General features: G+C 58.9%; 54 protein-coding genes, 4 tRNA genes and 1 pseudogene (1 of these 59 cut by a window edge). 27 read left to right on the top strand and 32 right to left on the bottom strand.

Translation table 11 applies throughout. The features are described 5' to 3' along the window. The 7 genes and pseudogenes from clpB to AC0ZWN_RS18060 all read left to right on the top strand — a co-directional run. Nucleotides 1-271, top strand: partial view of an ATP-dependent chaperone ClpB gene (gene clpB, locus AC0ZWN_RS18090; protein ID WP_095048690.1) — the final stretch only. The gene continues 2,294 nt to the left of window position 1, outside the view; the window shows 271 of its 2,565 coding nt (coding positions 2,295-2,565); the start codon falls outside the window, past its left edge; the stop codon is at nt 269-271. A 297-nt stretch (nt 272-568) separates the two neighbouring features. Beyond that, nucleotides 569-644 (top strand) — tRNA-Asn (locus AC0ZWN_RS18085). A 9-nt stretch (nt 645-653) separates the two neighbouring features. Further along, nucleotides 654-730: transfer RNA gene (locus AC0ZWN_RS18080), tRNA-Pro, on the top strand. A 5-nt stretch (nt 731-735) separates the two neighbouring features. Then, nucleotides 736-811: transfer RNA gene (locus tag AC0ZWN_RS18075), tRNA-Lys, on the top strand. A 97-nt stretch (nt 812-908) separates the two neighbouring features. Then, nucleotides 909-985, top strand: a tRNA-Pro gene (locus AC0ZWN_RS18070). A gap of 165 nt (nt 986-1,150) precedes the next feature. Then, nucleotides 1,151-1,921 (top strand): annotated as a pseudogene (locus AC0ZWN_RS18065) (MCP four helix bundle domain-containing protein); the annotation flags it as partial. Continuing rightward, a complete protein-coding gene (locus AC0ZWN_RS18060) occupies nt 1,913-2,776 on the top strand; it encodes a methyl-accepting chemotaxis protein (RefSeq protein WP_371044025.1) in 864 nt (287 codons plus the stop codon). The pseudogene AC0ZWN_RS18065 and the gene AC0ZWN_RS18060, both read left to right, overlap by 9 nt. Nucleotides 2,777-2,839: 63 nt before the next feature. On the opposite strand, the gene AC0ZWN_RS18055 is transcribed toward AC0ZWN_RS18060, so the two are convergent. The 5 genes from AC0ZWN_RS18055 to AC0ZWN_RS18035 form a co-directional block, all read right to left on the bottom strand. Beyond that, entirely contained in the window at nt 2,840-3,247 is a 408-nt protein-coding gene (locus AC0ZWN_RS18055; protein WP_476335971.1) for an HvfA family oxazolone/thioamide-modified RiPP metallophore, read from the bottom strand. A 318-nt stretch (nt 3,248-3,565) separates the two neighbouring features. Beyond that, nucleotides 3,566-4,864, bottom strand: a complete 1,299-nt coding sequence (locus AC0ZWN_RS18050) for an NAD(P)/FAD-dependent oxidoreductase (RefSeq protein WP_476335970.1) — start codon at nt 4,862-4,864, stop codon at nt 3,566-3,568. Nucleotides 4,865-4,927: 63 nt separating this feature from the next. Then, entirely contained in the window at nt 4,928-5,101 is a 174-nt protein-coding gene (locus AC0ZWN_RS18045; protein ID WP_007909875.1) for a DUF3094 domain-containing protein, read from the bottom strand. Between the two features lie 51 nt (nt 5,102-5,152). Beyond that, complete coding sequence (locus AC0ZWN_RS18040) at nt 5,153-5,680, bottom strand: MOSC domain-containing protein (protein WP_095048688.1); 528 nt, start codon at nt 5,678-5,680, stop codon at nt 5,153-5,155. Then, nucleotides 5,677-6,303 carry a DUF1780 domain-containing protein gene (locus tag AC0ZWN_RS18035; RefSeq protein WP_007909887.1) on the bottom strand — a complete coding sequence of 209 codons (627 nt, stop codon included), beginning with the start codon at nt 6,301-6,303 and terminating at the stop codon, nt 5,677-5,679. Before AC0ZWN_RS18035 ends, AC0ZWN_RS18040 begins: the two co-directional genes overlap by 4 nt. A 130-nt stretch (nt 6,304-6,433) precedes the next feature. On the opposite strand from AC0ZWN_RS18035, the gene AC0ZWN_RS18030 reads away from it, so the two are divergent. The 3 genes from AC0ZWN_RS18030 (at nt 6,434) to AC0ZWN_RS18020 (ending at nt 7,868) form a co-directional block, all read left to right on the top strand. Continuing rightward, entirely contained in the window at nt 6,434-6,901 is a 468-nt protein-coding gene (locus AC0ZWN_RS18030; protein WP_476335968.1) for an FAD/FMN-containing dehydrogenase, read from the top strand. Next, a complete protein-coding gene (locus AC0ZWN_RS18025; RefSeq protein ID WP_476335966.1) occupies nt 6,898-7,587 on the top strand; it encodes an energy-coupling factor ABC transporter permease in 690 nt (229 codons plus the stop codon). Before AC0ZWN_RS18030 ends, AC0ZWN_RS18025 begins: the two co-directional genes overlap by 4 nt. Before the next feature lie 65 nt (nt 7,588-7,652). After that, nucleotides 7,653-7,868 carry a hypothetical protein gene (locus tag AC0ZWN_RS18020; RefSeq protein ID WP_007959584.1) on the top strand — a complete coding sequence of 72 codons (216 nt, stop codon included), beginning with the start codon at nt 7,653-7,655 and terminating at the stop codon, nt 7,866-7,868. Nucleotides 7,869-7,874: 6 nt separating this feature from the next. Here AC0ZWN_RS18020 and yacG read toward each other — a convergent pair whose 3' ends face one another. From yacG to pilB, 5 genes are read right to left on the bottom strand one after another with little or no spacing between them, the layout of a single operon-like run. Next, nucleotides 7,875-8,075 carry a DNA gyrase inhibitor YacG gene (gene yacG / locus AC0ZWN_RS18015; RefSeq protein WP_095048684.1) on the bottom strand — a complete coding sequence of 67 codons (201 nt, stop codon included), beginning with the start codon at nt 8,073-8,075 and terminating at the stop codon, nt 7,875-7,877. Then, nucleotides 8,072-8,695, bottom strand: coding sequence for a dephospho-CoA kinase (gene coaE / locus AC0ZWN_RS18010; RefSeq protein WP_476335964.1), 624 nt, complete (start codon nt 8,693-8,695; stop codon nt 8,072-8,074). The genes yacG and coaE overlap by 4 nt, the downstream gene beginning before the upstream one ends. Next, nucleotides 8,692-9,564 carry a prepilin peptidase gene (locus AC0ZWN_RS18005; RefSeq protein ID WP_320413510.1) on the bottom strand — a complete coding sequence of 291 codons (873 nt, stop codon included), beginning with the start codon at nt 9,562-9,564 and terminating at the stop codon, nt 8,692-8,694. Before AC0ZWN_RS18005 ends, coaE begins: the two co-directional genes overlap by 4 nt. Before the next feature lies 1 nt (nt 9,565). Next, nucleotides 9,566-10,783, bottom strand: a complete 1,218-nt coding sequence (locus AC0ZWN_RS18000; RefSeq protein WP_093434875.1) for a type II secretion system F family protein — start codon at nt 10,781-10,783, stop codon at nt 9,566-9,568. A gap of 2 nt (nt 10,784-10,785) precedes the next feature. Continuing rightward, complete coding sequence (gene pilB, locus AC0ZWN_RS17995) at nt 10,786-12,486, bottom strand: type IV-A pilus assembly ATPase PilB (RefSeq protein WP_095048681.1); 1,701 nt, start codon at nt 12,484-12,486, stop codon at nt 10,786-10,788. A 226-nt stretch (nt 12,487-12,712) separates the two neighbouring features. On the opposite strand from pilB, the gene AC0ZWN_RS17990 reads away from it, so the two are divergent. Then, entirely contained in the window at nt 12,713-13,144 is a 432-nt protein-coding gene (locus tag AC0ZWN_RS17990) for a pilin (RefSeq protein ID WP_095048680.1), read from the top strand. Nucleotides 13,145-13,438: 294 nt separating this feature from the next. Next, nucleotides 13,439-13,795 carry a BON domain-containing protein gene (locus AC0ZWN_RS17985; RefSeq protein WP_047600285.1) on the top strand — a complete coding sequence of 119 codons (357 nt, stop codon included), beginning with the start codon at nt 13,439-13,441 and terminating at the stop codon, nt 13,793-13,795. A 285-nt stretch (nt 13,796-14,080) separates the two neighbouring features. Here the strand turns inward: AC0ZWN_RS17985 and AC0ZWN_RS17980 are convergent, their stop codons facing one another. From AC0ZWN_RS17980 to dksA, 16 genes are all read right to left on the bottom strand, one after another. Next, nucleotides 14,081-14,377: a DUF2845 domain-containing protein gene (locus AC0ZWN_RS17980; RefSeq protein ID WP_093434887.1), complete on the bottom strand. Its 297-nt coding sequence runs from the start codon at nt 14,375-14,377 to the stop codon at nt 14,081-14,083. After that, the gene (locus AC0ZWN_RS17975) at nt 14,377-17,325 is read right to left on the bottom strand and encodes a DUF748 domain-containing protein (RefSeq protein ID WP_476335962.1); all 2,949 of its coding nucleotides are present in this window, start codon (nt 17,323-17,325) and stop codon (nt 14,377-14,379) included. Before AC0ZWN_RS17975 ends, AC0ZWN_RS17980 begins: the two co-directional genes overlap by 1 nt. A 220-nt stretch (nt 17,326-17,545) precedes the next feature. Further along, nucleotides 17,546-18,562, bottom strand: a complete 1,017-nt coding sequence (locus AC0ZWN_RS17970) for a class I SAM-dependent rRNA methyltransferase (RefSeq protein WP_476335960.1) — start codon at nt 18,560-18,562, stop codon at nt 17,546-17,548. Between the two features lie 151 nt (nt 18,563-18,713). Continuing rightward, nucleotides 18,714-19,583 carry an oxygenase MpaB family protein gene (locus AC0ZWN_RS17965; protein ID WP_476335959.1) on the bottom strand — a complete coding sequence of 290 codons (870 nt, stop codon included), beginning with the start codon at nt 19,581-19,583 and terminating at the stop codon, nt 18,714-18,716. A gap of 51 nt (nt 19,584-19,634) precedes the next feature. Then, nucleotides 19,635-21,572 carry an acetate--CoA ligase gene (gene acs, locus AC0ZWN_RS17960; RefSeq protein WP_476335957.1) on the bottom strand — a complete coding sequence of 646 codons (1,938 nt, stop codon included), beginning with the start codon at nt 21,570-21,572 and terminating at the stop codon, nt 19,635-19,637. Nucleotides 21,573-21,915: 343 nt separating this feature from the next. After that, complete coding sequence (pgi, locus tag AC0ZWN_RS17955; RefSeq protein WP_186625127.1) at nt 21,916-23,580, bottom strand: glucose-6-phosphate isomerase; 1,665 nt, start codon at nt 23,578-23,580, stop codon at nt 21,916-21,918. A gap of 229 nt (nt 23,581-23,809) precedes the next feature. Continuing rightward, nucleotides 23,810-24,190 carry an aspartate 1-decarboxylase gene (gene panD, locus AC0ZWN_RS17950; RefSeq protein ID WP_003205654.1) on the bottom strand — a complete coding sequence of 127 codons (381 nt, stop codon included), beginning with the start codon at nt 24,188-24,190 and terminating at the stop codon, nt 23,810-23,812. A gap of 211 nt (nt 24,191-24,401) precedes the next feature. Then, nucleotides 24,402-25,262, bottom strand: coding sequence for a pantoate--beta-alanine ligase (gene panC / locus AC0ZWN_RS17945; protein WP_476335955.1), 861 nt, complete (start codon nt 25,260-25,262; stop codon nt 24,402-24,404). Beyond that, the gene (panB, locus tag AC0ZWN_RS17940; protein WP_093434905.1) at nt 25,259-26,059 is read right to left on the bottom strand and encodes a 3-methyl-2-oxobutanoate hydroxymethyltransferase; all 801 of its coding nucleotides are present in this window, start codon (nt 26,057-26,059) and stop codon (nt 25,259-25,261) included. The genes panC and panB overlap by 4 nt, the downstream gene beginning before the upstream one ends. A gap of 360 nt (nt 26,060-26,419) precedes the next feature. Continuing rightward, nucleotides 26,420-26,905: a 2-amino-4-hydroxy-6-hydroxymethyldihydropteridine diphosphokinase gene (gene folK, locus AC0ZWN_RS17935; RefSeq protein WP_476335954.1), complete on the bottom strand. Its 486-nt coding sequence runs from the start codon at nt 26,903-26,905 to the stop codon at nt 26,420-26,422. A gap of 4 nt (nt 26,906-26,909) precedes the next feature. After that, nucleotides 26,910-28,310 (bottom strand): polynucleotide adenylyltransferase PcnB, encoded by a 1,401-nt coding sequence (locus AC0ZWN_RS17930; protein WP_064118692.1) that lies wholly within the window; start codon nt 28,308-28,310, stop codon nt 26,910-26,912. Between the two features lie 734 nt (nt 28,311-29,044). Continuing rightward, nucleotides 29,045-30,481 carry a sigma-54-dependent transcriptional regulator gene (locus AC0ZWN_RS17925; protein WP_476335952.1) on the bottom strand — a complete coding sequence of 479 codons (1,437 nt, stop codon included), beginning with the start codon at nt 30,479-30,481 and terminating at the stop codon, nt 29,045-29,047. A gap of 22 nt (nt 30,482-30,503) precedes the next feature. Then, entirely contained in the window at nt 30,504-33,458 is a 2,955-nt protein-coding gene (locus AC0ZWN_RS17920; protein WP_177413113.1) for a sensor histidine kinase, read from the bottom strand. Next, complete coding sequence (locus tag AC0ZWN_RS17915) at nt 33,442-33,618, bottom strand: hypothetical protein (protein WP_003176118.1); 177 nt, start codon at nt 33,616-33,618, stop codon at nt 33,442-33,444. The genes AC0ZWN_RS17920 and AC0ZWN_RS17915 overlap by 17 nt, the downstream gene beginning before the upstream one ends. Nucleotides 33,619-33,695: 77 nt before the next feature. Next, nucleotides 33,696-34,592, bottom strand: coding sequence for a tRNA glutamyl-Q(34) synthetase GluQRS (gene gluQRS / locus AC0ZWN_RS17910; RefSeq protein WP_476335951.1), 897 nt, complete (start codon nt 34,590-34,592; stop codon nt 33,696-33,698). Between the two features lie 192 nt (nt 34,593-34,784). Next, nucleotides 34,785-35,228 carry an RNA polymerase-binding protein DksA gene (gene dksA, locus AC0ZWN_RS17905; RefSeq protein ID WP_064118688.1) on the bottom strand — a complete coding sequence of 148 codons (444 nt, stop codon included), beginning with the start codon at nt 35,226-35,228 and terminating at the stop codon, nt 34,785-34,787. 334 nt (nt 35,229-35,562) lie between these two features. On the opposite strand from dksA, the gene AC0ZWN_RS17900 reads away from it, so the two are divergent. After that, nucleotides 35,563-36,735 (top strand): pyridoxal phosphate-dependent aminotransferase, encoded by a 1,173-nt coding sequence (locus tag AC0ZWN_RS17900; protein WP_476335949.1) that lies wholly within the window; start codon nt 35,563-35,565, stop codon nt 36,733-36,735. Beyond that, complete coding sequence (sfsA, locus tag AC0ZWN_RS17895; protein WP_476335948.1) at nt 36,735-37,448, top strand: DNA/RNA nuclease SfsA; 714 nt, start codon at nt 36,735-36,737, stop codon at nt 37,446-37,448. Before AC0ZWN_RS17900 ends, sfsA begins: the two co-directional genes overlap by 1 nt. Here the strand turns inward: sfsA and AC0ZWN_RS17890 are convergent. Further along, nucleotides 37,445-37,762 carry a Rieske (2Fe-2S) protein gene (locus AC0ZWN_RS17890; protein WP_476335947.1) on the bottom strand — a complete coding sequence of 106 codons (318 nt, stop codon included), beginning with the start codon at nt 37,760-37,762 and terminating at the stop codon, nt 37,445-37,447. The two genes, sfsA and AC0ZWN_RS17890, sit on opposite strands and share 4 nt — an antisense overlap. Before the next feature lie 166 nt (nt 37,763-37,928). On the opposite strand from AC0ZWN_RS17890, the gene AC0ZWN_RS17885 reads away from it, so the two are divergent. The 4 genes from AC0ZWN_RS17885 to AC0ZWN_RS17870 are packed head-to-tail and all read left to right on the top strand — an operon-like array spanning nt 37,929 to nt 41,475. Beyond that, a complete protein-coding gene (locus AC0ZWN_RS17885; protein WP_476335945.1) occupies nt 37,929-38,801 on the top strand; it encodes a heme/hemin ABC transporter substrate-binding protein in 873 nt (290 codons plus the stop codon). Then, nucleotides 38,798-39,835, top strand: a complete 1,038-nt coding sequence (locus AC0ZWN_RS17880) for a FecCD family ABC transporter permease (protein WP_476335944.1) — start codon at nt 38,798-38,800, stop codon at nt 39,833-39,835. Before AC0ZWN_RS17885 ends, AC0ZWN_RS17880 begins: the two co-directional genes overlap by 4 nt. Continuing rightward, nucleotides 39,835-40,602 (top strand): heme ABC transporter ATP-binding protein, encoded by a 768-nt coding sequence (locus AC0ZWN_RS17875; RefSeq protein WP_476335942.1) that lies wholly within the window; start codon nt 39,835-39,837, stop codon nt 40,600-40,602. Before AC0ZWN_RS17880 ends, AC0ZWN_RS17875 begins: the two co-directional genes overlap by 1 nt. Before the next feature lie 21 nt (nt 40,603-40,623). Then, entirely contained in the window at nt 40,624-41,475 is an 852-nt protein-coding gene (locus AC0ZWN_RS17870) for a ChaN family lipoprotein (RefSeq protein ID WP_476335941.1), read from the top strand. 227 nt (nt 41,476-41,702) lie between these two features. Here AC0ZWN_RS17870 and AC0ZWN_RS17865 read toward each other — a convergent pair whose 3' ends face one another. From AC0ZWN_RS17865 to AC0ZWN_RS17850, 4 genes are all read right to left on the bottom strand, one after another. Further along, on the bottom strand, nt 41,703-42,503 hold the full coding sequence (locus AC0ZWN_RS17865; RefSeq protein ID WP_476335998.1) for a Crp/Fnr family transcriptional regulator: 801 nt from the start codon (nt 42,501-42,503) through the stop codon (nt 41,703-41,705). Between the two features lie 16 nt (nt 42,504-42,519). After that, nucleotides 42,520-42,792, bottom strand: a complete 273-nt coding sequence (locus AC0ZWN_RS17860) for a TfoX/Sxy family protein (RefSeq protein WP_003228231.1) — start codon at nt 42,790-42,792, stop codon at nt 42,520-42,522. A gap of 286 nt (nt 42,793-43,078) precedes the next feature. Next, nucleotides 43,079-43,423 carry a pentapeptide repeat-containing protein gene (locus AC0ZWN_RS17855; RefSeq protein WP_007909940.1) on the bottom strand — a complete coding sequence of 115 codons (345 nt, stop codon included), beginning with the start codon at nt 43,421-43,423 and terminating at the stop codon, nt 43,079-43,081. Nucleotides 43,424-43,513: 90 nt separating this feature from the next. After that, on the bottom strand, nt 43,514-45,070 hold the full coding sequence (locus tag AC0ZWN_RS17850; protein ID WP_476335940.1) for a bifunctional aminoglycoside phosphotransferase/ATP-binding protein: 1,557 nt from the start codon (nt 45,068-45,070) through the stop codon (nt 43,514-43,516). 118 nt (nt 45,071-45,188) lie between these two features. Here AC0ZWN_RS17850 and mrcB point away from each other — a divergent pair, with 118 nt between their 5' ends. The 3 genes from mrcB to AC0ZWN_RS17835 are packed head-to-tail and all read left to right on the top strand — an operon-like array spanning nt 45,189 to nt 48,614. Further along, on the top strand, nt 45,189-47,513 hold the full coding sequence (gene mrcB / locus AC0ZWN_RS17845; protein WP_095048655.1) for a penicillin-binding protein 1B: 2,325 nt from the start codon (nt 45,189-45,191) through the stop codon (nt 47,511-47,513). A gap of 16 nt (nt 47,514-47,529) precedes the next feature. Further along, a complete protein-coding gene (locus tag AC0ZWN_RS17840) occupies nt 47,530-48,279 on the top strand; it encodes a tetratricopeptide repeat protein (protein ID WP_476335938.1) in 750 nt (249 codons plus the stop codon). Next, nucleotides 48,279-48,614, top strand: a complete 336-nt coding sequence (locus AC0ZWN_RS17835) for a YqcC family protein (protein ID WP_460130174.1) — start codon at nt 48,279-48,281, stop codon at nt 48,612-48,614. The genes AC0ZWN_RS17840 and AC0ZWN_RS17835 overlap by 1 nt, the downstream gene beginning before the upstream one ends. A 105-nt stretch (nt 48,615-48,719) precedes the next feature. On the opposite strand, the gene AC0ZWN_RS17830 is transcribed toward AC0ZWN_RS17835, so the two are convergent. Continuing rightward, on the bottom strand, nt 48,720-49,136 hold the full coding sequence (locus AC0ZWN_RS17830; protein WP_476335937.1) for a DUF4124 domain-containing protein: 417 nt from the start codon (nt 49,134-49,136) through the stop codon (nt 48,720-48,722). A gap of 399 nt (nt 49,137-49,535) precedes the next feature. On the opposite strand from AC0ZWN_RS17830, the gene AC0ZWN_RS17825 reads away from it, so the two are divergent. The 6 genes from AC0ZWN_RS17825 (at nt 49,536) to msrQ (ending at nt 55,526) form a co-directional block, all read left to right on the top strand. Beyond that, nucleotides 49,536-51,260, top strand: a complete 1,725-nt coding sequence (locus AC0ZWN_RS17825; RefSeq protein ID WP_093434972.1) for an acetolactate synthase 3 large subunit — start codon at nt 49,536-49,538, stop codon at nt 51,258-51,260. Nucleotides 51,261-51,262: 2 nt separating this feature from the next. Next, nucleotides 51,263-51,754: an acetolactate synthase small subunit gene (gene ilvN / locus AC0ZWN_RS17820; protein WP_003176102.1), complete on the top strand. Its 492-nt coding sequence runs from the start codon at nt 51,263-51,265 to the stop codon at nt 51,752-51,754. A 48-nt stretch (nt 51,755-51,802) separates the two neighbouring features. Further along, complete coding sequence (ilvC, locus tag AC0ZWN_RS17815) at nt 51,803-52,819, top strand: ketol-acid reductoisomerase (protein ID WP_007909969.1); 1,017 nt, start codon at nt 51,803-51,805, stop codon at nt 52,817-52,819. A 149-nt stretch (nt 52,820-52,968) separates the two neighbouring features. Next, nucleotides 52,969-53,826 (top strand): CDP-diacylglycerol--serine O-phosphatidyltransferase, encoded by an 858-nt coding sequence (pssA, locus tag AC0ZWN_RS17810; RefSeq protein WP_016983477.1) that lies wholly within the window; start codon nt 52,969-52,971, stop codon nt 53,824-53,826. Between the two features lie 63 nt (nt 53,827-53,889). Continuing rightward, nucleotides 53,890-54,903, top strand: a complete 1,014-nt coding sequence (gene msrP / locus AC0ZWN_RS17805) for a protein-methionine-sulfoxide reductase catalytic subunit MsrP (protein ID WP_186625168.1) — start codon at nt 53,890-53,892, stop codon at nt 54,901-54,903. Further along, nucleotides 54,903-55,526 carry a protein-methionine-sulfoxide reductase heme-binding subunit MsrQ gene (msrQ, locus tag AC0ZWN_RS17800; protein WP_093434948.1) on the top strand — a complete coding sequence of 208 codons (624 nt, stop codon included), beginning with the start codon at nt 54,903-54,905 and terminating at the stop codon, nt 55,524-55,526. Before msrP ends, msrQ begins: the two co-directional genes overlap by 1 nt. The last annotated feature ends 254 nt before the right edge of the window (nt 55,527-55,780 follow it).

Genomic DNA, 55,780 nt, shown 5'->3' with positions numbered 1-55,780 from the left:
GCGGGATCAGATCGCGGGCATTACCGAGATTCAGTTGGGCCGTCTGCGCAGCCGTCTGGCCGAGCGCGAGCTGAAGCTGGAACTCAGTCCAGAGACGATGGATAAGCTGATCGCCGTTGGCTACGACCCGGTGTATGGCGCACGTCCTTTGAAACGGGCAATTCAGCGCTGGATCGAAAACCCGCTGGCGCAGTTGATCCTCTCGGGTCACTTCATGCCGGGCGACACGGCAACCGGCACTGTCGAGAACGACGAAATCGTTTTCAACTAAGCCTGAGCGCCAATGAAAAAAGGAGGGCCCCACATTGTGGGGCCTTTTTTTTCGTTAGGCTGTTGAACTCAAAGGAAAAGGCTTGTAAAGTGCGCCCCGCAGTCAGTCGCCAAGACGGTCTCAGCTCACTGAGTTGAAATCTGAAATAAGTTGCAAATCATTAACTTGAAAGCAATTTAGGGGGTTGACAGAGGTGTTCTAGGTTGTAGAATAGCGCGCCTCAGACACACGAACGCAGCGATGCGAACGAGTGGCTAGATGCAGTAAGTTTCACCGTTGTAAATTGAAATATGTAGTTCCGTGATAGCTCAGTCGGTAGAGCAAATGACTGTTAATCATTGGGTCCCAGGTTCGAGTCCTGGTCACGGAGCCAATTTCAAGCCGGGGTATAGCGCAGTCCGGTAGCGCGCCTGCTTTGGGAGCAGGATGTCAGGAGTTCGAATCCCCTTACCCCGACCATTTTTGGGTCGTTAGCTCAGTTGGTAGAGCAGTTGGCTTTTAACCAATTGGTCGTAGGTTCGAATCCCACACGACCCACCATTTTTGAAACCAGTTTGCGCTGGGATCGAATCTTAAGATCAGAGGCCAAAAGCGCTGATCGAAGAAGGCGATCTTTGAAAGGTCGCCTTTTTTTTACCGGGGTATAGCGCAGTCCGGTAGCGCGCCTGCTTTGGGAGCAGGATGTCAGGAGTTCGAATCCCCTTACCCCGACCATATTAAAAATCCTCGTATCGAAAGATACGGGGATTTTTTTTGTCCGACAAAAACTCATTTCCCCTTCAAGTCATCATACAACCTGCCGATAGCCCGCTAACACGAGGGGACTGCCATGGCTTTCGCCCCTTGAATCTGGCCAATACAAGAATAAGGGCGTTCGTCATGTTGCTTCGTCAGTTGAATATTGCTCCCCGGGCGGCCCTGGGGTTCGCCCTGATCGCGGTGTTGGTGGCCTTGCTCGGCGTGTTTGCGCTCGGGCAGATGTCGAGTATTCGCGACAGTGAAGTCGCGGTGGAAAATCAGTGGCTGCCGAGCATTCGTGGCGGCGACGAGATTCGCGAGATCATGCTGCGCATCCGCACCATCTCGCTGCGCATGGCGCTGGATCAGGATCCGGCCAACATTGCGACTTACCGCAGCCAGATGGACACCCGCGACAAGGAGCTGAGCGAGAAAATCGCCGCCTACGACAAACTGGTCAACACCCCGGAAGGCCAGCAGCTGTATGACCAATTCAAAAAGACCTTCGCCGCGTATCGCAGCGGTATCGCTCAATCCTTCGCCCTCGCCGAGCAAGGCAAGCGTGATGAATTGACCAAATTGTTGCTGGTCGACATGAAAACCGTCGTCGATGGCTCCGGCAAGCAACTCAACGACCTGGCGGATTTGTTCGCCAAACAGGTCGCCGCCGAAAGCCAGAAGTCCGCTGCGCACTACGAAAACTCGCGCACGATTGTCAGTTTGTTTATTGCGTTGGCCGCGCTGGCCACGGTGGCGCTGGCGATGATGCTCACCCGCAGTATCGTTCGTCCGCTCAGCAGCGCCGTGAACGCAGCAGAAAGTGTCGCGCAGGGGGATCTGACCCGGCCAATCGAAACCCATGGCAACGATGAAGTCAGTCGCTTGCTCAAAGCCTTGGCAACCATGCAGCAAAACCTGCGCGAGACGCTGCAAGGCATCAGCGGTTCGGCCACACAACTGGCGACCGCTGCCGATGAACTCAATGCGGTAACTCTCGACAGCACCCAGGGGCTGCAACAACAGAACAACGAAATTGAACAAGCCGCTACGGCCGTCAACCAGATGACGGCCGCAGTGGAAGAGGTCGCACGCAATGCGGTGTCGACGTCTGACGCGACCCGTCAATCCAGCGAGTCGGCGCATCTGGGCCAGGTGCGGGTCAGTGAGACCGCCACGGCCATCAATGCACTGGCCAGCGATGTGCAACAGACCGGTGAGTTGGTGCAATCACTGGCCAATCAATCGCAGGACATCGGCAAGGTGCTGGACGTGATTCGGGCGATTGCCGAGCAGACCAATTTATTGGCGCTCAACGCGGCGATTGAGGCGGCACGCGCCGGGGAGAGCGGGCGAGGCTTTGCCGTAGTCGCCGATGAAGTACGCGCGCTGGCCTATCGCACGCAGCAATCGACGCAGGAGATCGAGCAGATGGTCCAGGGCATGCGCAGCGGTTCGAGCCTGGCGCTGGATTCGATGCAGGCCAGTACCGCGCGGGCGACGACCACACTGGCCTTGGCTGAGCGTGCCGGTGAGGCGCTGCAAACCATTACCGCGTCGGTGCATGAGATCCATGAACGCAATCTGGTGATCGCCAGCGCAGCTGAAGAACAAGCGCAAGTAGCCCGGGAAGTGGATCGCAACCTGGTGAATATTCGTGATTTATCGGTACGTTCTGCCGCAGGCGCTGACCAGACCAGCGCGTCCAGCCATGAGTTATCGCAATTGGCCAATGCCTTGCAGGGCATGGTACGGCGCTTCCAGTTGTAAACGGGCAGACGTGAAAATGCCGCGTTTCTCTCAGGAGAAGCGCGGCTTGTTTTTTATTGTCGATCAGGCGCCGTCTTGGTCTTTCAGGTGTTCGAACAGACCTTTTGGCATCTTCTTGCCATTGGCTTCAAAGTTGGCCTTCACGTTGTTGTAGGCCTCTTGCTCGTCGATGAAACCGTCATGGTTGGTGTCGATCTTGTCGAAGTCGGACTTCGGCGCGACTTTCAGAAATTCGGCGCGCGAGACCTTGCCGTCACCATCGCTGTCAGTCTTGGCCATCGAAGCATCGCCACATTTGCCTTCACCGCATTTGCCTTCCGGCGCTTTCACCGAGGTTTCCGCCGACGCAACCATGTAGCCCTGCGCCAGTGGTTGAGCGGCAAACACCGAACCGGACAACATCAGGCCGCCCGCCAGCGCGGCGCTGATCAGGCCAATGGATTTTTTACCGAGGGTCGAAGTACGGGACATTTACATTCTCCTGGGCTGCACTGCGCAACCACACGTTAAGGACGATTGCCTGAGCAGGTGTTGCTCGGGTGTGGCCATTAAGCGGTAGCGGTGTATCGCGACTGTGTCGCGGAGCGGGGGAGTTTGTAAGCGAAGGAGGGAAAAGCGGGGCGGGGATACAGTAAGAAACAGATCTTTCGATCAACACAAAACATTGTGGGAGCGAGCCTGCTCCGGGCGGCGATCCGACGAAGAGGTTGTATCAGTCGACATTTTTGTCGTTTGACACACCGCATTCGTCGGATCGCCGCCCGGAGCCGGCTCGCTCCCACAGGTTTTTTAGTGCAGTTTCAGACGCGGTTCAGTACCACGACCAATCTTGCTGCCCAGCATCAGCATCGCTGTGCGGAATGGCCCGTACAGCGCCATCTGGTGCATGCGATACAGCGACACGTAAAACATCCGCGCCAGCCAGCCTTCGAGCATCACGCTGCCGGTCAGGTTGCCCATCAAGTTACCCACCGCCGAAAAGCGCGACAGCGAGATCAGCGAGCCGTAGTCGGTGTACTTGTACTCCGGCAAGGTCTTGCCTTCGATGCGCAGTTTCAGCGATTTGGCCAACAGCGACGCCTGTTGGTGTGCGGCTTGGGCACGCGGCGGCACATTGCGATCGGTACCCGATTGCGGGCACGCGGCGCAGTCACCGAAAGCAAAGATGTTCTCGTCGCGGGTGGTTTGCAGCGTCGGCAGCACTTGCAGTTGATTGATGCGGTTGGTTTCCAGGCCGTCGATGTCCTTGAGGAAACCCGGCGCGCGAATGCCCGCTGCCCAGACTTTCAGGCTGGCCTTGATCTCGTTGCCATCGGCGGTGACCAGGCTGTCGGCGGTTACTTCGCTGACCGAAGCGTTGGTCATCACGTTGACCCCGAGCTTTTCCAGGGTTTTGTGCACTGGCCCGCTGATACGCTCTGGCAGGGCAGGCAGTACCCGTGGACCGGCTTCGATCAGGGTGATGTGCATGTTTTCCGGTTTGATCCGGTCCAGGCCATAAGCCGCCAGTTCATGGGCGGCGTTGTGCAGTTCTGCCGCCAGTTCAACGCCTGTGGCGCCGGCACCGACAATCGCCACGCTGATCTGCTCGACCACATCGGTTTGCCCGGCGTGTGCACGCAGATAGTGATTAAGCAGTTGCTGATGGAAGCGCTCGGCCTGTTTGCGGGTGTCGAGGAACAGGCAGTGCTGCGCCGCGCCCTGAGTGCCGAAGTCGTTGGTGGTGCTGCCGACGCTGATCACCAGTGAGTCGTATTGCACTTCACGTGCAGGAACCAGTTCTACGCCGTTTTCGTCGTAGGTGGCGGCCAACTGGATTTTCTTCTGTGCGCGATCGAGCCCGCTCATGCGCCCTAGCTGGAACTCGAAGTGGTTCCATTTTGCCTGGGCAACATAGTTGAGTTCGTCTTCGGAGGAGTTCAGCGATCCGGCGGCCACTTCGTGCAACAGCGGTTTCCAGATGTGCGTCAGGTTGGCGTCGACCAGCATCACACTGGCCGTGCCGCGCTTGCCCAGAGTCTTACCCAGACGGGTAGCCAACTCCAGACCGCCGGCGCCGCCGCCGACAATAACAATACGATGGGACATGGGGATAACTCGCAAGGTTTTTAAAGGAAATCGGTGCGGTTACCCAAGCGAGCGCCAAGCTGCTCATAGCGTCAGGTAACTGATAAATCGGCTCAACAGGCCAAGACCAATGGTCACTGCCAGCACCAGCACGAGGAGCATCCATGGCCGAAATGGCCGGCGCTCGACTCGGTGTTGGGACAGTTGCAGGTACTCTTCGACATGTTTCTGGTCTTCGGGGTTCAGGCGGCTGGTCATATTTGCCTCGTCAGGTAGACGTTGCTGAATGGGCAGAAGCTACAGCGGTTTTTATCCGGGGTTGAACGCAGCATAGCCGCTGTCCGGAACCGGTTCGACGCTCACCCGGTCTTCGAGGCGAATGATCCCGCTTTGTAACACCCGCGCGGTAATTCCGCCATGGCCGCGCACCGCTTGAAAGGTGCCCGGGCCGAGGTTGTTCTGCAGGCGTGCGCAGGGCTGACACCAGCCCGTGGTTTCGAATATTGCCTGACCGATGCGAAAGCGCCGACCCTTGAGACTAAACAAATTGATACCGCTGATAACCAGATTGCGCCGCAGATCTTCAGGCCTGACGGGTTGATCGTCGGGGCGCCCCATCAAGGCGCTGATTACCGCCAGATGTTCCCACTGGATCAGGGTCACCTGCCGCGCGTTACGCACACCGGGACGGGCATGATCGCCGGTCAGTCCTGCTTCCAGCCGCGCCTCCACGGCATCGAGTTCGATCATCGGCCCGCGCGACTCGGGGCGCACGCCAATCCAGCGCACACATCCGGTCTGCGGCACATCGGCGATCAATTGCTGAAGGGGGGTCACAGGCTGATTCCCACATCAAACACGATGCTGCGACCGAGGTTGCTGCGCAGAAAATCCGGCGCGTCCGGGTGGGCGAACAGCACGCGGGCGAAGGTCGGGCCGACGAGCGACAGCGAGCGCCAGCCTTGACGCAGGTATTCGGTGGGCGGGGGGAAATGGCTATTCAAATCCAGTACTTCTCGTTTGAGGCTGGCGAAGGCGATGATGTCCAGTTCGCCGAGATCCATGCCGCGTTCTTTGTAGTTGTGTGCTTTTTTGCGCAGGGTCGGCGCCAGTCGCAGCAGGAATTCATTGGCCGGAATCCGTTTCGGCTTGGCTTCGCGGCGCACCAGTTGGCTGAGGGAAAAGGCGCTGCGTCGTCGCTGCAATTCATCGCGCCATTCGTCGTTAAGCCGACGGCCCTCGTCGAGCACGAAGAACACCTCGAAATTGGCATCGCGGAACAGCACGTCCGGCGGTTCGCCGGCCGGCGCGAATTCGTCGGCGCGGTAGGGAATGTTCAGGCCTTGCAGCAGGCGCTGGCAAACCCAACGCTCACGCTCCCATTTGCGGGCATTGGACAGAAAGGCGTTGGCCTGCTCGGCCGCGATGGTCAGCAGGCGTAAATAATCTGAGTCATCCATAAGCCCAAGCTTAGCGTTCAAATGCGACAAGCTGAAAGCGTTCCGCGGCAAAGTGCATCAGTGGGCAGTGGAGAAGGGCGGTGTAGACTCATGGAAATCGATTATTTGCGCCAAACCGTGAGGACTCATCGTGAAATTTCGCTGGCTGCTGCTGTTTGCTGTTTTTCCGCTGTGTGCCCATGCACTCGAAACCGGTGAGCGTCTGGCTCCCTGGACGTTGCTCGATCAGTACGAGCAACCCTTCACCCTCGACAACAGCACCACCACGCTGCTGGTGGCACGGGATATGGACGGCGCCAAGCTGATCAAGGAAGCGTTGAAGGACCAACCCAAGGGCTATCTGGAGGCCCGTCACGCGGTGTTCGTTGCCGACATCCAGCGCATGCCGGCGCTGATTGCCAAAATGTTTGCCGTACCGGCCATGCGCGACTACCACTATCGGGTCATGCTGGATCGAGAAGGACGGGTTGCGTCGCGCTATCCCGGCGCGGAAGGCCAGGTGTTGTGGTTGCAACTCAAGGACGGTCGATTGCTCTCGCAACGTGAGTACGCCAACACGGGTGACCTGCGCGAGGCACTGGAGAAGGCGCGCCCATGATCGGCGTCGAGGTGCTGGCAAGTGAAAGTCTGTTGCTGGGCTGGCTGATTTATCTGCCGGTGCTGCTCTGGGCGATCGTGCGTGCGCCGTGGGTCGAGTTGTTCAGCGACAGCCGGCGTCAGCATCTGCTGTTCGGCACCGTGTTTGCGTTGTTTCTCTTGTGGTTAATGCGCAGGGATTTCGACACGGGCGTGTCGTATCACTTCCTCGGTATGACGGCGGTAACCCTGTTGCTGGACTGGCCGCTGGCGATCGTTGGCGGACTGGTAGCGCAAATCGGCCTGGTGCTGCTCGGGCGTCAGGATCTTGCGGCGATGGGGGTCAATGGCGCCTTGTTCATTTTGCTGCCGGTGCTGGTCACCGAGTGCGTGGCAATCCTTGTCGAGCGTGCTCAACCGCGCAACCCGTTCGTGTACATCTTCTGTTCCGGCTTCTTTGCCGCCGCGTTGTCGGCCTTGTTGTGCCTGATCCTCAGCCTGACGCTGCTGTGGTACGACGGCCTTTTCGCCATGCCGGAGTGGCTGGAAGACTTCATCGGTTACGTGTGGCTGATCATTTTCCCCGAAGCGTTCATCAACGGCATGATCGTCAGTGCTCTGGTGGTATTCAGCCCGGAATGGCTGGAGACCTTCAACCGCACACGCTACCTTTCGGCGCCGTGGAAGGACGACGATCCGAAGTCTTGATCCACATCAAACCCGCTGCGCGCGGGAAATTTCATGCTCGCGCAAATCCCTTCAGGAGCAGCGGCATGAGTGTTTACGAGTGGGCCAGGCAGGAAACCCGGCAGAGTCTGGAGATGGCGCAGGAAGTGGGTTTCGACCCGGGGTTGAGTTTGCGCGCCTTGCTCAGTGCGGTGGTGCAGCAGAGCAAGGCCGTGCGCAACGCCGAAGACCTGGCCGACGAGTTGCGCTTTCTGGCGGAAAACCTCGACGACGATCAGGACTACGGCTTTATGCGGCCCTGATCGAGATCAGTGACGCGGATCGAAGTCGCCGGAAAACAGTTCGTCCTCGGCATCCGGTGCGACCGGAATCTTGTGTTCTTCCGACGCCCAGGCGCCGAGGTCGATCAGCTTGCAGCGATCAGAGCAGAACGGCCGAAACTTGTTTTCGGGGATGAATTCCACGGGGGCGCCGCAGGTCGGGCATTCAACGGTGGGGATCTGGCTCATGCTTGGCCTCCGGATAAAGTCAGGTAAAAGTGATGCAGGCGCTCGACCTCGCTGTGCAGCCAGGCGAGGTCGCGGTCGTTGACCACTACGTCGTCGGCGCGGCTCACACGCTCTTCGCGGCTCGACTGAGCCTTGAGGATCGCCTGAACCTGCGCTTCGCTGGTCTGGTCACGCTGCAAGGTGCGTTCGATCTGCAATTGTTGCGGAGCGTCGATCACCAGAATGCGCTGGGTCATCGCGTATTGCCCGGATTCGATCAGCAGCGGCGACGCAAGAATCGCGTAAGGCGATTTTGCCTGCGCCAGGTGATGAGCGATTTCCTCGGCGATCAACGGATGCAGCAGGGCTTCGAGCCAACGGCGTTGCTCCGGCACTTCAAAGATCAGTTTACGCAGGGCGGCGCGGTCCAGTGTGCCATCGGCCTGCAGCACACCGGGACCGAAGTGTTCGGCAATCTGCGCCAGCGCCGGACGCCCCGGCTCAACCACCCAGCGTGCCGCGTGATCGGCATCCACCACGTGGACACCCAGATCAATGAAGTGCTGAGCCGCTGCGCTTTTGCCGCTGCCGATGCCGCCGGTGAGGCCGAGAATCCAGGGTTTTTCCACAGGGGTATTCATTTCAAACCGACAAACTGCCAATAGAAGGCGGTTATTTGACCACCCCAGAGCAAGGCAATCCAGCCGGCAATTGCCAGATAAGGGCCGAAGGGGATTGGCGTCGAGGTTTTCTGCTCGCGCAGGCGCAACAAAATCACCCCGATAATGGCGCCGACCAGTGATGACAACAGAATCGTCAGCGGCAGAATCTGCCAGCCGCCCCATGCCCCCAGCAGCGCCAACAGCTTGAAATCACCATGACCGATGCCGTCCTTGCCAGTCAGCAGTTTGAACAGCCAGAACACTGACCACAGCGCCAGATAACCGGCCACCGCGCCCCACAACGCATCGTGCAAGGTCACGAACAGGCCGAAACTGTTGACGATCAACCCCAGCCACAGCAACGGCAACACCAGCACATCAGGCAATAGTTGATGCTCGGTGTCGATCAGACTCATCGCCAGCAGACCCCAGGTGAGGACGATCAGCAGGCACGCCGGCCAACCGAAACCCAAGTGCCAGGCGATGAAGGCCGAAAGCAGCCCACAGGCCAGCTCGGTCAACGGATAACGTTTGCTGATCGGAGCTGAGCAAGCTGAACAGCGCCCGCGCAGCCATAGGTAACTGAGCAGGGGAACGTTCTCCCACGGGCGAATCCGGTGGGCGCAATGCGGGCATTCGGAGTGCGGCAGCATCAGGTTGTAGACGGGTTGCGAGGCTTCGCCGGGCAAACCGAGCACATCGTGTGCCTGCTGGCGCCAGTCGCGTTCGAGCATTTTCGGCAGGCGCCAGATCAGCACATTGAGGAAGCTGCCGACCACCAGGCCCAGCAGCAGGGCGGTGCCGACAAACGCTAGCGGATACACGGCAAACAGTTCGTCGATAGGCATGTCAGATCGCTGAGCCGAGTTGGAATATCGGCAGGTACATGGCCACCACCAGCCCGCCGACGATTACCCCCAGCACGACCATGATGAACGGCTCCATGAGGCTGGTGAGGTTGTCGACCATGTTATCCACTTCTTCCTCGTAAAAGCCCGCAACCTTGTCGAGCATGTCATCCAGGGCGCCGGACTCTTCGCCAATCGCGGTCATTTGCACGGCCATGCTGGGAAAGACCCCGGTGCTGCGCATCGAGAAATTCAGCTGCATACCGGTGGACACGTCCTGGCGAATGCGCAGCACGGCTCGCTTGAAGACCACGTTGCCGGTGGCGCCGGCCACCGAGTCAAGCGCTTCGACCAACGGCACACCGGCGGCAAACGTGGTGGACAAGGTTCGAGCGAATCGCGCCACGGCGGACTTGTACATCAGCGTGCCCACCAGTGGCAGTTTCAGCAGCCAGGTGTCTTTGCGATCGCGCAGTGCCTGGGAGGTTTTCAGCGCGTGGCGGGTGCCGAAAATGGCCGCGACCAGCGCAGCGAGAATGGCCCACCACCATTGCTGCATGAATTCCGACAGGCTGATCACCATCAGGGTGAACGCCGGCAGTTCGGCGCCGAAACCGGAAAACACTGACTGAAATTGTGGCACTACTTTGACCAGCAGAATCCCGGTGACAACAGCCGCGACCAGCACCACGGCGGTGGGATAGGTCATGGCTTTCTTGATCTTGGCTTTGAGGCTTTCGCTTTTTTCCTTATAGGTCGCGACGCGTTCGAGCAAGGTGTCGAGGGCGCCGGACTGTTCGCCGGCATCGACCAGGTTGCAATACAACTCGTCGAAATACTGCGGTTTCTTGCGCAGGGCTGCGGCGAAGCTGTTACCGGCCGCGACCTCCTGTTTCACGTCGTCCACCAGTTTGCGCATGGCCGGGTTATCAAAGCCTTCGCCAATAATGTCGAACGACTGCAACAGCGGTACGCCGGCTTTCATCATGGTCGCCATCTGCCGGGTGAACAGGGCAATGTCCCGGGCCTTGATGCGTTTGCCAAAGCTCAACAATGACGCGGATTTCTTGCGCACCTTGCCGGGATTGATCCCCTGTTTACGCAATTGTGCCTTGATCAGCGCCGGGTTCTGTCCGCTCAATTCACCGGTGACTTTGCTGCCTTTTCTGTCCGTGCCTTCCCAGGCATAAATACTGATTTTTGCTGCCTTGACCGCCATGTTCAGTCCTTGGTGACCCGGTTGATTTCTTCAAGACTGGTGATGCCTTGCATGGCCTTGTGCAGCCCGGAGGTGCGCAGGTCGTCGAAGCCGTCGCGGCGCATCTGCAGGTCGATTTCCAGCGAATTGCCTTCGGCCATGATCAAGCGTTGCAGCTCCGGTGTGTTTTTCACCACTTCATAAATCCCCACGCGTCCTTTGTAACCGCCGTTGCAGTGATCGCAACCGACCGGCTCGTAGATCGTGAAATGGCCGATGCGTTCCTCGGGGAAGCCTTCCTTGAGTAAGGTTTCGCGCGGGATCTCGATGGCTTTTTTGCAGTGGCTGCACAGTTTGCGCGCCAGGCGCTGGGCGATGATCAGGCTGACCGAGGTAGCGATGTTGAAACCGGGAATACCCATGTTGTGCAGGCGCGTCAGGGTTTCCGCAGCGCTGTTGGTGTGCAGGGTCGAGAGCACCAGGTGACCGGTCTGCGCGGCTTTGATGGCGATCTCGGCGGTTTCCAGGTCGCGGATCTCACCGACCATGATCACGTCCGGGTCCTGACGCAGAAACGAGCGCAGTGCCTGGGCAAAGTCGAGCCCTTGCTTGGGATTGACGTTGACCTGGTTGATGCCTTCCATGTTGATCTCCACCGGGTCTTCGGCGGTGGAGATATTGATGTCGACGGTGTTGAGGATGTTCAGGCCGGTGTACAGCGATACGGTTTTCCCCGAACCGGTCGGCCCGGTGACCAGAATCATGCCCTGTGGCTGCTTGAGTGCAGCCATGTACAGATCCTTTTGCTCGGGCTCATAGCCGAGCGCGTCGATACCGATCTGCGCACTGGACGGATCGAGAATCCGGATCACCACTTTTTCGCCCCACAGGGTCGGCAGGGTGTTGACCCGGAAGTCGATTGATTTGCTTTTTGACAGGCGCATCTTGATCCGCCCGTCCTGAGGTTTGCGCCGTTCCGAAATATCCAGGCTGGCCATGACTTTCAGGCGTGCGGCGATGCGCCCGGCCAGTTGAATCGGCGGTTTGGCAACCTCGCGCAGGATGCCGTCGGTGCGCACCCGCACCCGGTAGTTTTTTTCGTAAGGCTCGAAGTGCAAGTCGGAAGAACCGCTTTTGATCGCGTCGAGCAGCATCTTGTGCACGAAGCGCACCACCGGCGCATCGTCGGCGTCGAGGCCGCCGATGGCGTCCTGCTTGCTGTCGTCGACGGACTCGACATCGACCCCGTCGAGATCGACATCGGCCATGTCCTCGAGACCGCTGGTGTGGGTGTCGAAGAATTTTTCGATGGCATCGGTAAGTTTGTCGTCCTCGACCAGAATGGCTTCGGTGCTCAGCCCGGTACTGAACTGGATGTCGTTGATTGCTTGATGATTGCTCGGGTCGGAAATGCCCACGAACAGCTTGTTGCCGCGACGCCACAAGGGCATGGCGTGATGCTGACGCACGAGTTTTTCGCTGACCAGGCCTTTGGGCTGGGTTTCCTTGTCCAGGCAATTGAGATCAAGCAAGGCCATGCCGAAATGCTCGGAGGCGATCTCGGCGACCTGTGAGCTCTTGACCAGTTTGTTCTGCACCAGATAGCTGACCAGCGACAGACGATTGCGTTGGGCCTGTTGCCAAGCTTGCTGGGCGCTTTTTTCCGTGAGCAGTTCGGCCTGGACCAATTGCTTGGCCAGACCGCTCAGAGCGATGTCATTCATGGGGATTCCGCACGCTTGCCGTTCATGACTTATAGCCTAGTCAAGTGACAGCGCCAAACACGGCGGGTGCAGGTGACAAAAAGTGTCAGATAGTGCGGTTGCAGGTTGTAGGAATTGGCGTTGCAAGCGCTTCGCGCCCCAATGGGCGGGTCTTGAAGGCATTGGCATGGCCTATGCTGCGTCACTTTCAGATCATGAGATTTCGACTCATGCATGGAGCGTGTCTATGAAAAAACAACAAGGGTTTACGCTGATCGAACTGCTGATCGTGGTGGCAATCATCGGGATTCTGGCGACCATCGCCTTGCCGCAGTATTCCAAGTATCAGGCGCGGTCGAAGGTGACGGCGGGGCTGGCGGAAATCAGTGCGATGAAAGTGCCGTTTGAGGATGTGATCAATCAGGGCACCGATCCTACCAATACAAACGTGGCTGGCAGTGCAACTGTTTTAACCTCCAACTGCTCAGTGTCTGCAACAGGTACCGCATCTTCGGGTGCAGGTTCGATCGTCTGCACGATTAAAAATGCGCCAGGTCCGGTGCTGGATAAAACCATCACGCTTACTCGTTCCTCCGGAACCGGTGCGGGCGTATGGACTTGCGGTACGACCGTTGCACCGGACTATTCGCCAAAAGGATGTACTGCCAGCGGTACCTGAGTTGTTGATGGACTGCCAAATGCCCCGCAATGCGGGGCATTTTTCTTGGTTCACACTTCTAAAAAGCTTCAATAATTTCAGCGTCTTAGGAACTTTCCCAAAAACCGCAACTTGCATGCGAACATTGGCCAGTTCATGCAAATTGCATGATTTCGGAAATTGGTGATATCTGTAAGTTGTTGATTATTAAGAATATTGTTCGTTCTAAAAAGTTGGCACAGCGTTCGCAACTACCTTGGTAACCCTGCTGACAAGACAACCAGCAGACTTTCCAGAAAAACAGGAGTTACTCGTATGAAGAAGTTCGCTATCACTGCCGCTGCTGCTACCGCGCTGACCCTGACCATGGCTTCCGGTGCATTCGCACAATCCACTCAGGCTACCCAGGCTCCAATGACTCTGGCTGCCGGTGAAGTCACCCAGGCTAAAGAAGCTACTTCCGACACTTGGATCACTACCAAAGTCAAAGCTGACCTGGTCACCGAAAAAGGCATTCCAGGTACTGACATCAAAGTAGAAACCAACAAAGGCGTTGTATCGCTTTCGTCGACTACTGCTGTAACTGAATCGCAGAAAGACGTTGCTGTTGCGATCGCCAAGAAAATCAAAGGCGTTAAAGCGGTCTCCGCTGACGGCCTGAAAGCCGAGTAAGGCATGACTTCTCGCCTGGACCGGGAGAAGGCGCGACAGACGGGCCGAGCAATACGTCTGCCGCAACTTTAGAGTTCATGCGAACGGTCACACGGATGTGACCATTACGGGCCCCGGCACTTGTGTCGGGGCCTGTTCTATTTCAGGGACGAAAGAATCGAAGGGCACCGCAAAACAACTGTGGGAGCGAGCTTGCTCGCGAAAGCGGTATGCCAGTCACAATGGATTTGACTGACCAGACGCCTTCGCGAGCAAGCTCGCTCCCACATGGGTAAGTGATTTGGATCAGTTACCGCGTTTGCTGTTGATCTGCCGCAGGCGGTTGCCTTCGAAGCGCAGGTATTGGTACATGCCGTTGCTCGGGCCGTAGGTCCATTCCTCGACCTGAAACTCCTCGCGGCGGTTGGCGCTGCGCTTGTAACCCAAGACATCACGGCTGACCGGCTCACCACACTTTTGCAGGACTTCGCTGGAACGGTCGCCCAGGCTGATCAGTTGACTGCCGCAGCGCAGGGTATCGGACGCCGAGGCGTGGCTGGCCGCGAAGGTCATTGCGATCAAGGCCAGCCACTGCAGTTTCATCATTCGGCATCCAGGTGCATTTGCGTCACCACGCGGCCATCGCTCTCGGCTTCACCGAGACTGGCGTCGATGAAGTACACGCGGTCGTCTGCCAGCTGGCCTTTATCGACCAGATAATCCTTGATGCTGCTGGCACGGTCCTGACCCAACTGACGCAACAACACCTCGCTGCCACTCCAGAACTTGATCACGCCTTCGCGCATCTTCGCCGTGCGTTCTTCCTTGCCCAGATCCTTCCATTGCGCCGGTGGCTGGGTTTTCAGGCGGGTGCGGTAAATGCCTTCGAGCAGTGGACCTTTCTCGTTGTCCGGCACTTGCAGCAATGACGCCTGCGCCGGGACTTTATCGCCGCGACGCTGGAGCATCTTGTAGTAGTTGTACTGGTATTCACGCTCCAGACGCTGCTCGGCGAGCAATGGACCATCGCTGCTCTGCGCGGCAGTGCCTTCGATTTCCAGACGCAGGGCCGGGCGCTCCTTGAGCGCCTGAGACAGTTTGATCAGCGCCGCTTCGGCATCCTTGCTCAACTCGCTGGAACCCGGAGCAAACGACACGGTGCCAAGGTCTTGCGAACTGCCACCACTGATCAGCCCGCCAATCATTTTGAAGGGTGCGGCAGCGGCTTTGACGATGAGATTGCGCAGGGTCTGCCAGACAATCGGCATCACGCTGAATTGCGGGTTGTTCAAGTCGCCGGTCACCGGCAACTCGATGGAGATCTTGCCGTCGACGTCCTTGAGCAAGGCAATCGCCAGTTTCAGTGGCAGGCTCACAGCATCCGGGCTGTCGACTTTCTCACCGAGCTGCAATTGCTCGACCACCACTTTGTTTTCGGCTTTTAGCTGGCCCTTGGTAATCAGGTAATGCAGGTCGAGGTTGAGCCGGCCCTTGCGGATGCGGTAACCGGCGAATTTGCCGGAGTAGGGCGTCAACGTGGTCAGCTCGACGCGTTTGAAACTGGTGGCGATGTCGAGGCTGGCCATCGGGTCGAAGGGATTGACCGCGCCCTTGATGGTCACTGGAGCATAGCGATCGACCTTGCCTTTGATGTCGACGCTGGCCGGTTTCGCCTGACGGCTGTCGATGGTGCCGATCTGGCCGTTGAGTTGTTGCACGGCGGTAGCGAAATTCGGCGTCAGGCTGAAGTCGGCGAAGTTGGCAGAGCCGTCGTTGATCGCGATGCCACCGATGTGAATGCCCAACGGTTTCTCGTTGCTGGCCTGTTTCGCTGCGGTGCTTTTCGCGCCACTGTCGGCCGGTTGCGGGATCAGCAGGTCGTCGATGTTGGTGGTGCGATCGTCGTTGATCATGAACCGCACATAAGGCTGGAACAGGTTGACCTTGTCAATCGACAGGCTGTCGCCGTGCTGATAGTTCAAGCCTTCGACCACCACCTGCTGCCACTTGAGGAAATCGCGGGTTTTCAGGGTGTCGAGGGTGTGCAGTTGATCGATCTGCGCGCGCCCGGTGACGCTTAGGGCCAGCGGCTCGGTGCTCTTGAGATTGACCTTGAGATCACTGCCGAGCATGCCGCTGCGCAGTTCCAGGCGAATGAATGGGTTGATGTAGGACTGCGCGACGCGCAGGTCGATGTCCTGGGTTTTTACATTGAGCTGGGCGTTGACCGGGGCGAGATTGACCGTGCCGTCAGCCGTGATCTTGCCTTGTTTGCCCACGCCGCTATCGAGCTTGAGCTTGAAGGGCGAGCCGTTGAGGCTGTCGAAATCCTGCAGATCGACATTCAGCGGTGTGATGTCCAGTGCTACTGCCGGTTTGGCCGAGCGGTCGGCCAGATGCACGGTGTAATTGCGCAATTGCACGTCTTTGAGCAGCACTTGCCACGGTTTGCTCGGCGCCGGTGGGGTTTTCGGCGAGTCGGCAGCTGCCGGTGTGTTCGCCGGTTCGGCAGCCGCTTTGGCAGCCGGTTTCGATGGCTGGCTGGCAAACAGTTTCTGCCAGTCGAGTTGGCCGTCGGCTTCGAGCGCCGCCCAGGTTTCCAGTTTGTTGCTGCGGATCTTGCCGACCACCACTTGTTGTTTGGCCAGATCCACCGAGGTTTCGCTGACGTCGAGGCGTTCGAGTTTCGCCAGTGGCCGCCCGTCCGGAGCCTTGATGGCGAATGGCGCGATGCTCACTGCGACATTGTTCAACTGCAGTTCGGTTTCTTTCGACAGATTGAGTTTGTATTCGCTGCTGAGGCTGATCACGCCGTCTTCGAGTACCAAAGGCACCGAGTCACGCACGTAGGGCCAGAAGGCTTTCATCTTGCCGTCGGTGACTTTCAGGGTGCCTTCGGAAGTGAACGGGATCAGGCTGAAATTGCCACTCCAGTCGATCCGGCCACCGGCCGGGCCGATGGCGACCAGGGTCATGTCGGCGCTGTCTTCGGGCAGGGTGCTGAGGTTTTTCAGCTCGAAGCTGAGGTCATCGTAGAGAAACTCGATGGGTTCGCTGGGGCGCACGTCCTCAAAGTGCACGACGCCGCCGGCCAGTTTGATGTTGTCGATGCGCAGCGGGAAGGGCTTGGCGTCCGGGTCGGCCGGGGTCGGCTCGCTGGCCGGCACATTGAACAGGCCGAGCAGGTTGAGCTTGCCGTCTTTGGCGAAGAGGATTTCGCTCTTCGGCTTGTCCAGTTCGATGTTGGCCAGATGCAGGGCTTTGGTCCACAGGCTGTCGATTTGCAGGTCGGCGTACAGGCGATCGAAACCGATCTGTTCCTTGCCCGGCTCGCCGATCACCAGCCCCCACAAGGTAACTTCAAGGCTGAACGGGTTGAGCTCGATACGCTGGATATGCGCAGGCACTGTTGCGTAGTTGGCCAGTTGTTGATTGGCCACACGCAGGGCGATGCCCGGCAAAATCAGAAACCCCAGCAGGCTGTAGAGGGCCAGAGCAGTCAACAAGGCGCCAATCGCGCGAATCAATCCTTTGGGCATGTGCGGCTTCATCTGTCTGAATCGGAGTGCCTTGGAGTATGGCACGCGATTCTGGTTCCGAAGTACATCGCATGGAGCAGGATTGTTCAGATTCTTCTGTAGGAACGCTTTCCATGTGGGAGCGAGCCTGCTCGCGAAGGCGTCGTATCAGTCGCTTTATCTGTTGACTGACACACCGCTTTCGCGAGCAGGCTCGCTCCCACATTGGATAGTTGTCGGCTGTGCGGGAGTGTCACAGCTGCAGAATCAGGGTTTTCAGCGGCGGTTGCTGATCCATCGACGGGAAGTCGGCGCCTGGGGACATCACGCTCCACTCACGCACCGGTCGCCCGGCCTTCTCGGCACAGCGCAGCACCTGCTCGCGCCAGTCGTCCATGCTGACTTTCGCCAGATTGTTGCAGCAGATCAGCACGCCATTGTCGGCGGTGGTCAGCAGGGCCGGTTTGAGCAGGCTCTGATAGTCACGCAGCAAATCGACAGTGCCGAATGCGCTCTTGGCCCACGCTGGCGGATCAAGCAGGACCAGATCGTATTGGCGCTGATCGAGGCGCTGGTAGCTCGGCAGTTTTTGTCCACGGCGCTGACTGATCGGCAGCCCGGCGAGTTGGCGGATGGCCGGGAAGTAGTCCGACTGGATGAATTCCATCTCGGGCAACTGCGGGTTGAGCAGGCCGTTTTCGCGACCGACCGCCAGATTGCCTTCGGCGAAATCCAGATTGCACACTTCACGCGCGCCACCGGCGGCCGCGCTGAGGCCGACGCCGCAGGTGTAGGCGAACAGGTTGAGCACGGATTTGCCTTGGGCGTGATCCTTGACCCAGCCACGGGTGTTGCGCAGATCGAGGAACAGCAAGGGATCCTGCCCGGCATGGCGTCCGCGCACCCGGTAGTTGAGGCCCCATTCGTGGCCGACCAGATCGGCCAGTGCCGCGTCTTCAGCTTTGTAGACGCTGTCTTCGCGGTCAATGCGCGAGTTGCCACGGGATCGGTCGTTGTAAACCAGCAAGGTTTCCATCCCCAGGCTCTGATTAACCATGCCGTGCAGTTGCAGCAGGTCGTTCCGCTCCAGCGTCTGGTGGAAGCTTTGCACCAGCAGTTGCGGGCCGTAGCGGTCGATGGTCAGGCCGCCAGCGCCTTCCTGGCTGCCATGGAACAGCCGATAGCAATCGGTGCCCTGGCGGTGCAACTCGGCCAGCAGATCCTGGCGTTGATCGAGGGCGGCGCGCAGCGCCTGATTCAAGGAAGACATGCGGGCGCCTTGCTGGAGAGAATGGGGGCGCGGGAGTTTAGCAGCTTGGCGGGCAATCGAGTTGCGCCCTTCGCGAGCAGGCTCGCTCCCACATGGGAATGCATTTCAAATGTGGGAGCGAGCCTGCTCGCGAAGGCGTCCGACGAAGTTTTCAGCTCAAGCCCATCCGGCGTTTGGCGCGTTGTACCGAGCCATTGCGCATTGCCCAGCGCAGCATCGGTGCGCTGCGTCTGACGCTGGCGCGAATCAGTTGCCGTTGCAGCGAACTCTGGCGGACGTCGAGCATGTCGCTGGCCCAGTCCGGCAACAGGTCGATCCCGGCCTTCATCATCAGATCGCCAAACGGTCGCGCCAGAACACTCGGCGCCGGGGCGTCGAGCAGCAGGCGCAAGACTTCGCGGCTGCGCTCGTCGCACAGCAACTGCGGGCGCATGCGTTGCAGATACTCGGCCACGGCTTGCCGCGATTTCGGCACATCCCGCGCGCCCAAACGTTCAGCCACCACGGCGATTTCCGCGTAATAGCGATCCTGATCCATGCCTGACAACTGCGGGTTGCGATAGCGCAAATGCGCGGCAAGAAAGTTGCTGACTTCCGCCACATGCACCCAGGTCAGCAAATCCGGATCGCTGGCCGCGTAAGGTCGTCCGTCCGGCGCGGTGCCGACCACTTGCAGGTGAATGGTGCGCACTTTCTCGATCAACCAGTCGGCGTCCCGGCGCGAGCCAAACGTGGTACCGGATACAAACTGGCTGGTGCGCCGCAAGCGCCCGAGCATGTCCTCACGAAAGTTCGAATGATCCCAGACCCCGGCCAATGCCAGCGGATGCAAAGCTTGCAGCAACAGCGCGCTGATGCCGCCGATCAACATGCTGCTGAAATCCCCGTGCACCTGCCAACTGATCGAATCCGGGCCGAACAGGCCGGGATCGCCCTTGGGGTTTTCCAGGTCGAGCTGACCGAGCGACAGCCCGGTCAGGCTCATGAGTTGCTGTTCGATACGGCTGCGGATGAATTCCATGAACACTCAGTGAAGAAGGGAGGGCGCGGCCGATGGACCGCGCCCGGGGTGTTACTGATTGAGGCGCTTGTCGATCAGGCCTTGCACCACACTCGGATCGGCCAGGGTCGAGGTATCACCCAGGCTGTCGAGTTCGTTGCAGGCGATCTTGCGCAAGATGCGCCGCATGATCTTGCCTGAACGGGTTTTCGGCAAGGCCGGCGCCCACTGGATCAGATCCGGTTTGGCGAAGCTGCCGATTTCCTTGCTGACGTGGGCCAGCAATTCTTTCTTCAACTCGTCATTGGGTTCGGTGCCGTTCATGGGAGTGACGAAGGCGTAGATGCCCTGACCTTTGACGTCGTGGGGGTAACCAACCACGGCGGCCTCGGCGATGCTGTCGTGCAATACCAGTGCGCTTTCCACTTCGGCGGTACCGATGCGGTGGCCGGAGACGTTGATCACGTCATCGATGCGCCCGGTGATCCAGTAATCGCCGTCCTCATCGCGGCGTGCGCCGTCGCCGGTGAAGTAGTAGCCGGGGTAGGGTTTGAAATAGGTGTCGACCATGCGCTGCGGGTCGCCATAGACGCTGCGGATCTGCGCTGGCCAACTCGACTTGATCGCCAGCACGCCACTGCCGGCGCCTTTGATTTCCTTGCCGTGCTCATCGAGCAGCACCGGTTGCACGCCGAACATCGGTTGCGTGGCGCAGCCAGGCTTGATTCGCTGGGCGCTGACCAGGGGACTGAGCATGATGCCGCCGGTTTCGGTCTGCCACCAAGTGTCGACGATGGGGCAGCGCTGTTCTCCGACGACATTGAAATACCATTCCCACGCTTCCGGGTTGATCGGCTCACCGACGCTGCCGAGTAATCTGAGGCTGGCGCGCGAGGTTTCCTTCAACGGTTCGGCACCTTCACGCATCAACGCGCGCAGGGCGGTCGGCGCGGTGTAGAAGATATTGACTTTGTGTTTGTCGATCACCTGCCAGAAACGCGAACTGCTCGGATAGCTCGGCACGCCTTCGAACATCAGCGTGGTCGCACCATTGGCCAGCGGGCCGTAGACAATGTAGCTGTGACCGGTGACCCAGCCGACGTCAGCAGTGCACCAGAACACTTCGCCGTCGCGGTAATCGAGCACGTACTTGAAGGTCATCGCCGCTTGCAGCAGGTAGCCGCCGGTGGTGTGCAGCACGCCTTTGGGTTTGCCGGTGCTGCCGGAGGTGTAGAGGATGAACAGCGGGTCTTCGGCGTCCATCGGCTCCGGTGGGCAATCGTCGCTGACCTCGCGCACAGCCTGGTGATACCAGAGGTCGCGACCCTCGACCCAATCGACTTTGCCCTGGGTGCGTTCGACCACCACGACAGTACTTACGTCGGGGCAACTTTGCAGGGCTTTATCGACGTTCTGCTTCAGCGGGACGAACTTGCCACCGCGCACACCTTCATCGGCGGTGATCACCGTGCGGCAATCGGCATCGAGGATGCGGTCACGCAGGGAGTCAGGGGAGAAACCGCCAAACACCACCGAATGGATTGCGCCGATCCGCGAACAGGCGAGCATGGCGTATGCGGCCTCGGGGATCATTGGCATGTAGATGCACACCCGGTCGCCTTTCTTCACACCACGGCTTTTCAGCACGTTGGCCAGGCGGCAGACGTGGTGATGGAGTTTTTTATAAGTGATTTGCGCTGATTCTGCCGGGTCGTCGCCCTCCCAGAGCAGGGCGGTCTGATCGCCGCGCTTGTCCAGATGGCGGTCGATGCAGTTGTAACTGACGTTCAGCTTCGCACCGGCAAACCAGGCGGCTTCACCGGTTTTCAGGTCGTAGCGCTGAACGGTCTGCCACGGCGTGCTCCAGTCGAGGAACCGCGTGGCCTGTTCGGCCCAGAAGGTGCTGGGGTGTTCAATGGATTCGCGGTACAGGCGCCGATAGTCTTCCTGACTCAATTGCGCAGCCCGGCGGACGGCATCGGCCTTGGGGAACGTGCTGATATCGAACATGACGGTTCCTTATTCTTGTGGTGCGACAGGAATAAAGATGCGCCGATGGGGGCAAGGGTTCAAGGCCGGCAGAAGGCACTCCATCGCGAAGAGCCCCTCACCCTAACCCTCTCCCAAAGGGAGAGGGGACTGACCGAGGTGTTTGGGCTTGATACATCGACCTGAAATTCCTGAGTCGAACTCAAGTAATGAAAAACGCGAAAATCGGCTCCCTTTCCCCCTCGCCCCTGGGGGAGAGGGCTGGGGTGAGGGGGAAACGATTTGGCTGGCACTGCGAAATCCACGCCAAACGCCAGACGAAAAAAAGCCCCTGAACTTCAGGGGCTCTCTATCAAGCGACTGATTACCCGCGGTGACGACCGCGGAAGTAGTTGATCAGGCCCTGAGTGGACGGATCATCAGCGTTGGTTTCATCGCTGCCGACCAGACGGTTGTAAACGCCTTTGCCCAGTTCCTTGCCCAGTTCCACGCCCCATTGGTCGAAGGCGTTAATGCCCCAGACCACGCTTTGCACGAACACTTTGTGCTCATACATCGCCACCAGTGCGCCGAGACGACGCGGGCTGATGCGCTCGACCACGAGGGTGTTGCTCGGACGGTTGCCCGGGATCACCTTGTGCGGCGCGAGCTTGTGCACTTCTTCTTCGCTCATGCCCTTGTCGCGCAGTTCCTGCTCGGCTTCCGGCAAGGTCTTGCCGAGCATCAGCGCCTGGCTCTGCGACAGGCAGTTGGCGTACAGCCACTGGTGGTGGTCGGAGACCGGGTTGAAGCTGACGATCGGCACGATGAAATCGGCCGGAATCAACTGCGAACCTTGATGCAGCAACTGGTGGTAGGCGTGCTGACCGTTGCAGCCGACGCCGCCCCAGATCACCGGACCGGTATCGGTCGACACCGGCGTGCCGTCCTGACGCACGCTCTTGCCGTTGGATTCCATGTCCAGCTGTTGCAAGTGCTTGGTGATGTTACGCAGATAGTGGTCGTACGGCAGGATCGCGTGGCTTTGCGCGCCCCAGAAGTTGCCGTACCAGACGCCAAGCAGGGCCAGCAGCACCGGCATGTTCTGTTCGAACGGTGCGGTCTGGAAATGCTGGTCCATGGTGTAGGCACCGGACAGCAGTTCCTTGAAGTTGGACATGCCGATGGCCAGGGCGATCGGCAAACCGATGGCCGACCACAGCGAATAACGACCGCCGACCCAGTCCCACATCGGGAAGATGTTTTCTTCGCGGATACCGAACGCAACGGCCGCTGCGTTGTTGCTCGATACGGCGATGAAGTGACGATACAGCTCGGCTTCCGAACCGCCCTGCGCCAGGTACCAGGCACGAGCAGCCTGAGCGTTCTTCAGGGTTTCGAGGGTGTTGAACGATTTCGATGAAACGATGAACAGTGTGGTCTCGGCGCGCAGTTTCTGCGTCAGCTCGTGGAATTCGCTGCCGTCGATGTTCGCCAGATAATGGCAACGCACGCCTTTCTGCGCGTACGACAGCAGTGCTTCGGAGACCAGCTCAGGGCCGAGGAACGAGCCACCGATGCCGATGTTGACCACGTCGGTGATCGGCTTCTCGGTGTAACCACGCCACAGACCGTCGTGGATGCGGCCGACCAGATCGGTGATCTGGTTCAAGACCTTGTGGACTTCCGGCATCACGTTGACGCCATTGACCGACAGTTTGTCGCCTACCGGGCGGCGCAGGGCGGTGTGCAGCGCCGGGCGGCCTTCGGAAGTGTTGACGATTTCGCCTTCAAACAGCGCTTTGATGGCGCCTTTGAGATCGACTTCATTGGCCAGGCCGACCAGCAGGTTGCGGGTCTGGGCGTTGATCAAATTCTTCGAATAATCGAGAAACAGTCCGCAGCTGCTGAGGGTGAACTGGTTGAAGCGCTGCGGATCGGCGTTGAAGGCTTCGCGCATGCTGAAATCCTGCATGGCTTGGCGGTGATCTTTCAACGCTTGCCAGGCGGGCAGAGCGGTAACGTCTTGAGGAGTGAGGTAATACGCCATCGCTGCGGTTTTCCTTTTTACTTGAACGGCCTTTTGAACACTGAACAGACCCGGCACGCCATGTTTGGGCATGGGATCAACTGCGTCGACACGATTTCCGGACACAGGGCGAATACAGTAAACCTCGCGCTGCGTTCTGTCTTGACTTTGTCTGACCAGATCCCTGTACTTTTTTAACATCGAGACCGGGAACTGGCCGACAAACGGAGGGGGCGGGGCAAAATCGGGATCAGGCGAGCTGAACCGGGATGGCGTTACTGGTGTGGCTCAGCTCGTTGCCGGGCGCCATGTAGAGCATGCGCGGCTTGAAATTGACCAGTTCCGCTTCGCTGTAATGGGCGTAGGCACAAATGATCACACGGTCGCCAACCTTGGCCTTGTGCGCTGCGGCGCCGTTGACAGAGATCATCCGCGAGCCTTCTTCGCCGCGAATCGCGTAGGTGGTGAAACGCTCGCCGTTGTCGACGTTATAAATCTGGATCTGCTCGTATTCACGAATGCCGGACAAGTCCAGCCACTCGCCATCAATGGCGCACGAACCTTCGTAATCGAGCACCGCATGAGTGACTTCGGCGCGGTGCAGTTTTGCCTTGAGCATGATCGCGTGCATGAGGGATTTTCCCGGGTTGGAATCGAACGGCGGGCAGTGTGCCCGAAGGCTTTAGGGGCGGCAATAAGGCTTGAAACGCAATTTTCATAACACCGAAAACCACTGTAGGAGTGAGCCTGCTCGCGATAGCGGTGTGTCATTCAACACTAATGCTGACTGACACACCGCTATCGCGAGCAGGCTCACTCCTACAGGGGGTATTGCGGTGTTTTTAAGCGGGGGTGTCGAGATTCAGGTGCAGGTTGTCGATCAACCGAGTAGTGCCAAGAAACGCCGCCACCAGAATCACCAGATCGCGATCCTCCGGCGTCGCCGGACGCAGGGTCAGTGCATGGCGTATTTCCAGGTAATCCGGACGCAGGCCCGCCGCTTCCATCTGCTGTACCTGGGCACTGATCATTGCCGGGAAGTCGCGTTGGCCTTGCTTGATCAACTCGGCAATGTTGCTCAGCGAGCGATAGACCACCGGAGCCACCGCGCGCTGTTCCTCGTTGAGGAAGCCATTGCGCGATGACAGCGCCAGGCCATCGGCTGCACGCACGGTCGGTTCGCCGATGATCTGGATCGGCATGTTCAGGTCATGCACCAGCGCGCGGATCACCGCCAGTTGCTGGTAATCCTTCTGACCGAAAATCGCCAGATCCGGCTGGACCATGTTGAACAGTTTGCTGACGACGGTCGCTACACCCTCGAAATGCCCCGGACGGCTGGCGCCGCACAGGCCTTCGGACAACTGCGGCACGCTGACCCGAGTCTGACCGGCCATGCCGTCGGGGTACATTTCTTCGACAGTCGGCGCGAAGAGCAGGGAGCAACCGGCTTCGAGCAGCTTCTCCTGATCCGCTGCCAACGTGCGCGGGTATTTATCGAGGTCTTCGCCGGCGCCGAACTGCAGCGGGTTGACGAAAATACTCGCGACCACGAAGTCCACCCGTTGGGTGGCTTTGGTGATCAGTGCAACGTGACCGCTGTGCAGGTTGCCCATGGTCGGCACAAAGCCGATGCGCTTGCCTTCGCTGCGGGCGCGGGCTACGGCGGCGCGCAGTTCGCGTACGGTTTTAACGGTGTTCATGCAGAGAATCCGTGTTCGATGCCAGGGAACGTGGTGGCTTTGACTTCGTTGACGTAAGCCTTCAGCGCGGACTGGATGCTGTCCTGGCCGTGCATGAAGTTTTTGACAAATTTCGGCACGCGGCCGGTAATCGACAGACCGAGCATGTCGTGCAGTACCAGGACCTGGCCGTCGGTGGCGTTACCGGCGCCGATGCCGATGACTGGAATCTTCACCGCCTGGCTGATTTCGGCAGCCAGTTCGCTCGGTACGCATTCGAGCAGCAGCATGGCGGCGCCGGCCTGTTCCAGCGAGATCGCATCGGCACGCATCTGCCGCGCCTGGTTCTCGTTGCGGCCCTGCACTTTATAGCCACCAAGAATGTTCACCGCTTGCGGGGTCAGGCCCATGTGCGCGCAAACCGGCACACCGCGCTCGGCGAGCAGACGGATCGACTCGGCCAGCCACAGCTGACCTTCGACCTTGACCATGTGCGCACCGGCCTGCATCAGCATGGCGCTGTTAGTCATGGTTTGTTCAAGGGTGGCGTTGGCCATGAACGGCAAGTCAGCCAGGATCAGGGCATCGGTATTGCCACGTTTGACGCAAGCGGTGTGGTAGGCCATTTCTGCGGTGGTCACCGGCAAAGTGCTGTCGTGACCTTGCAGGACCATGCCGAGGGAGTCGCCCACCAGCAGCACTTCGACACCAGCCTCGTTGCAGGCGTGGGCGAAGGTCGCGTCATAGCAGGTCAGCATGGTGATCTTTTCACCTTTCTGCTTGAGGCTCTGGAGCGTGGTCAGGGTGATGGCTGGCATGTAAAAAATCCTCGTTCAGGCGCTCTGGAAACTACTGCGAGTAACGCGCGTGATTCTTCATCTACTCAGGCGCACGCTCTTTTGTCGTGCTTATAAGGCCTGGATTGCGCCCGTATGTGCCGGGTTGGCGGCAGCGGGACGCCTATAGTCGTGATGAGCCAACAGGAAGTCAATTGCGTGTGTTACCGCATTGTTACGAGGGGAGTGTTACCGGCGTTACTGATGCGATTCAGCGCTGCGGCGGGCCTGATTCGCGGGGTTTTTGTCGGACAATAAATCTGGATGTGGCGCAATCCCTGTAGGAGTGAGCCTGCTCGCGATAGCGCTTGATGCCTCACTCCTACAAAGGGCGGATTTGTGTCAGGCGTGGGGGAGGCGTTCCAGGCCGACGAACGGGCAGGCTGCCAGCAGCTCGGACAAGGTGCGGCCATCGGCCAGACGCATATCTTGCGGCGCCAGTTCGGCGAGGGGATAGAGCACGAACGCACGTTCCTGAATCTGATAATGCGGGACTTTCAGGCGCGGTTCGTCGATCTGGCGATCACCGAACAGCAGAATATCCAGGTCCAACGTGCGCGGGCCCCAGCGCTCCAGACGCTCGCGGCCCTGATCATTTTCGATGGCTTGCAGCGCGTCGAGCAGTTCAATCGGCGCAAGATCGCTGTCGAGCGCAGCGACCGCGTTGGTGTACCGCGGTTGGCCTGGCAGCAACGAGTCGCTTTGATAGAAGGCGGAAACGCCCGCGAGTGTGGTCTGCGGCAGTTGCCCCAGCGCCTCGACGGCGCTGCGCAACTGTTCGGCCGGGTCAGCGAGGTTACTGCCCATGCCGATGTAGATGCGTTCCATGCCTTTATTCGCCTGTAGCGCTCGGGGCGCCGGCGCGTTTGCGCTTGGAACCGCTGCTGCGGCGACGTTTGCGCGGAGCACCGCTGGCGTCATCGCCCTTGCCGCTGAGGTCGCGGATCATATCGCGACGTTCGCTGTCGTTGGCGTCCTGATAATCCGTCCACCATTCACCGAGGCCATCAGTCTCCTCGCCGGCGCTTTCACGCAGCAACAGGAAGTCGTAACCGGCGCGGAAACGCGGATTGTCCAGCAACAGGTCGGCACGTTTGCCGCTGCGGCGTGGCAGGCGCTCCTGCATGTCCCAGATCTCGCGGATCGGCATAGTGAAGCGTTTCGGAATCGCAATGCGCTGGCATTGTTCGGCGATCAGCTCGTGCGCGCCTTCCTGCATCGCTGGAATCGGCGGCATGCCACGTTCCTGCAAGCGCAACACACGAGCCGGCAAAGCAGGCCACAACAGTGCGGCAAACAGGAACGCCGGGGTCACCGGTTTGTTCTGCTTGATGCGCAAGTCGGTGTTGGTCAGCGCTTCGCTGATCAGCGTGTGGGTGTATTCCGGGTTGTGTTCCAGCGCATCGGCACTGGCCGGGAACAGCGGGGCGAACAGTTGCAGATCGACCAGCATTTCGAAGGTGATCGCGCCGTGCCCAGAGAGGAACAGCTTGAGCACTTCTTCGAACAGACGTGCCGACGGAATCTCGCGCAGCATCGGCGCCAGTTCGCGGATCGGCTGCACCGTGTGCTTCTCGATGCCGAAATTGAGCTTGGCGGCAAAACGCACGGCGCGCAGCATGCGCACCGGGTCTTCCTGGTAGCGCTGCTTCGGATCACCGATCAGACGGATCAGGTGATTGCGGATGTCGTGTACGCCGTTGGCGTAGTCGAGGATGCGCTCGCTGACCGGATCGTAATACAGGGCGTTGATGGTGAAGTCGCGGCGTTGCGCGTCTTCTTCCAGGGTGCCGTAAACGTTGTCGCGCAGAATGCGCCCGCTCTCGTTACGCGAAGACTGGTTGCTGTCTTCGTCGTCTTCGTTGACCGGGTGATTGGCGCGGAAGGTCGCGACTTCGATGATTTCGCGACCGAAATGGATGTGCACCAGTTTGAAGCGACGGCCAATGATCCGCGCATTGCGGAATTCGGCACGGACTTGCTCGGGGGTGGCGCTGGTGGCGACGTCGAAATCCTTGGGCGTGATGCCCAGCAGCATGTCACGCACGCAACCGCCGACCAGATAAGCCTGGTAACCGGCACCTTGCAGGCGTTCGACGATATTCACCGCGTAGCGGCTGAATTGCGTTTTCTGCAGCGAATGTTGGCCGCTGTTGAGCACTTCAGGGGTGCTGCGGATGTGTTGCGTACGACGCACGGGAGTTCGGAATGACTGGAACAGCTTCTTCAGCATGGGATGCACTGTTTGAAGGAATGTTCGGCCATACCAAAGAATGACCGCATGATGGGCGCAGATTCTAGCATTTAGTCGGGGGATGGTGTAGGACACGGCAGATTTGAGCTGTAAGCCGCAAGCTGCAAGGGTCGAGCAAGGGAAATTCGAAGGATTTTGCCGGGAGGGAGAAACTACAAGGGGAGCCGAAGCTCCCCAAGAAGTAGTTGCGTGCTCTTTTTATTATTGATTCGGGCTTCTTGTTTTTGTTGAGTGCCCTCGCCACGAAGTGTTTCCTTCGTGACCCTCCCAATCGGGAGCCAAGAGCAAACGGATTGCTTTGGTCGCTGAATTGCAGTGATCTCTCGATCCAACCAGTACAGGCTCTGTCTTAGGACAGTTTTTGTTGTTCTCGGCCTGGTCGTGGGGCAAGCCCCAAATACAACGCCTCTCCAAAAGAATCAGTTAGCTGCGCCTCTCGCCGTCTTGTTTTTATTGTGCGTGAGTCGATTCGTCTTATTTTTATTGTCTTGTGCATTGCTTGTTATTGTTCTTGTACCAAACATATAGCAGGGGCCGTGCCAACTTTTGCGAAACCCAATAAAACAAGGGGTTAGGTCGATATAACCGTTTTGTCGGGGCGAAAAAAAGCCGGGGTTTCGTTACCGATAACCCCGGCTTCTGTTACGTGAATCGACTGAGGTAACAGTTTTTTCACATCTTCAAGCGTTACCCGCACACTCGACAGGTAACGTTCAGCTCTCGCTGGCGACCCCGGTCTTGCGCCGTGGGATGCCTAGACGCTGACGGCGCTCCCACAGACATTTACGGCTGACGCCCAGTTTGCGCGCCAGTTCGGTCTCGGTCATGTGGTCCTGATGCTCGAGAACGAAGTGCTGAAAGTAGTCTTCCAGCGACAGGTCTTCGGTCGGCTCGTGGCTGCTGTTGCTGGCGTTACCCGGCGTTTGCGGTGGCAGACCGATGAACTCGTCGTCTTCCAGATCGCTCAGCTCGATGTCGATGCCCAGCAGGTCGGCGGAGATTTCCGGGCTTTCGCTCAGAATCACCGCGCGCTCGACTGCGTTTTCCAGTTCACGCACGTTACCCGGCCAGGAATAATGACGAATCGCCTGTTCGGCATCCGCGGCAAATTTCAGGTCGGTACGGTTGATGCGCGCACTTTGGCGAGCGAGGAAAGCCGTGGCGATCTCGTTGACGTCGGCGCCGCGCTCGCGCAGGGCCGGCAGTTTTAACGCGATCACGTGCAGACGGTAATAAAGGTCTTCACGGAACTGGCCGATTTTCGCCAGGCTCTTCAGGTCCCGGTGAGTGGCCGCGATCAGGCGTACATCGACCTTCTGCGACTGCACCGAGCCAACACGGCGAATTTCGCCTTCCTGCAACACACGCAGCAGGCGAGCCTGAGCTTCCAGCGGCAGTTCGCCGATTTCGTCGAGGAACAAGGTGCCGCCGTCCGCCGCTTCGACCAGACCGGCACGCCCGGCGCTGGCGCCGGTGAATGCGCCTTTCTCGTGGCCGAACAGTTCGGACTCGATCAGGCTTTCCGGAATGGCTGCGCAGTTCACCGAGATCATCGGCGCCTTGGCGCGTTTCGACAGGTTGTGCAGGGCGCGGGCCACCAGTTCTTTACCGGTGCCGGACTCGCCCTGGATCAACACATTGGAATCGGTTGGCGCGACTTTGCGGATCTTGCTGTACAGATCCTGCATCGGTGGGCAGGAACCGATGATGCCAATCTCGCCATTGCTGTTGTCGACGGCAGATTTGCCGCTGCCATTGGCCGGTTTACTGGCAACTGCTTCGCCAGCAGCCGGTGCCGATTGGCGATCACGCAGGATCCGCGCGACAGCCTGAAGCATTTCATCGTGGTCGAAAGGCTTGGCGATGTAGTCCACCGCGCCCATCTTCATCGAGTCGACCGCCGAGCGCAGACTGGCATAACTGGTCATGATCAGCACCGGTGTGCCCTGGCCGAGCTTGATCAGCTCAGTACCCGGCGCGCCCGGCAAACGCAGATCGCTGACGATCAGATCGAACGTAGGAATGGTGAAGCGTTCTTGTGCTTCCTGCACTGAACCGGCTTCGCTGACCTGGTACTGGTTGCGTTCCAGCAGGCGGCGCAAGGCGGAGCGGATAATTGTTTCGTCTTCGACGATCAAAATGTGCGGCATTGATTCGATACTCTCGACGGTCTCAGTTCACAGCGGACGTCGCTTCGACATGACGCGGTAAGGTCACCCGGATACGGGTGCCGCGTTGGCTTTGTACATCAGCCGGGCTGTCGATGGTGATTTGTCCATAATGCTCTTCAACGATGGAATAGACCAGTGCAAGGCCCAGACCGGTGCCTTCGCCAGGATCCTTGGTGGTGAAGAAGGGTTCGAACAATCTATCCATGATGTTCTTCGGAATACCGCTGCCTTCGTCTTCGACGATCAGATCGACCGTGTGTTCGCCGGCTTCGCTCTTGACCCGTACCGCACTGTGCGGCGGTGAGGCGTCGCGGGCGTTGGAGAGCAAGTTGATCAATACCTGGGCGAGTCGCTGCGGATCGCCCTCGACCCAATGATCAGGATCGCAGAGGTTGTAGAACTGCACCTCGAAATTGCGTCGGTTCAGGGCCAGCAGGCCGATTGCATCTTGAGCGACCTCTGCCAGACAAACGGGCTCGTCACTGTGCTGATGGCTGCCAGCGTGGGCGAAACTCATCAACGACTGGACGATGCGCGACACGCGTTTGGTCTGTTCGAGAATCTGCCCGCTGATTTCCGTCAGTTCGCCGTCATCTTCACGCTCTTCGCGCAGGTTTTGCGCAAGACAAGCAATGCCGGTGATCGGGTTGCCGATTTCGTGAGCCACACCCGCCGCGAGACGACCAATGCTGGCCAGACGCTCGGAGTGCACCAGTTTGTCTTCGAGCATCTGCGTTTCGGTCAAATCTTCGACCAGTAGCACCAGGCCGCTGTTACCCGGTGCCAACGGTTCGTCGATTGCCGCTTTGTGCAGGTTCAACCAGCGGGTTTGGCCATCGAGGGCCAAATGCTGTTTGTGCAAATGCTCGTCCGGCAGATCGATGAAACCTTGCAGCAGGCCTTTCCATGGCTCGCCGATGGTACTCAGGCGCGAACCGACCACGCGCTGTGCGGCGATTCCGGTGAGTTCTTCCATGGCCTTGTTCCACATCAGGATCTCTTGATCCTTGGCCAGCGAGCAGACGCCCATCGGCAGTTCTTGCAAGGTTTGGCGGTGGTAACGACGCAGGGCATCGAGTTCGGCGGCCAGGCCTGTGAGGCGCGAGTGGTAATCCTCGAGGCGGCTTTCGATGAAGTGGATGTCTTCGGTCACATAGTTTTCGCCACCCGCCTTGTAGGGCAGGAAGGTTTCCACCATGTCCTGCGCCACGCTCGGGCCCATCAGACCGGAAAGGTTGGCCTCGATACGGTCACGCAAACGGCGCAGTGCATAAGGACGGCGTTCGTCAAATGGTAGATAGAGGTCACGCAACGCTTGCTCGACTTCTTTCTGCGCAGCCTTGGCGCCCAGCGGTTTCGCCAGTTGTGTGGCGAATTCCTGTGGCGAGGCCGCATGCAGTTCACGGCGCTGCGGACGACGGACGTTGTCTACCGCACAGGCTTCGGCGGCGCTGGCTTCTTCCGGGCTGGCGTTGGTGAACAGCGAGATCAGCGTGAACATCAAGACGTTTGCAGCCAGCGAGGCGATTGCAGCCATGTGCCAACTGGTGTCGTCGAGCACGTAAATCATGTTCAGCAGCGGGATGTAGAAACCCTGCAGATTGCCGACCAGCGGCAGCAGCATGGTCACTACCCAGACCAGAATCCCCGCCAGCAGACCGGCGATAAAGCCGCGACGGTTGGCGGTCGGCCAGTACAACACCGACAACACCCCAGGCAGGAATTGCAGGGTTGCGACAAACGCGACGATGCCGAGGTTGGCCAGATCCTGCTCGGCGCCAAGCATCAGGTAGAAACCGAAACCGGCCATGATGATCGCGACGATCAGCGCGCGGCGGGTCCACTTCAGCCAGCGGTAGATGTTGCCTTCGGCCGGCGGCTGGTAGAGCGGCAAAACCAAGTGGTTCAGCGCCATGCCCGACAGCGCCAGCGTGGTGACGATGATCAGCCCGCTGGCCGCCGATAAACCGCCGACATAGGCGAGCAACGCCAGCGGTTTGCTGTTGGCGGCGATGCCGATGCCGAGGGTGAAGTATTCCGGGTTGGTTGTGGCACCGAGTTTGAGGCCGGCCCAGAGAATCAGCGGCACCGCCAGGCTCATCAGCAGCAGGAACAGCGGCAGGCCCCAGCTCGCACTGACCAGCGAGCGCGGGTTGAGGTTTTCGGTAAAAGTCATGTGATACATGTGCGGCATCACGATCGCCGAGGCAAAGAACACCAGCAACAACGTGCGCCACGGGCCTTCCTGCAACGGCGTGTGCAGCGCGGCGAGGGCAGTCTGGTTTTGCAGCAGCCAAATCTCAAGCTGTTGCGGGCCGTCGAACACGCCGTACAGCGCATACAGGCCGACGCCGCCGAGAGCGATCAGTTTGATCACCGACTCGAAGGCAATCGCAAACACCAGTCCTTCGTGCTTCTCACGGGTGGCGATATGCCGGGAGCCGAAGAAAATCGTGAACAGGATGATCAGCGCACAGAATGCCAGCGCGACGCGACTCTGGATCGGCTCGCCGGTCAGAATGCCGATGGAGTCGGCCACCGCCTGAATCTGCAACGCCAGCAGCGGCAGCACACCGATCAACATGAAAATCGTGGTCAGCGCGCCGGCCCAGGTGCTGCGAAAGCGAAACGCGAACAGATCCGCCAGCGACGACAGTTGATAGGTGCGGGTGATTTTCAGGATCGGATAGAGCAACACCGGCGCCAGCAGAAATGCGCCGGACACGCCGAGGTAACTGGACAGAAAGCCGTAGCCGTACTGATAGGCGAGGCCGACCGTGCCGTAGAACGCCCACGCACTGGCGTAAACCCCCAGCGACAAGGTGTACGTCAGCGGGTGGCGAATGATCGCCCGCGGGATCATGCCCCGTTCGCTGATCCAGGCGACGCCGAACAGCACCGCCAGGTACGCGGCGCTGATCAGGATCATCTGGGTCAGGCTAAAGCTCATCGGCATCTTTTTGGCTCTGCAGGATGAAGGTCACGACAATCAGGATCAGCCAGAGCAGATAGGGGCGATACCAGGCGCCCGTAGCGTCGATCCACCAATCCATGATGGCGGGGGAAAACAGGTAGATCCCCACGACTAAAAGCAGGACCAAGCGATAGATGTACATCCCGGCCTCTCTTTTTTATGCGCGTGCCCGAAAACGTGCGGCGATGGTAACGGATGGGCGCACGACTGCAAGTGTCGTCATAGCAGTTGCGCTTCGGGCAGGGTCAGTGTGCGCGGGATCTTCTTGGCATCCCAGTGTGCGCTGCCCCACTTGAGTAATTCTTGCGGTGAGGCGTGGGCCAGTTCAGCGCCAGGGTTTTGCCCCAGAGCACGCAGGGCGCGCAGCAACAATGGTGTGGCTTGATCGGCTTGCAGCGGCGGCGAGCGATAGGACTTGCCGAGTTTGTTGCCGTCCGGTTGGGTAATCAGCGGCAGGTGCAGATAGCGCGGCTGGCGCAACCCCAGCAACTCTTGCAGATAGAGTTGGCGCGGCGTCGAGTCGAGCAGGTCGGCACCACGCACGATGTCGGTGATACCTTGCCAGGCATCATCCAGCACCACCGCCAGTTGATAGGCGTAGAGACCGTCACGGCGGCGGATCACGAAATCGCCGACGTCGCGACCCAGATGCTGGCGGTATTCGCCTTGCACGCGGTCGATAAAGTGGTATTCCAGTTCGGGTACGCGCAGGCGGATAGCGGCGTCTTGCTGATCGTGGCCAGCATTGCGGCACAGGCCCGGATAAATCCCGTTATACGCTTCGAGCTGTTTGCGCGAGCACGTGCAGGCGTAGGCCAAGCCGTGATTGAACAGGCTGTTGAGCACGTCCGCGTAGGCGTCGTGGCGATCGCTCTGGCGCACCATGTCGCCGTCCCACTCGAAGCCGTAACTTTCCAGCGCCTTGAGAATTGCGGCTTGTGCGCCGGGTTCTTCGCGGGGTGGGTCGAGATCTTCCATGCGCACCAGCCAGCGACCGCCGACCGAGCGAGCGTCGAGGTAAGAGGCTAGGGCGGCAACCAGCGAACCGAAGTGCAAGTGGCCACTGGGGGTTGGGGCGAAGCGGCCGATGTAGGCGGGGGATATTTTGGCAGTCATGGAGACGAAGCTACTTTTCAGGCTATACGCAGGTCAACCTGTGGGAGTGAGCCTGCTCGCGATAGCGGTGTGACATTCAACACCGATATTGACCGACCCACCGCTATCGCGAGCAGGCTCACTCCTACAAAAGGCAAAAGGCAGAAACAAAAACGGAGCGTTCGCACGCTCCGTTTTTCGTTCAGGTCGAGATTACTTGCCGACCTGCTTTTCCTTGATTTCCGCCAAGGTCTTGCAGTCGATGCACAGATCCGCGGTTGGACGGGCTTCGAGGCGCTTGACGCCGATCTCGATGCCGCAGGACTCGCACCAGCCGTACTCTTCGTCCTGAATCAGCTCCAGGGTCTTGTCGATCTTCTTGATCAACTTGCGCTCGCGGTCGCGGGCGCGCAGCTCGAGGGCGAATTCTTCTTCCTGACTGGCACGGTCGGCCGGGTCAGGGAAGTTGGCCGCTTCGTCTTTCATGTGATCAACAGTACGGTCGACTTCCTGCATCAAGTCCTGTTTCCACTTGTTCAGGATCTTGGTGAAGTGCGCTCGCATCGGGGCGCCCATGTACTCTTCACCGGCCTTCGGAACATAAGGTTCGAAACCGCTGATCGTCGTTTGCTGCTGTTGCTTTGCTTGGGTGGGCATGAAATGGACCGCCTCTACTCTTGTAATCCATTGCGCAGGATTGCTCCATCACCGACACCTGCCGGCCCTGCGGCTGCAAGCGGGCGAACTTACCAGATCAATTCGGCCTGCGCTACTCCCGGATGTCGAGGCCCCGGCGGGTGGCGCTTGCAAATGTTTGGCAAGCCGTGTCTGGTGGTGCTGAAGACCTGTTCAATCACTGATTTTAGTCAATCCTGGAGCGTACGCTCATATCGTTACAGTCCAGCGTTCTTGAGGCTGTGACCGCTGCGGGTTCTCGCTCGTTCCGGCAGATGGGTAGAATCGTCTCTTTTTCCCTGCCGAAGGAAAACCAATGGCTCAGCCCTACAGTGCGCGCAGTCGTGCGATCGAACCGTTCCATGTGATGGCGCTGCTGGCGCGGGCCAATGAATTACAGGCTGAAGGCCACGACGTGATCCACCTGGAAATCGGCGAGCCGGACTTTACTACTGCCGAGCCGATCATCCGTGCCGGGCAGGCCGCTTTAACGGCGGGCAAGACCCGTTACACCGCTGCGCGCGGCATTCCTGAATTGCGCGAGGCGATTTCCGGTTTTTACCAATCGCGCTATGGCCTGAACATCGATCCGCGGCGGATTCTGATCACGCCGGGCGGTTCCGGTGCGCTGTTGCTGGCCAGCGCTTTGCTGGTCGATCCAGGTAAACACTGGCTGCTGGCGGATCCGGGTTATCCGTGTAACCGGCATTTTCTGCGCCTGGTGGAAGGTGCCGCGCAGCTTGTTCCTGTAGGGCCGGACGTGCGCTATCAGTTGACTCCGGATCTGGTCGAGCGTCATTGGGATCACGACAGCGTCGGTGCATTGGTCGCTTCGCCGGCCAACCCGACCGGGACGATCCTGACCCGCGATGAGCTGGGCGGGTTATCCACAGCCATCAAGGCGAAACACGGGCATCTGCTGGTGGACGAGATCTATCACGGTCTGACTTACGGCACCGATGCTGCGAGCGTGCTGGAAGTCGATGACAGCGCTTTTGTGTTGAACAGTTTCTCCAAATATTTCGGCATGACCGGCTGGCGTCTCGGCTGGCTGGTGGCGCCGGATGCTGCCGTCAGCGAGCTGGAAAAACTGGCGCAGAACCTCTACATCAGCGCGCCGAGCATGGCCCAATATGCGGCGTTGGCCTGTTTCGAACCGGACACCATCGCCATTCTGGAAGAGCGCCGGACCGAATTTGGTCGCCGCCGTGATTTCCTCCTGCCAGCGTTGCGCGAGTTGGGTTTCAACATCGCCGTGGAGCCGGAAGGCGCGTTCTATCTTTACGCCGATATCAGCCAGTTCGGCGGCGATGCCTTCGCGTTCTGCCGACATTTTCTCGAAACCGAACATGTAGCGTTCACCCCGGGTCTGGATTTCGGTCGCTATCAGGCCAGCCACCATGTGCGTTTCGCCTACACGCAAAACCTCCCTCGCCTACAGGAAGCGGTGGAGCGTATTGCCCGTGGCTTGAAGAGCTGGCAAGGCTGATGCGTTTTTATCCTCCTCTGGAAGAGGCGCGACTGATCCGTCGTTACAAGCGTTTTCTCGCCGATATCGAAACCGTTGACGGCGAGTTGCTGACCATTCACTGCCCGAACACTGGTTCGATGCTCAACTGTCAGGTCGAAGGCGGGCAGGTCTGGTTCAGCCGCTCAAATGACCCGAAACGTAAATTACCGGGCACTTGGGAAATTGGTGAAACCCCGCAGGGCCGCTTGTTCTGCGTGAACACTGCGCGGGCCAACGGTTTGGTCGAAGAGGCGTTGCAGGCGGGTGTGATCACCGAGTTGAACGGTTTCACCGCGTTGAAGCGCGAAGTCGCGTACGGCCAGGAAAAAAGCCGCATCGATTTTCGCCTCGAATACCCGAGCGGCCCGGCCTATGTGGAAGTGAAAAGCGTCACGCTGGGTTTCGACGGCACAGCGGTGGCGGCGTTTCCCGATGCGGTGACCCAGCGCGGCGCCAAACATCTGCGTGAGCTGGCGCATCTGGCGCGGGATGGGATTCGAGCGGTGCAGTTGTATTGCGTCAATCTGACCGGGATTGACGCGGTGCGGCCGGCGAAGGAAATCGATTCGGCCTACGCCGATGCGCTTCTCGAAGCGGTGGCTTGTGGCGTTGAGGTGCTGGCGTATGGCGTGCGGCTGGACCATGAAGAGATGGTCATCGACCGGCGTCTCGACGTGCTGCTTAACGGTTAAACATCGATCCACAGCCCTTGCGCATCTTCCCGGCAAGAAATGGCGGTGAGTGTTTGCCCGGCGCAGGGGCCGGCGACGCATTCACCGTCCTCGATCAGAAACAGGGCGCCGTGGGTGGCGCACTGGATCAGGCTGTTGCTCGGGTCGAGAAACCGGTCGGGTTGCCATTCCAGGCCCACGCCCCGGTGCGGGCAGCGATTGAGGTAGACATAGACCTGACCATTGCGACGTACGGCAAACAGCTTTTTTCCGTCGATCTCGAATCCACGACTTTTCGCTTCGGCCAGATCGGCGCCTGCGCAGAGAAGCTTCATGGCTATCCTCTAGTGTCCGCTCGTTTCTGGATATGTCCGAGCTTGACGTTTAAATGCAAACAATTATCAAATGGCGGCCTTCACCCGCAGGTGTCTGGCAGATGTCGAGGATACTTGGCCTGCCATCCGGATGCCCGGGAAAAAACCTTATTCAAGGAAGCTGTGTATGCGCCTGAGTACCCGCGTTGCCGTGCTGTGTGTCGGACTTTTTGTCAGCCACCAGGCTGCAGCGGCCGATTTGCCGCAACGTTGGGTCAGCGCCGGCGGTGCGCTGTCGGAGTGGGTAACAGCATTGGGCGGCGAGTCGAAACTGGTTGGCGTCGATACCACCAGCCAGCATCCGGAGTCGTTGAAGGCGCTGCCAAGCATTGGTTATCAGCGCAGCCTTTCCGCTGAAGGCATTCTCAGCCTGCGTCCGGACATTCTCATCGGCACTGAAGAAATGGGCCCGCCACCGGTACTGTCGCAGGTAAAAGCGGCCAAGGTTCAGGTGGCGTTGTTTTCGGCTCAGCCAGATCTGCCAACGCTGGAGAAAAACGTTACTCATTTGGGCCAATTGCTCGGCGCACAGGCTCAGGCCGCGCAACTGCTGCACAGTTATCAACAGCAACTCGATGCGCAGAAGGCTCGGGTTACTGAAGTGCAGACTAAACAAAAAGCGCCGGGTGTGCTGCTGTTGCTTGGACATGCCGGTGGCAAGCCATTGATTGCTGGCAAGGACACCGCCGCCGACTGGTTGCTGCAACAGGCGGGCGGACATAACCTGGCGACGCATACGGGTTACAAGCCGTTTTCCGTGGAATCCCTCGCCAGTCTCGATCCTGAAGTGCTGGTGTTCGCCGACCGTGCGTTGACCGGTGAGACGGCGAAAGCGGCGTTGTTCAAGGAAAACCCGATTCTCAATTCAAGTCGCGCCGCGAAGACCGGGCGTGTGCTGGAGCTGGATCCGACCCTGCTGGTCGGTGGGCTCGGGCCGCGTTTGCCAGCGGCGCTGAAAACCCTGACTGACGGTTTCTACCCGGCCAAGAGCGGCCAATGACCACACTGGTAAAACCCCGTGGCTTGTTCATTGGCCTGACGCTCCTGTGTTTATTGGCGATCTGGCTATCGTTGGCACTCGGGCCCGTCAGTCTGCCGCTGTTCGACACGTTGCGTGCCGCGTTACGCATGATTGGTGTGCCGTTGGCACCGGACGGACTGGAGCAGGCTGAACTGATCCTTGGGCAGATTCGTCTGCCGCGAACGCTGCTGGGGCTTGCAGTGGGCGGTGTGCTGGCGTTGTCTGGCGTGGCGATGCAGGGCTTGTTTCGTAACCCGCTGGCCGATCCGGGACTGGTCGGTGTTTCCAGCGGAGCGGCATTGGGCGCAGCGATCGCGATTGTCGGCGGTGCTTTTTTTGGCGGCCTGCCGGAATGGATCGGGCCGTATCTGCTGTCGGTCTGCGCGTTTCTCGGCGGCCTCGGCGTGACGGCGCTGGTGTATCGACTGGGTCGCCGTAATGGCCAGACCAACGTCGCTACCATGTTGCTGGCGGGCATCGCACTGACGGCGCTGGCCGGTTCGGCGGTGGGGCTGTTCACTTATCTGGCGGATGACGCGACCTTGCGTACGCTGACGTTCTGGAACCTCGGCAGTCTCAACGGCGCCAGTTACGCGCGGTTGTGGCCATTGCTGATCATCAGCGCCGGCGTGGCGTTGTGGTTGCCGCGTCGCGCCAAAGCGCTGAATGCCTTGCTGCTCGGGGAATCCGAGGCTGGTCATTTGGGCATTGATGTCGAGCGGCTCAAGCGTGAATTGGTGTTTTGCACGGCGCTGGGGGTTGGCGCAGCAGTGGCGGCCGCCGGGATGATCGGTTTTGTCGGGCTGGTGGTGCCGCATCTGGTGCGCTTGCTGGCGGGGCCAGATCACAAAGTGTTGCTGCCGGCCTCCGTGCTGGCGGGAGCGAGCCTGTTGCTGTTGGCTGATCTGGTCGCGCGGCTGGCGCTGGCACCGGCAGAGTTGCCGATCGGCATCGTCACCGCGTTTATCGGTGCGCCGTTCTTCCTCTATTTGCTGCTGCGAGGGCGTGCCTGATGTTGCGTGCGCAGAATCTGCACATCCAGCGTGGTCGCAAGGCTGTGCTCAGCGATGTCTCGTTGCAGCTCGAGTCGGGTGAAGTGCTCGGTGTGCTTGGGCCGAACGGTGCTGGCAAAAGTACGTTACTCGGTGCCTTGTGCGGTGAGCTGGCAGCGAGCGCGGGCGGGGTTTCACTCGACGGGCAAGCGTTGAGTCACTGGACTGGCCCGCAGCGCGCGCAACGACTGGCGGTGTTGCCTCAGGCATCGACCCTGGATTTTGCTTTTCGCGTTGAGGAAGTGGTCGGCATGGGCCGCTTGCCTTGGCAAAGCGGGCGGGTGCGGGATGCCGAAATCATCGCACAGGCATTGACGGCAGCGGATGCCGGGCACTTGAGCGGTCGCAGTTATCTGGCGTTGTCCGGGGGCGAGCGTCAGCGTGTGCATCTGGCGCGGGTGCTCGCGCAGCTTTGGCCGGGGCAGGCCGGGCAGACACTGTTGCTGGATGAGCCGACTTCGATGCTTGATCCGCTGCATCAACATACGACACTGCAGGCCGTACGCGAGTTTGCCGATCGTGGCGCGGCGGTGTTGGTGATCCTGCATGATCTGAATCTGGCGGCGCGTTATTGTGATCGCATTCTGCTGCTGGAAGGTGGGTGTCCGGTGGCGCTGGATACACCGCAGCAGGTTTTGCGTCCGGACACGCTTCAGGCCGTATTCGGTCTCGAAGTGTTGGTGCAGCCGCATCCGGAGCGCGGGCATCCGCTGATCATCGCCCGCTGACAGGATCCTTGAGGTGATGGCATGCGTGGGTTGTGGTTGTTGGCGGTGATGTTACTTGCGGGGTGTCAGCATGTTGCGGCGCCACCGCCGATCAGTGGCGAGATTCGCGACCTGCGCAACGGTCAGGTGCTGACGGCACAGCAGTTGCTGACGCGTCTTGTCGAGTCTGAACGGCTGATTATCGGTGAGCAGCATGACAACGCCGATCATCACGCCGCGCAATTGTGGCTGTTGCGCTCGCTCGGTGAGCAGCGGCCGCAGGGCAGTCTGTTACTGGAAATGCTCACGCCGGATCAGCAGCCTCGCATTGATCAAGTGCGCCAGGCTGCAACGCCGCCCGCGGACTTCCCTGGCGCATTGGCCTGGAAGGACGGCTGGGACTGGAATCTCTATGGACCCATTGTCCGCTTCGCGCTGACTCAGCCGTATCCACTGCTGGCGGCGAATCTGGATAGCGCTGAAATCCGCGCCTTCTATCGTGATCCGCCGGTGTTAAAGGGGACGCGCAGCAATACGGAATCCGTGAAAGCCGTTTTGCTGGAACAGATCAGCGATTCCCATTGTGGCCTGCTGCCCGAATCACAGATGCCGGCGATGCTCGCCGTTCAGCAACAACGTGATCGGCGTATGGCCGAGCGTCTGCTGGCGGCTCCTTCACCTTCAGTCCTGCTGGCCGGTGCGTGGCATGCGCGCAAGGACGTCGGCGTGCCGTTGCATGTTGTTGATCTGGGCGCCGCCCAGGCACCCACCGTGTTGCTGTTGGCGGAGCATGGCTCCGAGGTAACGGCTGCGATGGCCGATTACGTTTGGTACACGCCGGCCACGCCAAAACAGGATTACTGCGAGCAGATGCGTAAACAGTTCGGCAAATGACTTTTCCACAGGCAAAAAAAGACCCGGTAAAAACCGGGTCAAATAACCGTGATTAGCCTGATGAGGAGATAATCTGAGAGTCCGAACCAAGGGCTTTTCAGAATATCGACTGATCTCGCGACCAGTTGTGATAATCATAGCGATTCTCATTACCGAGTCAACAACTGTTTTTCCGTTTCTTTGAAATCGTCTTGAAAATGGTCGGTACGCCCCGCAAACAAAGACTTTTAGCATTGACCTTCAGTCGGTGTCATTTGCGTGATCAGCCGATTCAACTGGCCGATCCGCCGTGCCATGCTCTCGATCAGGCTGTGGGCGATCTTTGGATTGGTGCGGGTCATGCTCAAAAAATGATCACCGGGAATCAGCATTACCGTGCTCGGTTCTCGTGCGATCACCGTGGCATTGCGTGGTTCGCCGGTAAACACGGCCATGGCACCGAAAATCTCGTCTTTGGCCACATCTCCCACCTTATGCCCGTCGACAAACGCTTCGGCATGCCCGTCGATGATCACGAACACGTGATCAGCCGCGTCCCCTTGGTTAATCAGGATTTCACCCGCCTCGACCCGTTTGAAGCCATTGGTGCTGCGAAACTCGCGCGGTTTCAGTTCCGCGACGGCATGGGCGAGGATCGCCATCTGCCCCAGCAGATACTCTAGAAACTGGTCTGTCCGATGAGCGTCGGCATACACATGCTGGAAAACCTCACGGCGCCAATAGGGCGTCAAGCGCAACGCCCCGTCACTGCACAAACGGCAATCAGCCCAGTCCTCACCTTGCTGAAGGCCGATCAAATCGCCGTCCTGCCAATAAAACAGCGGACGGGCGCCGATACAGCCGTTGATCATCCCTTCATTCAGCATGAATAGCTGATCGGCGGGTAACTGCGTCAGCAAATCATCCGCCGCCTCCAGTTCCAGCATCGGCCCGCAAGGCGCCAAATCGCGCAGCCACAGTGCGGGCAAGCTCTGCAAACGGTTGATCAAGGCATCGGCGCAGGCCGATTGTTCCCCCAGTAAATACATGACGGTCAATGCCCGCTCAGTTCTTGTGGCGCGAGGAAATGGCTTCGAGTTGCTTGTTGAGGGCGTCCTTGCGTTCGGCGGGGATGTCGTTCCAGTGCACATCCATCAGCGCGCCTTCGATCGCATACAACAACACCTTCGATGCACGAAACCCGCGGGTACGCACAGCCCGATAGGCGTCCACCGCGCCCAGGCGACGCAAGTCCGAGGCGCTGTGGATGCCCACGGCATGCAGCCATTGCGCCGACGTCTTGCCAAGATTCTTCAGGTGTTGCAGTTCATCATTCATCAAGCCTCCTTGCGACGGCCGAATGGTGCGTGGGCGAGCTTCTCAGGAGTGTAGCCATCAGTAGGAAAAGCGTGATTGTTTGGTCGGATTCAACGCAAACGCTTCTAAGAAAGGGCGCTTGAAAGGCCTGCGAACGCAGAAAGAAGGGGAAAAAACACATATCAATGTAGGAGTGAGCCTGCTCGCGATAGCGGACTGGCAGGCACACATGTGTTGAATGTTAGACCGCTATCGCGAGCAGGCTCACGCCTACAGGGTGGGCGTCGTGTCAGAGGGGAGGCGACTGTCAGCGGGTGCGATAGCGCAGGCGCGTGCCGAAATTCATCGACATCAGAATCTCGTCAGCGCTCAGTTCCGGCGGGAAGTAAGCCCCGGAAATCTGCGCGTGAGCCAGGCTCGCGCCTTCCAGCGACGCATTGCGGAAATCGATGCCTCGCAGATCGGCAGAACGGAAATACGCGTCCCTGAAATCCACGCCATCGGCATTCAGTTCACGCAAATCAAGACCACGGAAATCGCCGCCGACCATGTCGATCGGGCCATCTTGTGGGCGCTCTTTGTTGAAACCTGTGATGTCGTCTTTGTGCAGCAAGGCATATAGCGGGGTGTCGAGAAGTTTCGGCTGGCTCATGTCATATCACCGTTGGTTTTATGACGCCAGTATAGTGCCACTATTTGACGGCCGTGAAGCAAGCGAGGGCTTCACGGCCGAAATAGTTTCTTACAGGCCAGGCAGGCGTTGACGAATCTGCGCGACCACGGTGTCCAGCATGCCGGATTCATTGGTCTGTACGCGTTTGCTGCGCAGGATTTCTTCCGGCGTCAGCGCTTCGCGATTGGCCTGCTGCGCTTCGATCACCGCCAGGGTGGCGTCGGACGGATCCTTTTGGTCGGCCTGACGGATCGCCAGCCAGCTCTCGATCACCGCTTGTGGCGCGTTGCAATCGAGGATCAGGAATGGCGTGCCGGTGGCTTCGGCAATTTTTGCCGCGTTGTCGCGTTGTTCGCGTTTGAGGTAAGTCGCGTCAATGACCACCGGGAAACCAGCGTGCAGGATCACTTCAGCGATTTCATGCAGACGCGCGTAAGTGGCGGCGCTGGCGTCGGCACTGTAAATGCCGGCCTGCACATCATTAGCAACAGTTTGCTCACCGAACAGACGCTTGCGTTCTACGTCCGAACGCAGGCGGATGGCACCCAGCGCTTCGACCAGACGCATGGCCACGTGGCTCTTGCCGACAGCGGAAACGCCGTGGGTAATCGCCATGAAGCGCGATGGAATGGTGCTGTAGCTTTCCGCCAGGTTGGCGTAGTTGCGGTACTGGCGCAGGGTGGTGGCGCGCTGCACCGGGGTCGCGTCAGCCGGCATGCTGAACAGGGCAACCTTGGCACGCACCAGTGCACGGTAGGCTTTATAGAAGTTCAGCACTTCCAGGCCCTGATAGTCGCCAGTCAGCTCCAGATATTGGCTGATGAAGCGGCGCGCCAGGGATTTCAGACCACGGTCTTCCAGGTCCATCGCGAGGAAACCGGTGTCGGCCCAGACGTCAGTGAAGCGGAACGGTTCGTTGAACTCGATGCAGTCGAAGATCACCACTTTGCCGTCGATAACCGTGGCGTTGCCCAGGTGGATGTCACCGTGGCATTCACGGGTGAAACCCTCGGTCTTGCGCTGAGCGAACAGTGGCTTGAGACGTTCGAAGCTGCTTTCGGCCCAGGCTTTCAGTGCATCGAGTTGCAGCAGATCGTTTTTGTCGCTGAGAAACGGCAGGATCTGTTCGAAGTTTTGCGAGACCGGCGCCATCACACTGTCCGGGGTGCCGGCGTCGTGTTCGGCCGGGACCTTTGGCGCGGTGAGGTGGAAGCGTGCGATCTGCTCTGCCATCTCGTCGATGTGCCGAGTCGTCAGCTCACCGTTGGCTTGCAAGGTGCTGAGCAAACCGCTCTGCGGGAATTGACGCATTTTCAGTACGTATTCGATGGCCGGACCGTCGCCGCCCAGTTGCGGTGCTTCAAGGCTGCCGGTGACTGGCAACACTTCCAGATACAAATCATCGGTCAGGCGCTGGTTCAAACGCAGCTCTTCCGCACAGAAATGCGCGCGCGATTCGAGGCCAGTGAAGTCGAGGAAGCCGAAATTAACCGGCTTCTTCATTTTATAAGCGAAGGGACCGGTGAGGATCACCCACGAGATATGGGTTTCGATGACCTGAAACCCTTCGACAGGGTGCGGGTAGAGGGCCGGGTTTTGCAGGGCAGCGATCAGAGACTGGCTCACGGGCGATCCTTCAGAGACTGGGGGAAATTCGAGGCCGCCATTATGGCCGCTCGCCAGCCCGACGCAAACCTCGGAGCGCTCCTGTTGAGGATGAATAAAGTGCGTATAATCCGCCGCCATGACTCGAACTCGATCCCCCCGTACCAAGAAAAAACCACCCTCCAAGGGCCTTAGCCCATGGTTGAGCTGGGCCATTAAACTCAGTCTGGTCGGCCTTGTCGTGCTGGCTGGCTTCGCCGTTTACCTCGATGCCGTGGTGCAGGAGAAGTTCTCCGGCAAGCGCTGGACCATCCCGGCCAAGGTTTACGCGCGGCCGCTCGAGCTGTTCGTCGGACAAAAGCTCAGCAAGGACGACTTCCTTACCGAACTCGATGCCCTCGGTTATCGCCGCGAAGCCGTGAGCAATGGTCCCGGCGCGGCAGCCGTCAGCGGCAATACCGTCGATCTGAATACCCGTGGCTTCCAGTTCTATGAAGGCCTGGAAAAACCGCAGCCGGTGCGCGTGCGTTTCTCTGGCGATTATGTGGCTGAGCTGTCGGCGACCAACGGATCGAAATTGTCTGTGGTGCGCCTCGAACCGCTGATGATCGGCGGTATTTATCCGAAGAATCTTGAAGACCGCATTCTGATCAAGCTCGATCAAGTGCCGCCGTATCTGCTCGAAACTCTGATCGCTGTCGAAGATCGCGACTTCTATAGCCACTGGGGCGTGTCGCCGAAGTCGATTGCCCGGGCTATCTGGGTCAACACCTCGGGCGGCAAGATGACGCAGGGCGGCAGTACGCTGACCCAGCAGTTGGTGAAAAACTTCTACCTGACCAATGAACGCAGCCTGACCCGCAAGCTCACCGAAGCGATGATGGCGATGCTGCTGGAGCTGCATTACGACAAAAAGGAAATCCTTGAGGCCTACCTCAACGAAGTCTTCGTCGGGCAGGATGGTCAGCGCGCGGTGCACGGTTTCGGTCTGGCCAGCCAGTTCTTCTTTGGGCAGCCATTGTCCGAGCTGAAGCTGCATCAGGTGGCGATGCTGGTCGGCATGGTCAAAGGTCCGTCCTACTACAACCCGCGTCGCAATCCTGAGCGCGCGCTGGAGCGGCGTAACCTGGTGCTCGACGTGCTTGAGCAGCAAGGCGTGGCGACGGCCGAACAGGTTGAAGCGGCGAAGAAAATGCCGCTGGGCGTGACTACTCGCGGCAAGCTCGCCGACAGCTCGTTCCCGGGCTTTATCGATCTGGTCAAACGCCAGTTGCGTGAAGACTATCGCGACGAAGACTTGACCGAAGAAGGTCTGCGCATCTTCACCAGCTTCGACCCGATCCTGCAGATGAAAGCCGAGGCCTCGGTAAACGACACCTTTAAACGTCTGTCCGGGCGCAAGGGCTCCGACGATGTCGAAGCGGCGATGGTCGTGACCAATCCGGAAACCGGCGAGGTCCAGGCAATGATCGGCAGTCGTCAGGCCAGTTATGCCGGTTTCAACCGCGCACTGGATGCCGTGCGACCGATCGGCTCGTTGATCAAGCCTGCGGTTTATCTGACTGCGCTGGAAAAGCCGAGCCAGTACACCCTGACCAGTTGGCTGTCTGATGATCCGTTGTCGGTCAAAGGCGCGAACGGTCAGGTGTGGAAACCGCAGAACTATGATCGCCGCTCCCACGGCACCGTGTTCCTTTATCAGGGGCTGGCGCATTCCTACAACCTGTCGACCTCGCGTCTGGGTCTGGAAGTTGGCGTACCTAACGTACTCAAGACCTTGGGTCGTCTGGGCGTGACGCGTGAGTTCCCGGCATTCCCGTCGATGTTGCTTGGCGCCGGTGGCATGACCCCGATCGAAGTCGCGACCATGTACCAGACGCTGGCCAACGGTGGTTTCAACACGCCGATGCGTGGCATTCGCAGTGTACTGACCGCCGAGGGCGAGCCGCTCAAGCGTTATCCGTTTCAGATCGAGCAGCGCTTCGATCCGGCGTCCATCTATCTGATCCAGAACGCCATGCAGCGCGTGATGCGTGAAGGTACCGGCAGCTCGGTTTATAACGTGTTGCCGAAGACCCTGACGCTGGCGGGCAAGACCGGTACCAGTAACGATTCCCGGGATAGCTGGTTCGCCGGTTTCAGTCAGGATCTGCTGGCGGTGGTCTGGTTGGGGCGCGATGACAACGGCAAGACGCCGTTCACCGGGGCCACCGGTGCGTTGCAGGTCTGGACCAGTTTCATGCGCAAGGCCGATCCGCTACCGCTGGACATGCCGCAGCCGGACAATGTCGTACAGGCTTGGGTCGATTCGCGTACCGGGCAGGGCTCCGATGCCAACTGTCCGGGGGCGGTGCAGATGCCGTATATTCGCGGCAGCGAACCGCCACCCGGCGCCGCGTGTGCGGGCGAAACGCCTGCCTCCGGCGAGTCGGTGATGGATTGGGTCAAGGGCTGGATGAATTAAGCAAAGAGGGTTTCAAGTGAACAAGTGGTTGATTCCAGCGGTGACCGCCGTGGCTTTGCTCAGCGGCTGCTCTACCGTACAGCGTGGTTCGATTCCGGTTGTTGACTCCGGTACTACGGTGTCCAACAGCGAACGTATTTCGGCCAATGGCGGCTTCCGTCAAACGACGGTGAAGCGTCCGGCACAGGGCCAGACCCAGGCGATTCCGCAAGGTGACACTGGCGTGGTGGTGATGGTGCCGGGTGGCGGCGCGACGACTTCTGCGCCAATCAGCTCCTCGCCAATCGTGCCGGGTCCGGCGTCCGGTGGTATCACGCCTGGGCCGTACAACCCATCAGCAGTTGAATCGGCGCCGATCAACTCGGGCACTTACAACATGCCTTCGACGCCGAGCGGAATTCCTTCGGCCAGCAGTGGCGGTGGACTTTCCGCCGACGAGCAACTGGATGGTCCGGTGCTCGCCTTGCTGACAACAGCGCAGCAACAACAGGCCGGCGGCGACCTCAACGGTGCGTCCTCCAGCCTGGAGCGTGCTCAGCGTGTTGCCCCGCGTGAGCCGCAAGTGCTTTATCGCTTGGCGCAGGTGCGCATGGCCCAAGGTGATGCGCCACAAGCGGAGCAATTCGCTCGGCGCGCGCTGACGATGGCCAACGGTCGCCCGGACCTGCAGGCCAACCTGTGGGAAGTCATCGCTCAGTCCCGTGAGAAACAAGGCGATTCAGCGGGCGCCGCTCAGGCCCGTCAGAAGGCCAAGGTTTCGCTGTGATGGATGCCCGTTTCCCGAAAATCGCCGATCAGCTGTTGCTGATTGAGCGTGAACTGCGCACTCAAGGCTGGTGGGACGAGGTTCAGCCGTCGGTGGAAGCGTTGAGCAGTGTCGAGCCGTTTTCGGTCGATACGCTCGACTTCGAGCAATGGCTGCAATGGATCTTCCTGCCGAAGATGAAATACATCCTTGAGCAGGACCAGCCGTTGCCGAATGCCTCGGGGATTCAGGAAATGGCTGAAATGGTCTTTGCCCAGCGCAACCTGGGTGGCAAGGATCGTCAGCTTCAGGTGCTGCTCAAAGAGTTTGACCTGTTGATCACTGCCTCGCGCTAATACCGATTCTGTGTAGGAGCTGCCGAAGGCTGCGATCTATTGAACTTTAAAGTCAAAAGATCGCAGCCTCGTTTCACTCGACAGCTCCTACAGTCCTGCAGATGGCTATTGGCAATTCTCGGCTATCTGTTTCTGAGCCTCGACAATGCGTTCCTGACGCTGCGCATCATCCAGCCGTCGCATCTGTCCCTCCACCTCTTCCCTCAAACGCGGATTGTTCTGCAATTGCGCAAGGTTCGTGCGTGCCTGCTCGCAAAACTGTTTGAGCTGCTCCTGTTGGTCCGCGACCTGTTTCTTCACTTTGTCGTCGATAGCCTTCTGGTCACCGAGTACACCGCTGCCCGGCATTGCCGCCGGTGTGGTCGGAGGCGAGGAGGGCGTCTGCATTGTCGTCGATGGCTGACCCGGTGGCGGCTGCGCATCGAAGTGCGTGACACCCTGGGCATCGACCCATTTGTAGATTTGAGCGGCCATGCACCATGGGCTGAGGCCGATCAGCAGAGTAAGGAGGAGCGTTCGCATGCTGATTCCTTGGCAAAATTGCGCAATTGACACTAACAGAGTAGCGGTTTTCAGGTTTTTTCTTGCGTTCTCATGTGCTTACCCACAATTAACCACACAGACGACTTGACTTGGAGAGGGCGAAACAGAAGAATCCAAAGTCCGCTGTAGAGGGACTGCCAGAAGCAGACCCACTCGGTAGATCATGAGGCGCACATCCGCGCCGACCTGTTACACCCGCAACGCGTTACCTCGCGCTGGGTGGGAAAGGCCCGCAACACTTGGGACGATCCCAATACTTGCTCAGTCAGTGCTGACGTAGTCGGCGACCACCGTCGCTCATGCTCTGCCGAGAAGTAAACCTATTAAGACCCGCCCCTTTTTTGTGGACGGTATTCTGGCGTTTTAGAGGTGAACAACGTGGAGCTTTTATCTGGCGGTGAGATGCTCGTCCGCTTTTTGCGTGACGAAGGCGTCAAATATATCTACGGGTACCCGGGCGGTGCTCTCCTGCATGTTTACGATGCCCTGTTCAAAGAACCGGAAGTGACTCACATCCTGGTTCGTCACGAACAAGCGGCAACCCATATGGCTGACGGTTATGCCCGTGCCACCGGTAAAGCCGGCGTGGTATTGGTGACGTCCGGTCCTGGCGCCACAAACGCCATCACCGGTATCGCGACCGCCTATATGGACTCGATTCCAATGGTGATCATTTCCGGTCAGGTGCCAAGCACCATGGTCGGCACCGACGCGTTCCAGGAAACCGACATGATCGGTATCTCCCGGCCGATCGTGAAGCACAGCTTCATGATCAAGCACGCCTCGGAAATCCCGGAAGTCATGAAGAAGGCGTTCTACCTGGCGCAATCCGGTCGTCCGGGCCCGGTCGTGGTCGATATCCCGAAAGACATGACCAACCCGGCCGAGAAGTTCGAATACATCTTCCCGAAGAAAGCCAAGCTGCGTTCCTACAGCCCGGCCGTTCGTGGTCACTCCGGGCAAATCCGCAAGGCAGCAGAAATGCTTCTGGCGGCCAAGCGTCCGGTCATGTACTCCGGTGGCGGCGTAATTCTCGGCAACGGTTCCGCACCGCTGACCGAACTGGCGAAAATGCTCAACCTGCCCGTGACCAACACGTTGATGGGCTTGGGTGGTTTCCCGGGGACTGATCGTCAGTTCATCGGCATGCTCGGCATGCACGGTAGTTACACCGCCAACCTGGCGATGCACCATGCTGACGTGATCCTGGCTGTCGGTGCACGCTTCGACGATCGCGTGATCAATGGCGCAGCGAAGTTCTGCCCGAACGCCAAGATCATTCACATCGACATCGACCCGGCTTCGATTTCCAAGACCATCAAGGCCGACGTGCCAATCGTGGGTCCTGTCGAGAGCGTCCTGACCGAAATGGTCGCGATCCTCAAGGAAATCGGCGAGACCCCGAACAAGGAGTCCGTGGCCAGTTGGTGGAAGCAGGTGGATGAATGGCGCGGTGATCGCGGCCTGTTCCCTTACGAAAAGGGCGACGGCAGCCTGATCAAGCCGCAGACCGTGATCGAAACCCTCTGCGAAGTGACCAAGGGCGATGCCTTTATCACTTCCGACGTTGGCCAGCACCAGATGTTCGCGGCGCAGTACTACACGTTCAACAAGCCAAATCGCTGGATCAACTCCGGTGGTCTGGGCACCATGGGCTTCGGTTTTCCGGCGGCCATGGGCATCAAGTTGAGCTTCCCGGATGACGACGTTGCCTGCGTAACCGGTGAAGGCAGTATCCAGATGAACATCCAGGAACTGTCGACCTGCCTGCAATATGGCTTGCCAGTCAAAATCGTCATCCTCAACAACGGTGTTCTGGGGATGGTTCGTCAGTGGCAGGACATGAGCTACGGCAGCCGCCACTCACACTCCTACATGGAATCGCTGCCTGACTTCGTCAAGCTGGCTGAAGCCTACGGCCACGTTGGCGTACGCATCACTGAATCGAAAGATTTGAAGTCGAAGATGGCAGAAGCGTTCGCCATGAAGGATCGCCTGGTCGTGATCGATATTTCGGTCGACACCAGCGAGCACGTCTATCCGATGCAGATCAAAGACGGCTCGATGCGCGATATGTGGCTGAGCAAGACGGAGCGTACTTAATCATGCGGCACATTATTTCCTTGCTTCTGGAAAACGAACCCGGCGCTTTGTCTCGCGTAGTCGGCCTGTTCTCGCAGCGCAACTACAACATCGAAAGCCTGACCGTGGCCCCGACCGAAGACCCGACCCTGTCGCGTCTGACGCTGACCACCGTTGGCCACGATGAAGTCATCGAGCAGATCACCAAAAACCTGAACAAGCTGATCGAAGTGGTCAAGCTGGTGGACCTCTCGGAAAGTGCTCACATCGAGCGCGAACTGATGCTGGTCAAGGTCAAGGCCACTGGCGCCCAACGCGCCGAGATCAAACGCACCACCGATATTTACCGTGGACAGATCGTCGACGTCAGCGCCAGCGTGTATACCGTTCAATTGACCGGTACCAGCGACAAGCTCGACAGCTTCATTCAGTCCATCGGCACCGCATCGATTCTGGAAACCGTCCGTAGCGGCGTGACCGGCATTGCCCGCGGCGACAAAGTACTCAGCATCTAAACCAAATTAGCGAATGGCCTGAACGGCCTGGATATAAAGGGGAAATTCATGAAAGTTTTCTACGATAAAGACTGCGACCTGTCGATCATCCAGGGCAAGAAAGTTGCCATCATCGGTTACGGTTCCCAGGGCCACGCCCAAGCGTGCAACCTGAAAGACTCCGGTGTCGACGTTACCGTTGGTCTGCGTAAAGGTTCGGCCACTGTTGCCAAAGCTGAAGCTCATGGCCTGAAAGTGACCGACGTTGCTTCCGCTGTTGCTGCGGCCGACCTGGTCATGATCCTGACCCCGGACGAGTTCCAGTCCTCGCTGTACAAGAATGAAATCGAGCCGAACATCAAGAAAGGCGCCACCCTGGCCTTCTCCCACGGCTTCGCGATCCACTACAACCAGGTTGTTCCGCGTGCCGACCTCGACGTGATCATGATCGCGCCGAAAGCTCCGGGTCACACCGTACGTTCCGAGTTCGTCAAGGGCGGCGGTATCCCTGACCTGATTGCTATCTACCAGGACGCCTCGGGCAACGCCAAAAACGTTGCGCTGTCCTACGCCGCTGGCGTTGGTGGCGGTCGTACCGGCATCATCGAAACCACCTTCAAGGACGAGACCGAAACCGACCTGTTCGGCGAACAAGCCGTTCTGTGCGGCGGTACCGTTGAACTGGTAAAAGCCGGTTTCGAAACCCTGGTTGAAGCTGGCTACGCGCCGGAAATGGCCTACTTCGAGTGCCTGCACGAACTGAAACTGATCGTTGACCTCATGTACGAAGGCGGTATCGCCAACATGAACTACTCGATCTCCAACAACGCTGAGTACGGCGAGTACGTGACCGGTCCGGAAGTGATCAACGCCGAATCCCGTCAGGCCATGCGCAACGCCCTGAAACGTATTCAGGACGGCGAATACGCCAAAATGTTCATCAGCGAAGGCGCAACCGGCTACCCTTCGATGACCGCCAAGCGTCGTAACAACGCCGCTCACGGTATCGAAGTCATCGGCGAGCAACTGCGCTCCATGATGCCGTGGATCGGTGCCAACAAGATCGTCGACAAAGCCAAAAACTAAGTCGTTGTCCCTTGTATGAAAAAACGCGGCCTCGGCCGCGTTTTTTCGTTTAAGGCGGTGGTTCTGGTATAAAGCTGCAGCGTTTGTGGCCGAACTGTCGTCCTCAAGCACCTGTCGAATTTTCTTCAAACCGTTGCAAGGTAATGTCCATGAGCGAACGTCCCGAAGAGCCGAACAAGGCTTCTGACGCCGAAAGCCTGTTGCCCATCGATGAGCACATCGAAGAAGGGCACGACGCAGAAGGTCGTAAAGTCCGGCATCGTGGTATCTATCTGCTGCCGAATCTGTTCACCACTGCGAACCTGTTCGCAGGGTTTTACTCCATCATCAATTCGATGAGCGCCCAGGCTGCGTTGAGTGCCGGTGATTCGGCGAACGCGAGCAAGTATTTCGCGTTCGCCGCGATCGCTATTTTCGTCGCCATGGTGCTCGACGGCCTCGACGGTCGTGTCGCGCGCATGACCAATACGCAAAGTGCCTTTGGCGCCGAGTACGACTCGCTGTCGGATATGGTCGCGTTCGGTGTTGCACCGGCGTTGCTGGCATTCGGTTGGGCGTTGGGCGACATGGGCAAGGTCGGCTGGATGGTTGCCTTCATCTATGTAGCAGGCGCGGCGTTGCGTCTGGCGCGTTTCAATACGCAGGTTGGCACGGCCGATAAACGTTACTTCATCGGTCTGGCCAGTCCGGCAGCGGCCGGTGTGGTGGCGGGGATTGTCTGGGCATTCAGTGATTACGGGATCCAGGGTTCGAAGATGTCGTTCCTGGTCGCGTTGATGGTGGCGGCTGCCGGCATGCTGATGGTCAGCAACATCAAGTACAACAGCTTTAAAGAGCTGGACTTGAAGGGGCGCGTACCGTTTGTGGCGATCCTTGCGGTGGTGCTGGTGTTCGCCGTGGTCTTCAGTGATCCGCCGCGCATTCTGTTGCTGGTGTTCCTCGCTTACGCGGCTTCCGGCCCGGTTCAGTACCTGTTGCATCTTCGTCGGCACAAAAAAGCCGAGTGATGTAATTTCCCGCATACTCCGCAGTCTATGGGTGCATCTGTCCTCCAAAGCTGCGGAGTTGCCATGTTGATCAAAGTCCCCAAAGCGTCCGACTGCTACGAGTCGGATGTCACGCCTGAGTCCATTTATCTCTCTCGCCGCCAATTGCTGGGGGCTACTGCTGCCGGTATCGCCGTCAGTAGCCTGCCGCGCTGGGCCAATGCCGACGATGCGGCGCGGTATGCCGATGTCGAGCCGGGCAAGGCACCTGCATGGTTCACCGAGAAGCTGCCTTCTACTAAATGGGGGGCGGTCAACGTCAAGGATGAGGCGATCACGCCTTATAAAGACGCCACTCACTACAACAACTTTTATGAGTTCGGTACCGATAAGGGCGACCCGGCGGCGAATGCGGGCTCGCTGAAAACCGAACCATGGAGTGTGGTGGTCGACGGGGAGGTGGGTAAGCCAGGGCGCTATGCGCTGGAAGACTTCATGAAGCCTTACCAGTTGGAGGAGCGTATCTATCGTTTGCGCTGTGTCGAGGCGTGGTCGATGGTCATTCCGTGGATCGGTTTTCCAATCTCGGCGCTGCTCAAGCAGGTCGAGCCAACGTCCAAGGCCAAATACATCCGTTTTGAAACCTTGCAGGATCCCAAGAGCATGCCTGGCCAGCGTTCAGGGTTTGCCCTGATCGATTGGCCTTATGTAGAAGGCTTGCGGTTGGATGAGGCGATGAATCCACTGGCGATTCTGGCGGTGGGTATGTATGGCCGCGAGTTACCGAATCAGAACGGTGCGCCTCTGCGCTTGGTGGTGCCATGGAAGTACGGCTTCAAGAGCGTTAAATCCATCGTCCGTATCAGCCTGGTCAGCGAGCAGCCGAAGACGACCTGGCAGAGTATCGCGGCAGATGAATACGGCTTCTATGCGAATGTGAACCCGACGGTTGATCACCCACGCTGGACCCAGGCGCGGGAGCGGCGACTGCCCAACAGTCTGTTCAAGCCAAATGTGCGGGATACGCAGATGTTCAACGGCTACTCGGATGAAGTCGCTTCTTTATACACAGGGCTCGATCTGCGGAAGAATTACTGATGCGATTCCCGTACTGGCGTATAGGCGTTTTCATTGCGGCGGCAGTCTGGCCGATGCTGTGGTTGTATCAGGCTCTCGGGGATTTGCTCGGGCCCGATCCTGGCAAAGTGCTGGTGGATCGGCTGGGCTTGGGGACGTTGGTGTTGTTGTTGATCACTCTGAGCATGACACCTATGCAGAAGCTCACCGGTTGGGCAGGGTGGATTGCAGTGCGCCGACAGCTGGGGCTCTGGTGTTTTGCCTATGTGGTTTTGCATCTGTGTAGTTATATGGCGTTTATTCTGGGTTTCGATTGGTCGCAGCTGACTGTCGAGTTGCGTAAGCGGCCCTACATAATAGTGGGGGCTTTGGGTTTTCTCGGATTGTTGGCGCTGGCGGTGACGTCAAATCGCTACAGTCAGCGTCGTTTGGGGTCGCGCTGGAAGAAGCTGCATCGTCTGGTCTATGTGATTCTTGGCCTGGGTTTGCTGCATATGCTGTGGATCGTGCGTGCTGATCTCGAGGAATGGGCGATCTATGCCTTTGTAGGCGCGGTGCTTCTGTTGCTGCGTATTCCGCCAGTGATGCGTCGGATCCCGCGTTTGCTGGCTAAAAAGCAGGTTTTGCAAGAAAAGCGAAATTAACGGTTGACGGCAGATTCAGGATGTCTATAATTCGCCCCACTTCCGGCGCAGTCGAAACGGAAAACTCCTTGAGATTCAATGAGTTATGTAGGTTTCGGCGGCAGGTTGCTTCAGTTCAACGAAGCCAAAAGGAAGTTGAAAAAGAGGTGTTGACAGCAGCGTGTAACGCTGTAGAATTCGCCTCCCGCTGACGAGAGATCGGAAGCGCAAGTGGTTGAAGTTGTTGAAGAAATCTTCGAAAACTTCTGAAAATA

The sequence above is a fragment of the Pseudomonas sp. 3B-A001-10F genome (genome assembly GCF_056313565.1).
This window is presented reverse-complemented; position numbering and strand designations above follow the sequence as displayed.

Coding starts and splice junctions, on each gene's coding strand:
- msrP (WP_186625168.1), top strand. CDS start 53,890: ATGTTGATCAAAGTCCCCAAAGCGTCCGACTGCTACGAGTCGGATGTC.
- panD (WP_003205654.1), bottom strand. CDS start 24,190: ATGCACGCGATCATGCTCAAGGCAAAACTGCACCGCGCCGAAGTCACT.
- AC0ZWN_RS18025 (WP_476335966.1), top strand. CDS start 6,898: ATGATCGGCGTCGAGGTGCTGGCAAGTGAAAGTCTGTTGCTGGGCTGG.
- AC0ZWN_RS17875 (WP_476335942.1), top strand. CDS start 39,835: ATGTTGCGTGCGCAGAATCTGCACATCCAGCGTGGTCGCAAGGCTGTG.
- AC0ZWN_RS17870 (WP_476335941.1), top strand. CDS start 40,624: ATGCGTGGGTTGTGGTTGTTGGCGGTGATGTTACTTGCGGGGTGTCAG.
- AC0ZWN_RS17965 (WP_476335959.1), bottom strand. CDS start 19,583: ATGGAATTCATCCGCAGCCGTATCGAACAGCAACTCATGAGCCTGACC.
- pilB (WP_095048681.1), bottom strand. CDS start 12,486: ATGAATGACATCGCTCTGAGCGGTCTGGCCAAGCAATTGGTCCAGGCC.
- AC0ZWN_RS18050 (WP_476335970.1), bottom strand. CDS start 4,864: ATGTCCCATCGTATTGTTATTGTCGGCGGCGGCGCCGGCGGTCTGGAG.
- AC0ZWN_RS17865 (WP_476335998.1), bottom strand. CDS start 42,503: ATGTATTTACTGGGGGAACAATCGGCCTGCGCCGATGCCTTGATCAAC.
- yacG (WP_095048684.1), bottom strand. CDS start 8,075: ATGAGCCAGATCCCCACCGTTGAATGCCCGACCTGCGGCGCCCCCGTG.
- msrQ (WP_093434948.1), top strand. CDS start 54,903: ATGCGATTCCCGTACTGGCGTATAGGCGTTTTCATTGCGGCGGCAGTC.
- AC0ZWN_RS17890 (WP_476335947.1), bottom strand. CDS start 37,762: ATGAAGCTTCTCTGCGCAGGCGCCGATCTGGCCGAAGCGAAAAGTCGT.
- AC0ZWN_RS17985 (WP_047600285.1), top strand. CDS start 13,439: ATGAAGAAGTTCGCTATCACTGCCGCTGCTGCTACCGCGCTGACCCTG.
- AC0ZWN_RS18060 (WP_371044025.1), top strand. CDS start 1,913: ATGCAGCAAAACCTGCGCGAGACGCTGCAAGGCATCAGCGGTTCGGCC.
- gluQRS (WP_476335951.1), bottom strand. CDS start 34,592: ATGACTGCCAAAATATCCCCCGCCTACATCGGCCGCTTCGCCCCAACC.
- dksA (WP_064118688.1), bottom strand. CDS start 35,228: ATGCCCACCCAAGCAAAGCAACAGCAGCAAACGACGATCAGCGGTTTC.
- pssA (WP_016983477.1), top strand. CDS start 52,969: ATGAGCGAACGTCCCGAAGAGCCGAACAAGGCTTCTGACGCCGAAAGC.
- AC0ZWN_RS17980 (WP_093434887.1), bottom strand. CDS start 14,377: ATGAAACTGCAGTGGCTGGCCTTGATCGCAATGACCTTCGCGGCCAGC.
- AC0ZWN_RS18005 (WP_320413510.1), bottom strand. CDS start 9,564: ATGCCTATCGACGAACTGTTTGCCGTGTATCCGCTAGCGTTTGTCGGC.
- AC0ZWN_RS17860 (WP_003228231.1), bottom strand. CDS start 42,792: ATGAATGATGAACTGCAACACCTGAAGAATCTTGGCAAGACGTCGGCG.
- AC0ZWN_RS17900 (WP_476335949.1), top strand. CDS start 35,563: ATGGCTCAGCCCTACAGTGCGCGCAGTCGTGCGATCGAACCGTTCCAT.
- AC0ZWN_RS17880 (WP_476335944.1), top strand. CDS start 38,798: ATGACCACACTGGTAAAACCCCGTGGCTTGTTCATTGGCCTGACGCTC.
- coaE (WP_476335964.1), bottom strand. CDS start 8,695: ATGAATACCCCTGTGGAAAAACCCTGGATTCTCGGCCTCACCGGCGGC.
- pgi (WP_186625127.1), bottom strand. CDS start 23,580: ATGGCGTATTACCTCACTCCTCAAGACGTTACCGCTCTGCCCGCCTGG.
- AC0ZWN_RS17925 (WP_476335952.1), bottom strand. CDS start 30,481: ATGCCGCACATTTTGATCGTCGAAGACGAAACAATTATCCGCTCCGCC.
- AC0ZWN_RS17830 (WP_476335937.1), bottom strand. CDS start 49,136: ATGCGAACGCTCCTCCTTACTCTGCTGATCGGCCTCAGCCCATGGTGC.
- folK (WP_476335954.1), bottom strand. CDS start 26,905: ATGGAACGCATCTACATCGGCATGGGCAGTAACCTCGCTGACCCGGCC.
- AC0ZWN_RS18045 (WP_007909875.1), bottom strand. CDS start 5,101: ATGACCAGCCGCCTGAACCCCGAAGACCAGAAACATGTCGAAGAGTAC.
- AC0ZWN_RS18035 (WP_007909887.1), bottom strand. CDS start 6,303: ATGGATGACTCAGATTATTTACGCCTGCTGACCATCGCGGCCGAGCAG.
- AC0ZWN_RS17930 (WP_064118692.1), bottom strand. CDS start 28,310: ATGCTGAAGAAGCTGTTCCAGTCATTCCGAACTCCCGTGCGTCGTACG.
- panC (WP_476335955.1), bottom strand. CDS start 25,262: ATGAACACCGTTAAAACCGTACGCGAACTGCGCGCCGCCGTAGCCCGC.
- panB (WP_093434905.1), bottom strand. CDS start 26,059: ATGCCAGCCATCACCCTGACCACGCTCCAGAGCCTCAAGCAGAAAGGT.
- AC0ZWN_RS17920 (WP_177413113.1), bottom strand. CDS start 33,458: ATGCCGATGAGCTTTAGCCTGACCCAGATGATCCTGATCAGCGCCGCG.
- acs (WP_476335957.1), bottom strand. CDS start 21,572: ATGTTCGATATCAGCACGTTCCCCAAGGCCGATGCCGTCCGCCGGGCT.
- AC0ZWN_RS17990 (WP_095048680.1), top strand. CDS start 12,713: ATGAAAAAACAACAAGGGTTTACGCTGATCGAACTGCTGATCGTGGTG.
- ilvN (WP_003176102.1), top strand. CDS start 51,263: ATGCGGCACATTATTTCCTTGCTTCTGGAAAACGAACCCGGCGCTTTG.
- AC0ZWN_RS17855 (WP_007909940.1), bottom strand. CDS start 43,423: ATGAGCCAGCCGAAACTTCTCGACACCCCGCTATATGCCTTGCTGCAC.
- AC0ZWN_RS17975 (WP_476335962.1), bottom strand. CDS start 17,325: ATGAAGCCGCACATGCCCAAAGGATTGATTCGCGCGATTGGCGCCTTG.
- ilvC (WP_007909969.1), top strand. CDS start 51,803: ATGAAAGTTTTCTACGATAAAGACTGCGACCTGTCGATCATCCAGGGC.
- AC0ZWN_RS17915 (WP_003176118.1), bottom strand. CDS start 33,618: ATGTACATCTATCGCTTGGTCCTGCTTTTAGTCGTGGGGATCTACCTG.
- AC0ZWN_RS17885 (WP_476335945.1), top strand. CDS start 37,929: ATGCGCCTGAGTACCCGCGTTGCCGTGCTGTGTGTCGGACTTTTTGTC.
- AC0ZWN_RS17835 (WP_460130174.1), top strand. CDS start 48,279: ATGGATGCCCGTTTCCCGAAAATCGCCGATCAGCTGTTGCTGATTGAG.
- mrcB (WP_095048655.1), top strand. CDS start 45,189: ATGACTCGAACTCGATCCCCCCGTACCAAGAAAAAACCACCCTCCAAG.
- AC0ZWN_RS17970 (WP_476335960.1), bottom strand. CDS start 18,562: ATGTCTTCCTTGAATCAGGCGCTGCGCGCCGCCCTCGATCAACGCCAG.
- AC0ZWN_RS18055 (WP_476335971.1), bottom strand. CDS start 3,247: ATGTCCCGTACTTCGACCCTCGGTAAAAAATCCATTGGCCTGATCAGC.
- AC0ZWN_RS18020 (WP_007959584.1), top strand. CDS start 7,653: ATGAGTGTTTACGAGTGGGCCAGGCAGGAAACCCGGCAGAGTCTGGAG.
- sfsA (WP_476335948.1), top strand. CDS start 36,735: ATGCGTTTTTATCCTCCTCTGGAAGAGGCGCGACTGATCCGTCGTTAC.
- AC0ZWN_RS18000 (WP_093434875.1), bottom strand. CDS start 10,783: ATGGCGGTCAAGGCAGCAAAAATCAGTATTTATGCCTGGGAAGGCACG.